This is a genomic window from Vibrio sp. M260121 (assembly GCF_036533715.1).
Taxonomy (GTDB): domain Bacteria; phylum Pseudomonadota; class Gammaproteobacteria; order Enterobacterales; family Vibrionaceae; genus Vibrio.
Genome location: NZ_JATABF010000020.1, coordinates 1 through 56,244 on the forward strand (window position 1 = coordinate 1; position 56,244 = coordinate 56,244).

Sequence of the window (56,244 nt, forward strand, 5' to 3'; positions counted from 1 at the left end):
TGCGCTTCATTAAAGAAGTTGATGATCTATCAACAGAAAGTTGTGAAAAGGTTTTAGGTACGAAAGCTTGGAAGCTACTGTGGTTGAAACTAGAAAGTAAGACGTTGCCTAAAGAAACGCCGGATATGGGCTGGGCGTACAAAAATCTCGCTAAATTAGGCGGTTGGAAAGATACCAAGAGGACGGGCAGAGCTTCAATAAAGGCACTTTGGGAAGGATGGTTTAAACTGCAAACCATTCTTGAAGGCTACGAACTCGCAATGTCTCTTGATCACTAGACTTGTGATCAAGAGACAGCCCAGAGGGAGGTTTCAGAATTTATTTAGGCACTTCTTGGCAAGGTTGCAGATCTTGAACGTTGTCTTCGTTGAAGTCGTCTGCATATCCTTTCGGTGGCGGTGTCCAACCGCGTTCTGAGCGGGACAGTTTATCGTGACGATCTTTCTGCATCTCTTCAGCCATCCTCTCCTCAAGGTGAATAAACAGTTGACGGAAGTTGTTATCGTAACGTTCGCCCTCAGAGTCATCGGCCCACGCTTCGTAAAGCATGTCTGATTTACGATCCTCTACCCGCTTATACGTTGTTTTTTGCTGCTCAACATAAAATGGGTGAATTCCAAGAGATTTCATTACGTGTCCACCCATTTCTAATGCAGAGTGGTACGTCTCGGATTCGATAATATCGGCTCCGGCTTGGCGGAGCAGGTAGCCATGGCCACGGTCGAACGCGCGAGCGATTACTTTCACTTTTGGATAGGTGTGCTTAACGTATTTGACCAGTTCGACACTGGCTTCTTGGTTATCAATGGCAACCACAAGAGCAGCAGCGTGTTCGATTCCTGCAGTGTGTAACATGTCTGGGCGCATGGCATCACCAAAGTAAGCACGTGTACCTATTTGACGCATGTTATCTATTTGACTGGCTTGGTGATCTAGCACAACCGTCTGAACGCCATTAGACACTAATAGGCGATTGACGATCTGACCAAATCGGCCAATACCTGCGATGATGACCGTACCTTGTTCTTCAATCGTGTCGCTTTCGCGCTCGTTAGATTCACTCTCAAAGCGAGGAAGAATGACTTTGTCGAACAGGATGAATAATCCAGGCGTCAAGAACATTGAGATCGCAACAACCAATGCCAGTGTTTGTGAAAGCTCGAATGGAATCACGTGGTTTTGCACTGAGAAGCTCAGAAGTACAAAGCCAAACTCACCCGCTTGCGCTAGGCTCAACGTAAACAACCATCGGTTGCTGCCTTTGATGCGGAAAATGAAAGCAAGAATAAACAGAATCGCCGCTTTCAGAATCATTACACCTAGCGTAAGAGTGATGATCAAACCAAAATCGCTGAACAGTACTGAGAAGTCAATGCCTGCGCCAACCGTGATAAAGAACAGACCCAGCAGCAAACCTTTGAATGGTTCAATGTTTGACTCCAATTCATGGCGGAATTCACTGTTCGCTAATACTACGCCTGCTAAGAAAGTACCTAGAGCAGGAGATAAGCCCACTAGGCTCATCAAAGCAGCAATGCCGATCACCAGCATCAATGCCGTTGCGGTAAAGATTTCACGCAGGCCAGAGCTTGCTACGTAGCGGAACAGTGGACGACTTAGGAAATGCCCGCCAACAACGACAATAGCAATAGAGGCCGTAATCACTAGGCCGTAAGCCCAGCCAGGAAGTCCAGCAACCAAGCTGAGTTCTTCATGATGTTCTGCGGCTGCTTGAGCTGCCGATTGTGCTTGTTCTACCAACTCTGGCAGTGCCAACAGTGGAATAAACGCCAGCATTGGAATAACTGCGATATCTTGGAAAAGCAGTACCGAGAACGCGTTCTGACCACCTTCGGTTTTGGTTAATCCTTTTTCACTAAAGGTTTGCAGAACAATCGCAGTGGATGACAGCGCAAAAATTAAGCCGATCGCCAGTGCAATGGTCCATGGCTGACCAAAGTAAATTGCAATTGCCATAATTAGCGCAGTGGTACCACCAACTTGGAGACCACCTAAGCCCATTAAGCGGTTACGCATCGCCCAAAGCATTTTGGGCTCAAGCTCTAAACCAACAAGAAATAACATCATCACGACGCCAAATTCGGCGAAGTGTTGAATAGTCGTGGTTTCTTCACCTACTAATCCAATGATTGGCCCAATAACCACACCAGCGATCAGGTACCCCAGTACCGAACCTAAACCTAAACGCTTTGCTAAAGGGACGGCTATAACGGCGGCAATAAGATAAACGAAGGCTTGTAAGAATATCCCTGTCATGACGCTTCCTTAATCAGTTGTGGCAATGCACTGTTTAATTTTATGAGCGAAGCCGCTGCTTCAATATCAAGTGCGTCATTGACTAACGCGTTAAGCAGCGTCTTATAGCGCTCAACATGTTGTGGGATTCGCTCTTCTTCTTGAGCGGTGCGAGAGCCAAACAATGCTAAGGGAGCGATATAGTTCATGCCCGTGAGTGCTGTCATTTGTTCAATTGGAGCAAGGAGTTCACGTATAGTGAAATGGTTGTAACCTTCCGCTTTATAAGCTTCTTCCTTACCACCAGCAGACAGTACACATAACATGGTTTTACCATGAAGAGCAGTCCCTTCCGAACCATAAGCAAAGCCATACTCTAAAACCAGATCTTGCCACTCTTTTAGAATGGCGGGAGTGGAGTACCAGTAGAGTGGAAATTGGAAAATCACTACATCGTGCTCAATTAAGCGTTGTTGCTCTCGATCGATGTTGATATTGAAATGCGGATACTCTGCATAAAGGTCGACACACGTGACACCTTCGAGTTGTTGAGCAGCTTTAAAAAGAGGAGCGTTGACTTCAGAGCGATGCTGGGAAGGATGCGCAAAGAGAATGAGGACTTTTTTATTTATCATAGGAATCCTTGCTATGCGTCTAGACCATTTTGGTATAGGAATGAAAGACTTTTGATTACTGTAACAAACTGTAACTCATAAATGAGGCTCTATCTACATTAGTGATTGAACAAACGGTAGGTAAGCTCATTATCAATACAGTCTAAATAATCAGCGCTATGCATAGGAGAATCTTATCGTTTAGGAGAGTGAGATTAGAGCATTAACTTTCTTTGTTATTTTTCCGTCATGAAGATGTATTGAGCGCAAATAATCAGCACCTGTCGATTGGAAAGTCGTCAAATCTGTTCTTATGCTGAACAATAACCCTAAGTTATCAACGATGTGAATTTATGGCAAAAGACCTCTTCTCTAATCTCGACCTCAATTTACTGAGGACGTTTATCATTCTCCATCAAGAACGAAATATGCGCCGTGCGTCTGAGCGTTTATTTGTTTCCCAACCTGCTGTGAGTAAAGCACTACAGAGACTGCGGGATCACTTCGAAGATGAGCTATTTGTAAAAACTCATCACGGTTTGCGCGCGACTGAATATGCCAATGAGTTGGCTGAGAACCTTGCTCCGTTGCTCGATGAAATATCCTCCACTCTTAATGGCTCTAAAGATTTTGCGCCACAAGAGTTAAATGGCACGCTCAAAATTGCGCTAGCCCCCTTCATTCTGAGCTCTTATGCGAGTGAAATTTTCCAAGCGATACGAAAACAAGCTCCAAATGTTCAAATTCACTTGCTCAACTGGTCGCGTTCTACGATGGAGGAAATTATTAAAGATGAAGTTGTTTTAGGGGTGAACTATGAAATCGACCATGCTCCAAAAGAGCTGTTAGCTAAATTGATTGTTCAAGATGCGTTTTGTGCGTATGTGAGAAAAGATCATCCCTTAAAAGACAATAAACTATCGATTTCAAATTGTGAGAGCTTAGAGTTTGCGACAATCATTGCCGCAGACTGGAACTCGAATATCTCTTTTTCAGAAAAAATAATGAAAATCAGAGGATTGGAACCAAAGATTGCGTTTCGTTCCGAGCTGCCATCGGCCATTATCGATGTTGTCACAAACTCAGATATGGTGTTCCCAGCATCAAAAACCGTCAACGCCGACAAGCTTTCACAGTTACGTAGGCTTGATATTGAATTTGATGGCATGGTTATTGAGCCATGCTTGCACGCATATTATCACCACAAGAATCGACGGAATGAAACGGTGCATTGGTTACGTAATATCGTAACGGATATCATTACTGGTCACCTAGAGCGTACTGCTTCTCAATAATAACCATCAGTTATCAAGCTAACTACCTTGGTTTATTAATAACCCGCCGTTAAGTGCGGGTTTCTTTTAAGCGATTAGAGACAAAAAACGCTGTTCAATATACTTCTCTTCATCAGGCAGGGAGTCCACTGAATCTGCAAGAGGCAGCCCTGAATTTCGACAAATTAAGAGAGTAAATCATGAAAGTTAAATTACTAAGTGCCGTTGTCGCAGCGTCTTTTCTAGCCGGTTGTTCATCATCTGGTTCTTCGGACTCCCCAAGTGAGCCTGCAGGTGTCGCATCTGTACAAACCTTTGAAGGTGAACATTTTGATGGAATGGCTATTCAAGGTGACAACGGTGAGTACAACACAGTAGCGATTCGTGGCGTAGAAGGTAACACCGTATTCAACGTGGGTGGTGAACTTTACTTCACTGATGGTGATGTTGTGAAAGACGCTTCAGGTAATGTGGTTGGTAATATCGAAGTACGCAACAATGAGCTGGTGTTTGTGAATGACAAAGGCTTCGTACACTTGAGCGTAGAAAATGGACGACTGGTTGTGGAAGAGTTTAAACCAACTATTAGCCACCCTATTGAAGATGATGTTGATCCTGGGTTTGGAACAACACCTCCGACTTATGGTGATATTTTTGAGCTCGAAGGCGCTGTTGTTGTGATAGGTGATAATGGTAACCACGTGTTCATTAACAAAGATGAGAGTGGTGAAGTGGGAATCCTTGTTGGAGATTCTGGTGCTTACTATACGGTAAATGATGGAGAGATCCGAAATGTTGAAGGTGACGTGGTTGGTCATACTTCGAAAGAAGGTGATAACTACATTGTCCGTCTAGAAGATGGTACTGAAGTGGTATTCCGCAATGAAGATGGACGCTTATTTGCAGGCGTGACCAATCGCCCAGACATCAGTCATCCAATTGAGGGTATACCAACGCATCCAATAGAAGTTCCGTTGCCTGTAAACCCGATTGAAGTAAATCCAGAGAACCCAATCGATGTTCCTGTAAATCTTCCTGAAAATGGCCTAACAAAAGAACAACGCGCAGAGTTGAAGCAAAAAGTACAGTCTCTGTCGCAAGAACAGCGTCAGCAAATAAAAAGAGCGATTCGTGACCGCGCCGAGCGTTCGTAAGCCTATCGCATAAAGGTAATTAGCAAGGAGCTGCTTGATTCAAGTGGCTCCTTTTTTATTTCATATCTTTTTTTAATAGGTTGTCCCAATGAGTAAACCGTTGACACTGCTTTGCGTACTCTTTGCTGTCCCTTGTTTTTCCGCTGACCATAGGATGCCAGAGTTTGGATTGGATGTTTCCAATACAGATGATGAATGGATTGTCACGGCCAGCGGTTATTTACAAGCTACCGAAGAGTGGAATATCTCAGCTGAAATTGACTCCACAGGTTACCTAGAAGTGGGAACTGGCTACGGTGTCATGCTCGGACAGTTCTATACCGAGGCTTTTGTGAGTTATGGACGTGCCGATTTATTTGATGTGTATGACGCTGGTGTATTTACAGGAACGGCTTTAGGTGACGATTGGATGGTTTTCGCCAATAGTTCTCATGAATGGAGAAAAAACGTTCTCGGTAAGTCATTCCCTGCATTCGAAAATACCACAAGAGAATGGAAAAATACGGTTGGAGCAAGTTATACGCCAATTGATTTTATCAGTTTTGGCTATGCTTATAACTACGATAAAAAGCTGACAGAAGGAGGTCATCGCACAAACCACGAAGTGAGAGTCACGCTAAAACCGCAATGGGTAGAGCCGTATGTGAAGTACACATTTGGTGAACATAGAGTCTCGCCGGGGTCGACTAAGGTCAGTGAAGAAAACAGCGTTGAGCTGGGAGTTAACTTTAACTTTTAAGGTGCAGGTATGAATATACAATCAACAATAATTGAATACGCAGTGGCGATTATGGGTTTACTTTTGACAGGAATAACCCTCTAAGCATTTTGCTCAGAGGGCCAACACATTAACGATTGATATTGTAGCGAGCCATAGCGGCTTCTTCAGTCGTTACGATTGTTTTACCAATCGGAGCAAGAGAGATAACCGCAAGTTTTAGGTGTTGAAGTGCAAACGGAATACCGATAATCGTCACGAAGCATGCCACTGCAGAAAGCACATGACCGATTGCTAACCAGATACCTGCAAACACGAACCAAATTACGTTACCAATGACGCCTAGCGGGCTGGTACCGATGTCCATTTCATTGGTTAATTCGTCTCTTGAAACGGCTTCTTTGCTGAATGGGAAGAACGAGAAGTTACCCATTACAAAACATGCACGTCCCCATGGAATACCGATGATGCTGATGAATGCCAGCAGTCCGAAGAACCACCATAGCAAACCCATGAATACGCCACCGAATACAAACCAGATGATGTTGCCGAGTGTTCTCATTTAAAAACCTTTTTGATTTATAGCTTTCGTTAAGTATGTCACACAAATCTTAACAGAAGATGAATGGGTTCATTCTATCTTAAATAAGCAATCATTGATGAGAATACCAAGTCCATTGAGGGAAAGCAGACGAATTGTTGATGGGGAAAGAGAAAAGGCTCTCGACGGTAAGCGTTGAGAGCCTCTCCGATTATGCGGTAGCCAAGTTCAAGCGCGGCACAGGCTTGTCATTGATAGGTAGGTGAATCAGCGCCGCGATAAACGCTAGCACAACCGTTGACCACCAGATTGGATCGTATGAACCGTAGTAATCATAAATACGACCACCAACCCAAGCGCCTAAGAAGCTGCCCACTTGATGGGTGAAGAACACTAATCCGTACAAGGTAGAAAGGTAACGAGCACCAAAGATCTGACGAACTAAGCCAGAAGTCAGTGGTACGGTGCCTAACCAACAAAAGCCGATCGCACCACCAAAGATAGCAGCGGTGTGCTCGGTGACAGGTAGCGTAACAAAAGCACCAATCACCACTGTGCGCATCAAATACAGCGCAGACATAACATAACGTTTGTTAAAGCGATCTGCCATTACCCCCCAGAAGTACGAACCAAAGATATTGAAAATGCCGACATACGCTAGCGCCATCGCTGCCGTTGATGCGGGTAAATCTTTGTCGGCTAAGTAACTCGGCAGGTGAGTCGCAATGAACATTACGTGAAAGCCACAGACAAAGAAGCCAGCGTGGATTAGCCAATAACCTTTGTGAGAGAAAGCTTCTGCTAATGCTTCTTTTAGAGTTTGTGTGTCTTCTTGTGCATTTGCAGTGTTACTCGTTTGTGGTTTCGCCGTTCTCATGAACAACGCAAACATCACCATAAAACTACACAGCACAGCAAACGCTTGAAGAGCACCTTGCCAGCCAAAATCACTCAACAGCGCTTGGGCTCCTGGGATCATGGCGAACATACCGAATGAGCCTGCTGCAGTGGTTAAACCAAATGCTTTCGCAGCGTGTTGTGCAGGGACGACCTTTGCCACAGCCCCTAGCACGATCACATAACTGGTTGCACTTAAGCCAAAGCCGACCAAAACGCCAAGTGATAGGTACATCATGGTTGGTTCAACAGCGATGGAAGTCAGGTAGAGGCCTAAAGCGTAGGAGATGGCACCTAAAATGATGATACGCTTTGCCCCCCAACGGTCTGACGCCATGCCGACAAACGGTTGAAACACACCAAACAACAAGTTTTGCAATGCAATAGCAAAGCTGAAAAACTCGCGACCAGTGTGGAAGTAGTCTGAAATTGGCATCATGAAAATGCCGAATGATTGTCTGATCCCTAGACAAATAATCAAAATCCCTATTCCAAGCCACACGAGAACTGGAAATCGGAAAATACTCATAGTTTGCTCTTATTAATGATGGTGGTGATGAGAATGGTCATGATGCTCGCCGTCACCTGTGGTTTGGTGACAGCCGCTGTTAATGGCTTGCTCTGCCAATATCTCCAATAACCTAGGAGAGTTATGGACGATGATTAGAGACAGCCCTAACATGACGGACATTCTCAGCACCTGAGCGAAAATGGTTTGAGAAAAAAGCATGCATTGTGCGCTCATGTAGAAAAAAGAGCGCGAAGTGTAGAGATAAGTCTGTGATGACACAAATGATAAAAAGTGAAGTAAGGTATGCGTTTTATGCATGTGTTTATCAGATAGGCAGACCAAGGTAAAAAGCGGTGGGTATTTGTTCTAAACTTGATTCTAAAAACGACAAAAGCTCATGCTACCTGGGCATGAGCTTGATCTTGTTTACTTGGTTTCAAATCTTTTTAGCTGTTTTGAAAAGACTCTAAAGCAGAAATCGAGGTTTCAGATACTAATTCACCATCCATGTAATAGCGGACTTGCTCACCATCTCTAATGCCAGTTAGAGTCGCCGTCGTACCATTGTCGTAAACAATGTGCATTTGAATGGTATTTTCGTCAACCTGATACATTTCACCGGACTCAATTTCTCTATTGTTGCTCAACGGGTCGATAGGAGCATCTTGTAGCTCTGGGCTTAGAGCATCGTTCACGTTGATGTGAGTTTTCGTTTTGCTATCGAAAATGTGTGGCGTACCTGTAATAGGGTTCTTGCCTGTCCAGAATTCAAGAGAGTTGAAAACCACATAATCTGCAGCAGTCGTAATACCATAAACAGGAGCGAGTAAAAAGTTCACACCAGCGCGAGCATAGCGGTTATCAACAACTTCAACGTTAAACTTCATCAACTTTCCGGTAACGGCGTTGCTACCCACACACCCAGTCAGTGACGCAGCTAAAAGAGAAAGACCAATTACCTTAACAGTGAGTTTTTTCATTTTATTTCCAGAGTTGTGTAAGAGAAGAAGCGCAGATTCTGGAGGAAAATAGAGTGTAAAAGTTACCATTTTACGCCACTGTTCAATTTAGCTGATACAAAATTGCCTTTCGCTTTGTTATTGATTTTATTGGTGATTGTTACTCATTGAATGATAAGTATGGCTATGTGTGTTTGTGATTATGTTGCGGCGTAAGGCTATTTGAACTTTTAGGCGACACGATGAAAATACCGTGTCGTCATGATGTGCCATAAAGCGCTTTATAGCTTTTGTTCTGCCGTTACTAGTGGGACGCGAGTTGATACAGCGTGCAGCGCGATGTTGTGGATCATTTCATCGACCGTTGTACAACAGTCCATAAGAATAGATACCTCGTATTTTTCTGCCGCTTTAGAAATCGCAGTATGAGTGACACAGTTTTGCGTCATCATGCCACTTACTAATAGCTCTGTTACCCCATGTTTCTGTAGTACTTCTTCAAGGTTTGTTTGTTCAAAGCTGTCTGCAAAGTGTTTGATAACTACATCTGTATTTGGCGCTAACGCCAAGATCTCAGGGTGAATCTCAGCACCTTCGGAGCCTTCATTAAAGAAAGGCGCAATGCCCATTGCTGGATCGGCGATGTGCTGAATATGAATGACAGGAATATTTTTCTCATTCGCTTTAGCAATTGCGCTCTTGATGTTGTTTAGTGTTGCTTCTGTATTCCATAGCGGAAATTTACCGTTAGGGAAGTAGTCGTTTTGTAGATCGATAACAAGAAGTGCTGCTTGGCTCATGGTGTTTTCCTTTTGTTTTCAGTGAATATGTTGCTTTGGTATGGGAGCTATTATGTACGCTTTCTTTTACCTTACTCAGTGTCTAAAATGACAAAAAATAGGTCAAAAGCGACATTTGGAATGAACAAGATAAACATTGCTATTGTGAACTATCCGGGGGCTTCAAAAGCGTCAGTCTATGGTTTGCAGGAGCTGTTTGAGATGGCAAGCCGTGCTTCGATTGAGCTGGATGTTGAATGTCGATTTCATGCAGATATCATTGATTGGAAAGAAGATAGTATTCGAGCTGATGAGTTCACGGTCGTCATACTGCCGCCAAGCGGTGCGCAGCAATATTACCTTTCGCCAAGTGAGGCGTTAACGTCTTGGTTGTTTGAGCAGCACAAAGCAGGTGCGGTGGTTGCATCGGCATGTGCAGGAGCGTTTGTTCTCGCGCAAGCTGATTTGTTGAATAACAAAGCGTGCACGACACACTGGGGCTTGGCAGGGTTATTCCGAGATAGGTTTCCTAACGTGACGCTTAAGCCTGAATCCATCCTTATCAACGAGGGCAGTGTCATCACAGCTGGTGGCATGATGTCTTGGCTGGATTTGGGGTTGGAGCTGGTTTCTCAGCTAAGTACATCTGCAGTGATGCGTTTGTTGGGAAAGATGCTGGTGGTCGATACTGGTGCCAGAGAGCAACGTTTTTATCAGCAATTTACGCCTAACTTTCAACATGGTGATAGTGCCGTTCTTAGTGCCCAGCACTACATGGCCGATCATTTCTCACATGTGATTTCAAACCAAGCTCTATCGGAGATCAGTTGTTTAACTGAGCGTACGCTTCAGAGACGTTTTCAAAAAGCGACAGGTTTGAATTTGAATCAGTATCTACAGCATCTTCGTGTGCAAAAGGCGTGTGATTTATTAGAGTCGAGTAACTTCGCTTTTGAAGTTATCGCGTATCAAGTTGGGTATCACGACGCGAGCGCGTTTCGCAAAGTGTTCATCAAAACCATGGGATTGGCTCCCAAAGCGTTCCGCGCTCGTTTTAGTGTTTAATTATCGACGCACTGATTGTTCAATATGCTGACAAATCGCTTCGGCAAGTTGGTGGCTAGCGATATTGCGCGCTACTATATCAGAGGCGATGTTGCCTGACTGGATGACTTCAAGCCAATCCAACAGCATAGAGTGGAAACCTTTACTGGTCAGCATTGGCGTCCAATCTTTTAAGCTCAACTTCTGCTCCTGATTGTCTTGCCACAGTTTCCCCTCAACAAACGAATCAAACTCCATCGCTTTGTTTGAGTAGCACGCTTGGACACGCTCTGAGGTGATACCAAAATGGCGGTTCATGGATGCGTGAAGCAGTGTCTCACCATGCTGCCATTGAATATCCAAACGAGCCAGTTGGTTACCATCCATTTGATGTGTAATGTAAGCGTCTTTCAGATCTGCTCTGGCGGTGATGTTCACGCTATCAAGAGGGTGGATAAAATCATCAAAAATGAAGGTACGGATATCCCCTGGTAATTGATGACGGTTCTTCTCCCAACGTAGTGATTTCAGGTCTGAAAGCTCACCTTTTTGGATGCTCGGCATATGTTGATTGTAGAGCGGAATATGACGGCGGTTGAAGCCAACATACAGAGGTTGTTTCACGCGTTCTGCCAGTTCATATAGCTTTTCCACTTCAGCAGCGCTGTCTGCCAAAGGCTTATCAACGAATGTCGGGATACCTTGTTCTAAAAAGAAAGACGCGATTTGAGGGTGAACGCTGGTAGCGGCGTGAATCATGACCGCATCTACGCCCATGCCAACCAGTTGCTGATAGTCTTGGCAGGTTTCTGCGATTCGATACTGTTGAGCGAGCGCGTTGAGTGCGTTTGCATTGCGGGTACAAAATACCAACTCTACATTGGGAAGTTGAGTGATAACAGGAAGGTAAGCTTTTTGAGCAATGTCGCCCAAGCCAATGATGCCAATTTTCATTTTGAGTTCTTCTTTCGACGTTCTATTTGCAGAAAAGAGTATAACTTGAATTTGGGTCCTCGTTTATGAGCAGGTTATCGATAATTTTGTATTTATGAATGAATCCTGCGTACCGTAATACGCAGGTAACGTATTAATCCGCAAACGATGTTAGGAAGCTCAAGCCATAGCATCGGTTGTAAGGGCCAAGAATAACCATTTGGGGTGTGTCTTTGGTGCTAAATTTGCACGTTTTACTGATGCCATTGTGAGTAAATGTTGCCGTCATCTCTTGCTGGTTTTTAGGTACATTCAATGCGCTAGAAAGTGTTTTGTTTGGAAGATTATCGATCGTTTTCCCTTCGACGGTGACGCTTGTTTGGGAACCTTTTGTCACGTCGCTTGAGTCTAAAATATAGATTGGAACTTCGTCTGAGGATGCACTGGAAATATTAGGTTTGTTTTGAACCGACAGTTCGTAATAGCCTTTATCTACGTCACCGAAAGCGAACACGATCTTGTGGTCACCCTAGTTTAAAGTGAGTTTCTTTTGGGCTAACTCATTTTGTGAGTTGGTATCAAAAAGTTTGAAGGTATAAGGAATGGTGTGGCTTTTCTGTTGAGCAATCAAAAGGCTTGATGAGGAAGCTCCATATTGAATGATGTCAGAGTACATGAGCTGCTCTTTTCCATTCTCGTAAGCTTTTAACTGCACATCTGAATATTGGTTTTTCCCAAAGTCGACAAGATTAACGGTTTGAACATGAACGGCTTGTATCGGGTCTGGGGTGAGCGATGGTTGATTGTCAGTACCACAACCTGAAAGAACGGCGGTTGTGATTGAGATTGCGATGAGTGTTTGTTTTTTCATTATAGAACCTTGTATTGCATGAAATTTTCCACCTAGCCATAGATGTTGATTTGAATGCTTATGGTTCGAAGTAGGAGAGGGTAAATATCCCCCCTCCTTTTTGTTATGAATATGATTATTAGCTTTGACGACAAGTCTTAAAGATATCTAAAGCGCCGTCGTAGGCATTGGTTTCCACATCCATAATGCCCAACAATGAATGGAAGACATTATCGTGTGAATGCGTTGCGGTTTGCTGCGCTTCTTGTGCCAAGCAATCGGTGTTGACGTGTTTTGCTTGTTTAAAGCCTGGTGACATCCAAAGCATCATAGGAACACGCTTTTGGAAATCCGGTGCTAAACCATAAGGCATGCCATGTAAGAACAACCCGTTTTCGCCCAGAGACTCGCCGTGATCAGAGACGTAGATCATCGCCGTGTTGTATTTATCTTCCAACGTTTTCAGTTTCGCAATGGTTTGATCCAACACGAAGTCTGTGTAGCGGATCGTGTTGTCGTAAGAGTTCACAATTTGCTCCACACTGCAGTTTTCAATATCTGCGCGAGGGCAGTCTGGTTGGAAAAACGCTTTGTCTTTCGGGTAGCGCTGGAAATAAGTCGGACCATGGCTGCCAATCAGGTGAAGCGCAACAACTCGGTTACCTTTCATGCTCGCGATTTGGTCGTCCAAATTGTCTAGCAGCGCCATGTCGTAGCAGGTATTGCCGTTGCAAAGCGTGTTTTGTTTGCCGCGTGCGACATCCATCTTATTGATCTTATGAGCAACACCCTTGTCGCCACCGTCGTTGTCTTTCCACATCAAATCAATGCCAGCGCGCTGAATGATGTCCAATGCGTTATCTTGGTTGTCTGCTTTACTGCGATCGAAGTCGTGGCGTGGTAATTGAGAGAACATACAAGGCACAGAGACAGCCGTTGCGGTACCACAGGAAGAAACGTCTTGGAACGAGATGACATCTAACTTACTGGTGTATGGATTAGTCTCTCGTTCATAGCCATTAATTTGATAATTCTGAGTTCGTGCTGTTTCACCTAATACAAAGACAAGTAGCGTCGGCTTCTCTTTTGCTTGCTCTAGTGCAAGTTGGGATTGTTTCGCATCCGTACCAATCTCACGGTAGGGTTCTGGCGTCGTTAAGTAGTTTTCTTTTACATAGCTAGAGATCGCGTACACGTATTGAGTCGGGATGATGACTTTCTTTAGGTAACTGTTGTTGCGACCAACTGACGCATAGTCTTGGTAATACATGCCTGCAATCACGGCGATAACAGCCAATGAAGCCAGCATTGAGACGATTTTGGTTAACGTGAAGCGAAGCCATTTGCCTTCAAGAGGCTTAAATTTAATCTTGAAGACGATTAGGGCAGGGACAACTCCCATCAACAGTGTCCAGACAATTGAGTAGGCACTCAAGTATGAGCTGGCTTCACTGGTATCTGTCTCAACGATGTTGGTGACCATGTCCGTATCGAACAAGGTGCCGTAGTTGTAGCTTGCGTAACTCACCATGCCCGATGTGATCAGTAATAAGATGAAGAAGGGCTTGCTGATCCAAGGCCAACTGAACAGGTTAAATAGGAAATTCAACGCCGCAAAAAAGAAGATTGGAATTGTAATGATGAAACCGATCTTAACCTGATCGAGATTTGCAAAGATATGAACCAGCTCTTTGTAGATGGGGATATTGACCACCAGAGCGAAATACAAGGCTAATAAAAGCGTAAAGGTAATGTAAGAGATACCTTTAGTTGGGAGTTCAATTGTCTTCATAATTGACGTGCTTCAATGTGATTAAAGTAAAATCGATGCCCAAACAAATAGGGCAAGAAAAAGTGCAACAAATACTGCTGCGGAGCCGATGTCTTTGGCTCTTCCACTGAGTTCATGCCAGTCATCACTGACACGATCGACAACCGCTTCGATGGCGGAATTAATCAATTCAACAATCACGACCAACAGGAGGCTGCTGATCATCATGATGCGTTCTAAGGTGGTGACAGGAAGCAAGAATGCGCAAACAGAAAGGACAAGTGTAAGTACCAGTTCTTGTCTGAAAGCGGCTTCATGAGTCCACGCAGCTTTCAATCCTTGAAGTGAATAGCCGGTTGCGTCCAATATCCGGCGAATGCCTGTTTTACCTGGTTTCAAAATGTGGCCTTTTAAATGCTAAGCCCTAAAAAAGAGGGGCGCTTTGAGGGGTAAAGCCTCCCCTGATGACAGAAGTGCATCGGATTGGAAAACATGACACTAATAGATCGAGCGTGAAACATTTGTGAAATTAACGTCGCTCGACACATAGTTTTGTGTAGTTGATGCGAATTTATACGTTATGAATCAAGGTCGTATACGGTATAGCCTTTTTTCGCTAGGCATTTACGCAGAACTAAGGATTGAGTTTTGGTTGAATCGGTAGCACCACCAACAGCCCCTGCACCTGCACCAACAGCAGTGCCTGCCACCGCGCCCACCGCAGCGCCACCAATGCCATTCTCTAATGCGCCTGCAACTGCACCGACCAACGCACCCGTAACGGCACCATTTTGTGCTTCAGTTTTAGCGGCTTCACCTTTATCCACTTTTTCTGCGTAACCTTGGCAATACGTAAAGTCTTGCTCGTATTGGGCTTGGTCAACATTGGTCATATCGACAACAGGTTCTTGGTTGTAAGCACAAGCAGCAAGTGTGGAAGAAAGGGTGATGAGAAGAAGAGGTTTATACATTGCTTTGATCCATTATTGTCGTGAATTTATGGATTAAATGTACGCTGTTTTATTGTGGTGCTCTGTCGGCCAATTGTATTGAAGTGTCGTCTTTTGTAAGGGCGTGTAGGGGAATATTGATAAGTTTATGAATTTATTTGGGAAAGCAGATTGTAAAACACGCACCACCGTACGGGCTGTGTGAGACATAGACTTCGCCGTTCTGCAATTCAACGATCTGTTTGACGATAGCAAGCCCCAAACCGAAGCCGCTAGTGCTCTTGTTACGCGATTTATCAGCACTGTAAAACGCATCAAACAGATGAGGCCAATCTTTCTCTTCCACACCACAGCCATCGTCATGCACACGCATACAAGATTTCTCCGGTGTCTCCATAATCTCTAGCACAATTTGGGTTTGAGCATAACGCATTGCGTTACGAAGAAGGTTATCTAAAGCACGTTTTAGCAGCTCTGGGTCGGCATCAATGACCGCCTGTTGTGAGCTCGTGTCGTCAATCAATATTAAAAGTTGGGTGTCACGTTGCCACTTAGGTAAAAACGATTGAGCAAAGCTTGATAAGGCAACAGAGGAAGTTTGAATCTCGGCATTTGGTCGCTCCATTTTTGCGTAGTAGAGCAGTTCTTCCACCATATTTTCCATGTCGTCGATATCTTCTACGATGCTGTCGACGTACTTCTGTTGTTGTTCATTTAAAGCCGCGTCGGCTAGTAGATCGGCTTGCCATTGCAGACGAAAAATAGGGGTACGAAGCTCATGCGCTACCGCGTTGGTGAGCATTTTATTGGTGGTGATGAGTCGAGACACCTTATCAGCCATATGGTTGAAGCTTCTATTCAACGTACCGACGGATTTGGCACTGGAGGTGTCCGCTCTGGCGTTGAAATCTCCAGAGGCAAAATCAACGGTGACCTTTTCTAGAGCGCGAACTCGTCGGCTTAAGAACCAAATCAGTAAGACACAGTAAAGCGCGAAACCAGCAAGGAAAAACAACCAAACGATGTTATCGTCAAAGTTGATGGCCTGAATGATAGGGCTGTTGGGGTTTTGGCTTAACTTGAAGATAGGGGAGCCGGGTTCAAAGCGAAACCACAAGTCCCGCTCATCATCAAAGGCCGTATTCACCGATAGATCTTCATCGAATGCTTTCTGCACCTCAGGAGGAAGACTCGTCATTTCCTGAGCAACTAACAACATGTGACTCGATGTCGCGAATTTCTCTAACTGCTGAACGGTGTATTCTTCGCCTTTTTCTTGATACACCGGATAGATCAGCTCATGGAAAGCTTGAGCTTCATGCTCTTCGAGTAGGTAGTCGTAGTCCGTATTGAGCTGATAAACAATGACTTCATAGCCAACAAGGCTAGCTACAAATAGAATGATCAGACCTAAAAAGCTTTCCAGATAAATACGCTTCATTATGCATTCCAAGCATCAGGCATAAACAAGTAACCTTTACCGCGCACAGTGATGATCTTTTGTGGTGGTGTGGTGGTGTCGCCTAGCTTTTTACGCAGCGTCACGACACGGTTATCAATGGTGCGGTCGGTGCCGTCGTATTCGATGCCACGTAATGTTTTGGTGAGCCACTCGCGAGAAAGGGTTTGTTCAGGATGGTTTGCGAGTACCCAAAGGAGATCAAATTCACCGTCGGTAAGAGGAATGGGTTCTTGGTTTAGAGCGCACGTTTTACGCAGACGATTAAGGCACAGGACGCCAACTTCTAAACACGTGTCTGAATCTGTTGCTGATGCTTCTTTACGGCGTAATAGCATTCGAATGCGAGCAAGCAGAACACGTGGCTTGATCGGCTTACTCACAAAATCATCGGCACCAATTTCAAGCGCAGCAACATGGTCAAAATCATCGTCGCTGGCAGTAAGCATCAGCACTTTGCCTCTGTAGCATTCACGGATCTGACGGCAAACGCTCAATCCATCTTGCCCCGGCAACATCAAGTCTAAAAGAACGAGATCTGGCTGGCTTTCAAGAATCGCATCCGGAGCGTCCGTTCCATTGTCTATGCAGCTAACTTCAAAGCCTTGTCCTTCAAAGTATTCGCTTAGCATAGCCTGCAGTTTGGGATCGTCTTCCACGATGATAAGTGATTGCTTAGTGTCTTGTACGTTCATAGCAGTGATGCATTTTGTAGGAATTATCCCTGAAACTTAAACAAATTTGTCAGGGATTTCAATAAACGCATTTGCATTGATGAGTAGTTATCCTAAAAGGCTTTTTACCTTGTTAGTATGGTGAATTCTACGTTTAAGGCTAAACACATTCTCAAAAATGTATCTAACCTAGGAACAACTCTAAGGTTTTCGATCTTGCTGATATGGCTCGCTGATGTATCACAAAATGACGCTAAGTCTTCTTGGCTCATATTAATTCTATTTCTTTTACTTCTTAGTTCGTTGATCAATTGGCAAGTTGAGCTTGATGTAAGATCACTTGAAGAGGGAAGCTCATTTACGTTATTAGACTGCATGGGATTGTGATCAGAAAGTAATTAATGCAATTAGTAAAAATGGTACTGATATTTTCGTCCATTTATATGTAATTTATGACAAGCTATTGTGTGAATGAATGACTTAAAATTAAAAATAATTAGCTCTCATATCAAATAGTATAAGAAGAATTATGAAGTGGGAAGTTTTAAATTATAAAGCGATGATGAATATTTACTTTTCCCATTGGTTTACATGAGATTTAGTAAATGCATTTTTTATTTAGAGAAAAATTCAATCACAAGTATAGTGTCCCAGTTTTATTCTTAGCCTCTTTCTTACCACTGAAAAGTAATGCGTCAGTTGAGAAGATTGAAATACCGACATTACATCAAAGTGGAGTTGTTTACGTTGGACAAAGTATTACAGGAAGCGTTAATGGAAGCATGGGATTGAACCTTTACTCTGCAACGGGGGAGAGGAACAATTACTATTGGATTGACGCTACAAGTAAAGAACGATTGACGAAGGGTATTTTGTATACTCCAAAGCAAGCCGATGCAGGGAGAAGCATTTCTCTATGTTTAGACTCATTGTGTTCTGCTTCTGTTTATGTGCACTCTTCTGATCGATTAAGAACTTCTAATGATCTTATTGACTATCGAGATTGGTGGTCTGTGAGTCAAACAGTGCAAGATAATGTTGTACTGAGTGCAGATAGCGACATCGGCATTACAGTGGATTTTTCATATATCGGACCTATTGGGGATGACGAAGAAGGCTCAAAAGTTGGTGTTGGCTTATGGTTGAGTCTGTTACAAGACAAAGTTGATAAAAAAGTTCTAGCAACTCAGGTAAGTGAGGGCACCAATACTCCGGATCTAATTGGGAAAAAGGTAGACGTTCAAGCATATTACGAATTTAGGAGTCTTAATTTGGCGGCAGTAAATGTAGTAGAGATATGTGATGATGTTTACTTTGATGTAGGTAACACAACTTGGAATGCGTGTACTACTAGGGTTGTTTCGGAATCTGATTGTGATCCTTACTGTCGTCCACCTACTAAGCAACAGTTTGATGTTCTTTTCCCTTCGACATCGTTCAAACATGAAGAAGATGTTTGGAATGCAGATAAAACTGCGAAAAAAACTTACATAGCCGCTCTGTCTTTTGAGGGAGATCAGCATCTTCTAAATTCATATTGTAAAGCACTAGGTGGAAAGATATTTGCGCTTTCTGCGACCGATATGCAAACCCTTATCAATGAAGATATGGATGAGATTGATGCGACTTGGCCTGGAGAAACAGGGTACTGGTCAAGCAATCACATCGAATCCGGTTTCAGCGTCACTGGTGGGTGGGGAGAAGTCACTATGCTAAGTGATGATCTTTCCGTTCAAAAAGCACCTCGCTCTTTCTACAAGGGATATTATATCTGTAAGAAAAATGCGAATTAATATTTATTGTTAGCACTACTGCTTTATTTTAACAATGAATGCTAGCAATAGTTTGTTCTATTTAATAAGTGTTGGTTAGCGAGATATTTTACTTTGTACATTCTTGCTAGCCAATTTAAATTTGTTTCATTGAACATAGGTAACTGAGAATCTTAATTATAATTCATCGGAAGATTTAAAAGTCTCTTACTTAATGAAATAAGGTAACGAACAAACGGAAGGTATTATGAAAAAATTTTCATTTATTTTGTTTTATATATTAGTGGGAATAATACCCCAGAAAGCGCTATCCGGTACGTCAGCATCAGCGCTAGACAATTTAGGTAGTCTAGAAATAGTCTCCGAAAGCTTCTCTATAACGCGACAAAGCATGGGTACATCTGGGCAGTATGTACTTTTTTCCTATGTTGATGGTGAGTTGGCGACGAACTTTGATAAACAAGGGAACTCTCAAGATATCTACTGGCAAGCTGAGAATGGTGTCAAACTGAGTAGCAAAGTTTACTTAACCAGTAACACTATTGAAACCAATAAAGTACGATTTTGTATTGACAATAACTTGAAGGTTCAGTGTTCTGAGTATGTGAGCAGTCCTGTAAGTACTAGACAGATCATTGAGAATACAGGCGGTATTGAAATCGATTTTGTTGACAGTGATAACCTTATGGTGGGTGTACAACCAGAGTCCTACTCTCAGTCTATTGATGGGGCGGGAGTGTTTTCGTTCATTTACCAAGAGCACTTGGATCAAAATGAGCGTGTGCTGGACAACACGATTAGTTATTTTTTCGATGAACAAACATTGATAGGCAAAGCTGTTACTAACGAAACAAGCTCTATTAAAGCTTGTGCTGTGGGTGGTTTTTCAATTGGTAATCCGACTCTTGTAAGTGATTGTTCTCCTTCGTATCAAGTTGATGATGGGGTAGGTGAGACAGCCTTGTGTCTTTACGAGCATGCACACTATAAAGGGCGAAGTCTTTGCTACTCCACCAAAGATATAAACAAACCTTTGAAACTTCCTGCTGACTTTAACGACATCACGTCATCTTTCACTATTCGTAATGGGTATCGTGCGACTTTAGTTTCTGACTATGAATTTGGTCGAAAAACTAAATATAGGACTTATTACAAGGATGAAAGATTCGTTAAGCATCTGAATGATAAGACATCTCTGATATTGATTGAACCTGATGATAGTCTTGCCTGTTTTTACGAAAATGATGACTTTACAGGTAAGCGTTTATGCGTTGCACCAAAGAAAGCGGTATACGACTTGAGTGATAATTACATCTACACGTTTTCCGCGATGACAATATCTCCACGTCTAACTCGTGGCTACAAAATCAAGTTGGGTAAAAAACGCGGTAAACACCATTACTATGGTTGTTACCGATGGACACGAATCTGGCATTCTTCAAGTCACTACAATGATAAAGCTGCAAGGATCTGGGTGAAGTAGTCGGAATTCATCCATAATGTGAAAACATATTTCAAGATGGTACAACATCAATAAAAAAGCGGCTTTGAAGCCGCTTTTTGAATTTCTTTGTCTTAGAATCGCAGAGATTAAGGTTGTTGCTTAGTTGGTGCTAGTGCGATTTCACGGATACAAACGTTTTGTGGTTGCTGGTAAGCAAACACGACTGCACGAGCGATGTCATCAGCAGCTAGAACGCCGCCCATATCTTCTTTCCACGCACCGTAACCATCTTTGATTTCTTGTGATGTAGTGTGAGAAAGCAGTTCAGTTTCTACTGCACCCGGAGCGATTGTTGTTACACGAACGTTTGAAGCAGCGACTTCTTCACGGACGTTTTCAGAAATAGCGTGAACGGCAAATTTGGTACCACAGTAAGCAGCATGATCTGGGAACGTCTTTTTACCGGCGATCGAGCTGATGTTGATGATGGTACCGCTATTGCGTGCTTTCATTGGTGCTAGAACTGACTGCATGCCGTTTAACAAACCAAGTACGTTCACGTCGAACATACGTTTCCACTCTGACGCATCTTGTGTATCGATTTGACCAAGTAGCATCACGCCTGCGTTGTTTACTAGTGCGTCAGCAGGGCCAAATTTCTCTTCTGCTTTCGCAATTGCTGCTTCAAATGAAGCTTTATCTGTTACGTCTACTTTCTCACATAGCGTGTTTGGCAGGTTTAGTGCTTCTAAGCGCTCTACACGACGAGCAAGAAGAAGAAGTGGGTGACCTTCATCGCTTAGACGGCGTGCGATAGCTTCACCAATACCAGAACTTGCACCTGTGATTACAATCAGTTTTTTCATCTTTTGTTTCCTTAATTGTTTTAAGAGTAGCCATCGCTAGGAATAGCTTTTATTTGAGAGCGACTTTCAGTTGATAACACCTGTCTCGCTGCGATGGAGGTATATTAAGGAAATAGGTTTTGTTGATATATATCACTTCAGTTAAAACACTGTTGTTATATAACAACAATGAGCAATAACTCAATGAAAATTAGACAATAAAAAAGGCGCACTCGGTGCGCCTTTGTTTCCGAATTGCGTTATTAAGCGATCTGCTCTTGGGTGCACACCACGCTATTGTCACTACCAAAACCATTTGGTACGTATGCGTCCGCTTGTGGATCGTTTTCCCACTCGGCTTCGTTAAATAGGTAGCGGAACTGGATATTTTGTTCTTTCGGCAAGCGCGTTTTAAATTTAAATTGGCCACTTTTTTTCACGAGCTTCATTGGTTCTGGTTGCCAGTTGTTAAAATCACCCGCAATTTGAATCGACTCCCACTGGTTTTTGTCTAGCTCGAACGTGACTTCGACTTCATCTTTTGTTTTAAAGAACCTCTTTTTAAGCATTAATCTTTCCTTGTTTGTACAAAAACTGATCTAACTATTACTCAGGTTTCATAGTGATTTCAAGTTTTATCGGCATTGCAGTCGGTATAGGACGTAAGAATCCTCTGGTTTGTGAAGGTGGCACTAAGTGATTGGCTTGTATGAAAAGAAGGATTCTGTATGATGAAGATCCACCGTATTTTGAAGAAGTTATATGCTGAGTTTTAACCGTACATTCATGATGACAATGCTCTGTCTATTAGCCATGTTGCTAACGGGTGTTGCGTCGAGCGTGCGTGCAGCAACGGCACCAATCGAAGTGAGTACAAGCAAAGATCGAGCATCTGAGTTTCATCAAAAAATGGGAGTGGACAATACGGACTGTATTGAATCACACCATGGTGATCACTTGATGGAGAAAGGGAAGCAAGCTCATACCAGTTGCAGTTCTTCTTGTATCGTCAAAATACCCACCAATCTCTTGCAAGATGATGTCGTCTTATTACCGTACAGTCTTGCACTGATCGATAAATCACCGACACCTAAAACAGTGATTGTGGCTTTTAAGCCTTACCGTCCTCCAATTATTTGATCCTTTTATTCATCGCAAACCAGCACTGCTGGACTTTTAAACATTAACAAATGAATACGGCACACCTGTGCCCAAAGGAATCAAACATGAAAAAGCTATTTGCTCTTTGCAGCACTCTACTACTGGCATTCACTGCTCACGCGGCGCAATTTGAAGCGGGTAAACACTACAAAATCTTGGATGTAGAGAAAGCAAAAACACCGACAGTCACCGAGTTCTTCTCTTTCTATTGCCCACACTGTTACAAATTTGAATCTGTCATCGACAACTTGAAACCAGCGTTACCGAAAGACGCTAGCTTTGAGAAAGTACATGTCGCATTTATGGGTGGTGATATGGCTGTTCCGATGGCGAAGTCTTACGCAACAATGGTGTCACTAGGTGTTGAGGATAAGATGGTGCCGGCGATGTTTGCGCAAATTCATCAGAAGCGTCAAGCGCCTCAAAACGAAGCAGAGCTTAAGCAACTGTTCGTTGATAACGGCGTCGATGGCAAGAAGTTCGATGCGGCGTACAACAGCTTTGCAGTGAACTCTATGCAGAAAGGTTTTGATAAACAATTCAAACAAAGCACGCTGACTGGGGTTCCGGGTGTTGTGGTGAACAACAAGTACATTGTGTTGCCGAATGAGATCCGCAGTTACGATGATTACAACGCGTTAGTGAACTACTTATTAACGCTATAATCGCGTCAATAAAAATGGCGACCAATGAGGTCGCCATTTTTTATGTTGTTTTTGCGTTAGCGGAGCACAGCCGTACAAGCTGCGGTTGGCATATCAGTCATAAAGATCGCATTTGGATAAAACAAGCTAGCAACAGTGACGGCAACGTTACAAGGCTGAGCGATGGTGGTTTTCACTACGTTGTTAAGAACCACTCCAGTGGTATTCACCGTATTGACCGCAGCCTGTTGTGCTTGATAAGACACACAACCCGCTGTTGCATTGATAACTGCGGTACTAAAAAGAAGTTTACGAAAAAACATATTCATATCCTTTGTGAATGCTTTTGAGATACTTATATGACCATCCATTCATAATTAAAACAAAACGGTGTTCAAAATTACGCGCACTTCACGAAATGAATATTGTTTTATATAACTTGGTTAATTTTGTGATCTGGTAGGTGGACAGACCAGTTTAAGCAATTAAAACCAACCCATGCATAAGTACCACACCTGTCGTGAGCTTGCCTCGCATCATCTGATACCCTTTTGGCTCCGCCTCTTTTTCTACTCTTCGAATCAGCTTTTCCGCGTACCAAACGGCAATGTAGCCAGCTGCCAATAACAGAGTCGCGATGACATAATGCTTGTTACCTTGCAGCAATGCTCCCCAAGCAAGCAATACGAATAAGTTACTTAGCACCAAGGCATTTCGACTCAATCGATGGTAAAAATGATCAATGGCGTTGCCCCAAAGTACCCCGGAAAGAAAACTCAAAATCACCGCACTGTAAGCAATAAAAAACTGCTTCCCAGATAAGTTAAACAAAGTCCTTTCTGTAACGATGAGAACCAAGCTGAACAGAAAGGGCAGCAGTCCTAAATAACCCAATTGCAGCATTGTCGTACGTGTGGTCGTCATGGCAGCCTTCCTTACAGTTGCTGTTCAATCATGTTAGTAAGCGTAGTACTTGTTGGAGAGGTTGAACTTGGGAAGGTCGCAACGACTTTACCTTCTTTGTTGATCAAGAACTTGTAGAAGTTCCACTTCGGAGTAATGCCCGCTTGAGTACTGATCTCGGCGAATACTGGGTTTGCATCCTCGCCAAGAACAGAGGTTCGCGCCATCATAGGGAAGGTAACACCGTAGTCGAGGTAGCAAATTTTAGCGGTCTTTTCTTCGCTGCCACGGTCTTGACGAAAGTCGTTACTTGGAAAGCCCACAACGGCAAAGTTTTGATCCTTGTAAGTCTGATGCAATTGCTCCAATTGTTCGAATTGGGGAGTAAAGCCGCACTGGCTCGCGGTGTTCACGACCAGTAGTGTTTTGCCTTTGAAGGCGTCACACAGCTCTATTTCTTCCGTTGAATTTAAAAGTCTTTGCTTTCCTTGCAAGATATCTGGACAGCTCGATGCAAAAGCCAAAGAGCTGGTGGAGAGTAGTGTTGCGGTAAGTGCGCTGCGAGTGATTCCCTTCATGGTGTTGATTCCTTTTGTTTTTGCTAAGTATAACTACTCGCGAAGGAATCAAATCGATCAAAAAAGCCGCTGAGTTCAGCGGCTTTCGACTAGAGCAAATGCGTGTTGATTACGCTAGCTTCAAATCAAATTGATTACGGTAAGCAACCATGTCTTCTATGGTCAGCACTGGCATGTTGTGTAAACGACCAAACGCAACGATCTCTGGTGCTTTTGCCATGGTACCATCTGGGTTTGTCACCTCACATAGCACACCTGCAGGCTGTAGACCGGCCATTTGCATCAGATCGATAGTGCCTTCTGTGTGACCACGACGAGTCATGACGCCACCAGGACGAGCGCGCAGCGGGAACACGTGACCAGGACGAGCCAAGTCGTCTGGTTTTGCATTTGGGTTTGCTGCTGTTTTGATGGTTGTTACACGGTCAGCGGCAGAAACGCCTGTTGTTACGCCTTGCTTCGCTTCAATAGAAACTGTGAAAGCCGTTTGGTTTGCGCTGTTGTTGTTCACAACCATTGGTGGCAGTTCCAATTTGTCTGCTTGAGCGTCTGTCAGGCATAGGCACACAATGCCGCTGCACTCGCGGATCATCAGAGCCATTTGCTCATTAGTCAGGTGCTCTACGGAATAAATGATGTCGCCTTCGTTTTCACGATCTTCATCGTCAAGAAGAAGCACGCCACGGCCTTCTTTTAATGCGATAAGTGCGTTTTCAACGCGAGCAATTGGGTCGCCAAATTCGGCAAGTAGTGATGACTGATTCATGGTTAACTCCTAAATATCACCAGAATCAGGGCGGTATGAGAGATCGTCACTTTTTATGCAGGCAATGAGCCGCCAACGGTAAGATGGCACAAACCCACGCAATAAAAAATGCGATCCAAAAAGAAGTGCACCAGTGCTCATCAACACAGAACATTGAGGAAACCGCTGATGTTTTCTTATTCTCTTTCATCCGGACTATAACCGTCGGCTCTGGCATCTCACCAGATCTGCTGACCTCGACGAATCGAGCGCTCGCGGGCTCACTCAAAAGAGTATACCGCCGGTGGGGAATTTCGCCCCGCCCTGAGAACATTGAATCCAACCAATATGGTTAGAAGTAAAAAACTCCGACACTCAAATGAGTGGTCGGAGTAGAGATAGTACTGCGAACGCCTTGGCTTGAAAAGTAGATTGCAACTACTTGATGGAAAAGTGCGCTATCGGCTGAAGTGATCAGTTTTGATAAAGTGATCAATCTGCGCAGGTACATAGGTGTTGTAGATAAGGCTAGTGTGCGTCTGTTTCGTCTCTATATGATCTTGCATGCCTTCTAAACGTGTTTCATCAACGGTCACTGTGCCATCAGACATGGTGTTGTCTTTATGCATGAGAATAGGCCTTGCGCCAATGCCCATTGTGCCTGCGATGCTGCCAAGCTTTTGTGGGAAAGTCCAAACATCCTCGTGCTTATTAAGACCATGATAGGGAGAATTACCAAGCATCGCACCAAATCCCAAATCTTGAATGCGAGTGACGATAGATGCGCCTTTCAGTGGCGAGCCAATTGCCACAACGTGGGACACCAGACTTGTCGATGGTTTTCTGCTCGCGAGGTATCGTTTAATCATCAAACCACCTAGGCTATGACCCACCAACACATTAGCAGTCAGCGGATTAAGCGCTTTGTCGATGGAATCGAACAGCGACTCTTCGTTAATTGAAACCGTGTTGTAACTCAATACTTGGGTCTCGTAGCCCAGCTTTCTCAGCTTTTGGCTAAGAGGCTGCATGACCAGCCCATGCATATAAAGACCATGTAAGATGATGATTTTCATAATACCTCCTAGATTTATGACGTTGATTTTATCCTACTAGATTCTCCAAGAGACTACTGTCAGCGAATTAGCAAATCTTGCACTTCTTTTTGTAACAAATGGCGATCTAGTGTGGTTGGTTGCAATAACTCACCAATATTGACTTCGATACGAGACCAAAAGCGAGTAGGGCGTTTGGTTAACGCATGTCCATTCTTGTGGCTGAAGAAAGAGCCCCATAAGCCTTTTAAGGCCATTGGAATCACGGGAACCGGTGTACGTTTTAGAATCTTCTCAACACCCGGTCGGAACTCGCCTAGTTCGCCATTTGAGGTCAAACGACCTTCAGGGAAGATACAAACTACCTCGTCGTTATTAAGAGCTTGCTCAATCTGCTCGAAAGCTCTTTTGCAAGTCTCTGCGCATTTGCGTGGAGAGCAGATTGGGATAACGCCGGCATGACGAAAAACATATTTAAGAACAGGCAGCTCACTGATTGATTTGTCCATCACAAATCGAACTGGACGGGTCGATGTACCCATTAGAATCAAAGCGTCTACATAGCTCACATGGTTTGCCACAATCAGCGCAGCGCCTTGTTCTGGGATATGCTGACGACCGGTTACCGAAACTCGATACAGACAGTGGCTCAGCAAGTAGCTAATAAAGCGCTGAGTAAACTCAGGTACTTGACGGTAAACGTAGATAGCTACGATGAAGTTACCGACGGCCAAAATGGCAAATAGCTCAACAATTGAGAACTCTAAAACACTTAACACCAAGATAGAAACAGCAGCGGAAGCGACCATAAACAGTGCGTTCATGATGTTGTTTGCCGCAATAGATTGAGCACATTCGCCTTCTTCTGAGCGCGATTGGATAAACGCATAAAGGGGAACAATAAATACGCCTCCGCTCACACCAACCAAGAACAAGTCGATCATTACTCGAATATGTGAAGATTGGGCAATAAAGCTTTGTACATCGTAATACTGACTTGGGAAAGATTCGATTGCAGGTACTGCCCATAGTAGGTCGGCACTGAAAATCGTTAAGCCCAAAATACCAAATGGCAGAATACCCAGTTCAACTTGATTGAAGGACAGCTTTTCACATAGCCATGAACCCGTTGCGATACCAACTGAGAACAGAGCCAACAACAGAGAAACCACAGTACTGTCTGCAAATAGGTGTTCGCGAGCAAAGTTTGGGAATTGAGTTAGGTAAGTTGCGCCCATAAACCAGAACCAACTGATCGCTAGAATCGACATCCAAATACCGCGTTGTTTTTGTGCCAGTTTGAGTGTTTTCTTCAAACCAGTAATTGGTTCGAATTTTACTTTGTCACTTTTCTTACTTGGCAGAGAGGGGATGTTTGCGCTGCTCAAAAAGCCCAGTAGTGACAGCGTAATCACAATGCAAGAGGCGACAAGCATACCATTTGGAATCGCAAGCAATAGACCTGCGCTTAATGTACCAATCAGGATTGAAAGGAAAGTCCCCATCTCAACCCAAGCATTACCTTTCACTAGCTCATTAGGTTTTAACGCTTGAGGAAGTAGAGCGTATTTCACAGGGCCGAAGTAAGCCGATTGAGTACCAGTCATGAAGAGTAGAACCAGCATTAGAATGGCACTCTGCGTCATGATAGCCGTCGCTGCACAGCTCATGATCACAAATTCAATAAGTTTTAAGCGGCGGATTAACTTGGCTTTGTCCATGTTGTCGGCAATCGCACCCGCGTGGGCAGAAAACAGAAAGAAGGGAAGAATAAATAAGCCAGCCGCAAGGTTAACAAAAAGATCGACCGACATCGGTAGTGAGTCAATTTGGCTGTAGGTCACCATCAACAAGAGAACATTCTTGTAGATATTGTCGTTCAGTGCACCAAGGCACTGAGTCACGAAATAGGGGAAGAATCGCTTAGTGAGAAACATGCTGGCTCCGTAATTGCAAAATCGCTTTGAGATGGGAGCACTTTAAAGGCTTGGCTTTGGGAAGCCAGTGTGAAGAAAAGAGTTACGTTATGAGAAACCAAAAGTAACACTTTGCGATACTTTTGGTTTCATGATTTTGTGATATCGCACTAATTGGTGCTTTTATACGTTACGAGATCAGCTTAGTGTCGAAACCAGACGCTGAGCATTCTCAATGTGACAAACAGAATGAAACCAGAGAGTCCAATAAAGCCTAATGTCACCAAATAAAAGAACAGACGCACCAAGCGAGCTTTCATTCGTTTGAAAAAACCGAGGCTCGGCGTAAGTTCAGGGACATGCTGAAAGCTTGAGATCATCACCCAAGCGGCAAGCGCCCACAACGCCGTTACGCCACTCGGAATAAGATAAGACTCCTTAACCACATCAGAAAGTTGCAAGAGTGTGGTAATGAACACCGCAAAACCACCAAACGCGATGAGTATGAATAAAGGGAGAATAGGTCTCGTCTTGACCGATAGGCTTTTGAGTTTATCGAGCATCAGATAGTACCTATTTGCGTTCCCAAGGGTTAAACAGCGGGAATGTCCAACGACGCATCGCAATCACCAGAGAGGTACCGTGCTTCTCATTCATATCTAGTGAATCGTCGCTTTGACAGATCTGATAAAACTCATCAATGACCTTTTGTAGCTTTTGCTGCATCTTCTTGTTGGTTGGCAAGCTCATTAAGCCCGTTGCCATCACTAGCTTTTCATCTTCAGCAGAGAAATAGCTCTGGAAGAAAGCTTCTTGAACTTGTTGCTGGAAGAAACGCTGAATAGGGCCACCTGTGTGCCACTTGAATGTCGGAGATATACGCAGACGAATCTTGTTACCTGGCAGCAAGTCGATGATATTGAGGCGGTCGAGTTGAGCTAGCTTTTGTATCAGCTCTAACTCATCAAAGGTGTATTGCTCGATGATTTGTTCGAAGCGATAACCATTGACCACACAAACCGCAACCAACAATAAGCCTTTATCATCAACCAACTGTTTTTCTTGTTCTAGTGTGAGCGACTCCAGCCCTTTGTTGTGTGCTGCTGCCAGTTTAAATAGCTCTGCCATTTCTAACCCAATCAGCTGACAGATACGCTCCAAGCGGTCGAGGCTGATTTGACTGCCTTCTGCCAATAAGCGTTTTACTGAGCCCTCGCTTAGCTCCAAATGCTGTGCGACATCGACATAGTGCAAACCAGACTGCTTGAGCTGGCGTTTGAGCTCTTTAATTAGGTCGTGACTTTCCGACATATTAACCTTCTACTTCTTGGCGCAACTGATCTAGGTAAGACTGCATAAACGCTTTACGCTTCAAACCTTCTTCATAGGCTGCTTTGGTGTTCATCGTCTCGACTATTTTAAACAATTTGGTTTGGAAATGATCGATGGTGAATCGTTTATCTTCCAATTCTCGATGCTCTGCAAACATGTCCTGTTCGTTATATAAGACGGCATCAAACAACGTGCTCACTTGAATACAACGTGTCACACCAATTGCGCCAAGCGCGTCTAAGCGGTCTGCGTCTTGGACGACCTGAGCTTCCAAAGTATTAGGTGTAATGTTGGCGCTAAAGCTGTGAGATTCTATAGCGTGGGCGATAGCGTCATGGTATTGAGCAGGGTAGTCGATGCTTTCTAGAAACGAAATCGCTTTGGTTGCCGCAATTGTTGAGCTTTGCTTACGGTTCGGGTGATCTTTTGGGTAAGTAAAGCAATCGTGCAGATACGCAGCAGGCAATACAACGGCTAAATCTGCGCCTTCTTGTTCTGCTAGCTGACGAGCGGTTTTGACTACGCGTCGGACGTGACTGAGGTCGTGAGCGGCATCAGTTTGCATCTCTTGCTGCATAAACTGTAGGAACTGAGGCTCAAATTGGCTGAGCTCTGCTAGGTTAAGTTGAGACATGGATTTCTTCTAAAAAATAAAGGCTTAGACAGAGTATGCCTAAGCCTTTATTAAATTGCCAAATGAGACGTTGTTATTGAGATGTTGCGAAGAAAGCCTTGTTGTTTTACTGGGTGCGAGTGAATCGGAACGTTTGTACTTTTTGTTCTGCTCCGTCGATGTAAGCGTAGCTATCGATGGTCCAAACGTTTGGACCTGCGAAACCTAGCTCGACACGCACATCACCCGTCGGAATACCTTGGTAAATGACGTCGTTAATGTTCATCGGGTAGAAGTTGTAGCGATGGTTTTGTGATTGTTGTTCACCAGCAAAAGCAACCGATACATCTTTTGCTTCATTAGTCAGCGTTAGTTGGTAGCCTGCTTGTGGATCGAACGTGAACGCGGCATTAAGGTCAACGCCTTGCGAGTTGGTCACCTTAACATTTGCTTCTGTTGTTTTTGCTAGCGAGCCGTGTGCAGATAGACCTTCTAAACCTTTAAAGTCGCGATTGTGGTTCTGGATATTTACGTTCCAATCGCCTACGAAGTTATCGATCTCTTGCCACTGCTGCGGGGCATTGGTTGCTGCTGTGTTCTGACCACCGTTAATACCACCAATCGCGTCATTGCGGCTTTCGTGGCGAATGTTGTCACGGTTATTGTGAATATCCGCGCCAGCACCTGCGACACCACCGGCGACACCACCCGCAACTGCGCCTTTCACGGCAAGCTCAGCATCACCCGTCAAAGCGCCCATAGTCAGACCTAAAAGCGCACCACCTGCAGCGCCTTGCTTTGTTAATGCGTTTGGATCATCTTCTCCCGGAGTCACGCATCCTGCAAGTAGGGGAAGAGATAGCGCCGCGACCAATGTAGTTTTGTTGAAAATGTTCATGTATTTCACTCCGAGATGTTTGGTTCGAAGCTATTATTGAACGCTGTTTGATTAGGAATCCACTTATCTCGCTGATAACCGACAGTTATCAGGCAAGAGTTTTGTTTACTGTAAGGCTCACAGTTTTTCTGTTTTGCTCGGATTTAGGGAAGCAAAGAAAAGGGTCAACATTGCTGCTGACCCTGGGTTTTGTTTTATTCTTTATTTTATAAGCACTAATTTTGACGTTGTTAGTATTCAATCTGTGTTTAGGCGATTTGAGAGTTTTTATTTAAAAGCTCAACTAACTCCCTAACTCTAGTATTTGTTGAGAGTCAGTGCAAATATTTATTACGAAAACTGTCTATATTCTGAAATTTAATTTGAATGAAGTTCACAAAATTTCACATTCAAAAACACATTCAAACCATGAAGTGTCTCAAGTTTGAGCCCACCATAATTAGGATCTATCTTTCATGATCCAGATCAGTATTGATATCTCTTTAGAGGGATAGCATTCATGCGAAATTAAATAATTATAAATTGAGTCCGAAGCATGCAGGATTTATATGAGCTAGAGCGTAAGTTGGTGGAATACGGCGCAGACATGAAAGGCTTAAAGGTTGTGCCTGCGATCATCGATGAAGATGGCAAGGTTGTTTACTTAGGCAATACTCCCTCGTTGCTTAGGAATGTCATTAGTTGCCGTAGACAGCTAACGCAGCGCTTGAAAAAATAAAAAAAGGGTCTGATGTAAGTCAGACCCTTTTTTGTGTTAGAGGTATAGAACTAACGACAAACCGGACAGGTTGGCATTTTCATCAGATTCATTTCTCGCCAAGACATGCTTAGCGCATCCAAAATCAGAATTTTGCCTTTCTTTGGTTGCCCGTAATCAGCGATAACTTTAATCGCTTCCATCGCTTGTACTGCGCCAACAATACCAACAACAGGCGCCATGACTCCGGCTTCGACACAACTTAACGCACCGCTGCCGAAGAGGGCACTTAAGCACTGGTAACATGGTTGCGCTGGGTCATCGTAAGTAAACACACTCACTTGGCCCTCCATACGAATGGCTGCGCCTGAAATTAGCGGTGTTTTGGTCGCAAAACATAGGCGATTAAGTTGATTACGCGTATCGACGTTATCTGATGCATCGACAACAATAGTGTGCTGCTTAATCAGGCTCTTTAACGCGGTATCATCAAGACGTTGTGCGATGGTATCTACGATAATGTGCGGGTTAAGTTCGCGCAGTGCATCGGCCGCCGAGTCTACCTTCTTACGACCAATATCCGCATCGTGGTGCAGCACTTGGCGCTGAAGGTTAGACAACTCGACAATATCATCATCAATCAGTGTGATTTTACCGACACCAGCAGTCGCCAAATATTGGCTTGATGAGCAGCCTAAACCGCCAGCTCCAAGCATCAATACCGATGCTTGTTTGAGTGCTTCTTGCCCATCAAAGTCAAACTGACGAAGAATGATTTGGCGGTTGTAACGCAGCATTTCCTGATCGGAAAGAATATCCACAACGACTTCCTAGTAAAGGGTTGAGTTGAATAGTTGAATCTGAACCGTTTCGCCCACTTCAACTCGGCCGCGTTCGCGTTCCAATACAACAAAACAGTTCGCTAGGCTCATTGAGCGGAATGCGCCAGAGCTTTGGTTTCCGGTTGTTTCGACCACAAACTTGCCATCTTCTAATGTGTAGATACCACGTTGGTAATCGGTACGACCTGGCGCTTTCTTAAAAGCGGTTTTGGTTGTTGCTGGAATAGACTCGGGTGCTTTCCATTCTGTATGGCCTGCAAGTTTTGCCAGCATTGGTTGAACAAGCACGTACATGGTTAGCACGGCAGAAACCGGGTTACCCGGCAGCCCGCAGAACCAAGCAGTACTTAGCTTACCAAATGCGAAAGGTTTACCCGGCTTGATTGCGAGTTTCCAGAAGCCAATTTCACCAAGCTCTTCAAGAATGTCTTTGGTGTAATCCGCTTCGCCGACGCTGACGCCGCCAGAGGTAACAACGACATCAGCCAACGTTTGCGCTTGTTCAAAGGTCCCTTTCAGAGTCTCTGGGCAATCTGGAATGATGCCAAGATCAATCGCCTCACAACCGAAGTTCTCGATAAGCGGTTTAATACCGTAACGGTTGCTGTCGTAGATTTGACCTTCTTCTAGCGGTTCGCCTAGTGGTTTAAGTTCATCACCTGTAGAGAAGAAAGCAACTTTTGGTTTACGCACTACCGTCACATGGCTTACACCAAGAGACGCAATCATCGGAATATCGCGAGGTGTTAAACGCGCACCTTTTGCCAGTACGATGTCGCCTTGCTTGATGTCGTCACCTGTTGGGCGGATGTTGTTTTGTGGCTTCACGTCAGTTTGGTTGAACTGAATGCCAGCATCCGTCACTTCTGTGTTTTCTTGCATGATAACGGCATCACAACCCTCAGGGATTTTTGCGCCAGTCATGATGCGAACACAGGTACTTTGAGGCCATTCACCTTCAAAAGGTTGTCCTGCAAATGATTTACCTGCCAGAGGCAAAACAGAAGATGACTCAAGATCTTGAATGCGAATAGCGTAGCCATCCATTGCTGAGTTATCGAATGGCGGTACGTGAATAGGAGACAAGATGTCTTCTGCCAGTACAAAACCGAGTGCTTCAGCAAGTGGAAGAGAAAGCGTTGTTTGGATAGGTTTGATTCGCGATAGCATTTTGTCCATCGCTTCTTCAATTGGCATCAAGCCAGGTGCGTCGCAGCAGCCCATTGAGAAAATCCTGTGTTCTTTTGTTTTGTGGCAACTTTACCATAAAAAGGGGGCCGAGTAAGAATGTCCACCTATAAAATATGGGTGTAATTATTCAAAAATCCGAGTATCCTTGTCAGCCATCCGAAAGGGGTAAAAAAGCCCGCGGAGCTCAATAAAATCAGCTCAGTACCTATATTTGATGTGACTTGGTGTAAAGACACGAAACTGAGCAACTCGAAGCGAAAAATATGAATGCAATTTTGGTTGGGTTTGTATTAAAGCGGAAGCAACAAAAGAGGAAGTGGAATGTCAGGTCTTAGCGAGTCAGCGAAGTTAGTAAAAGAAGCGCTAGAGCAACGCGGTTTGGAAACGCCAATGCGTCCAAACAACGTAAGTCGTGAAGAGAAGAAAGAGAAGATCGAACACCACATGCGTGAGATCTTAGGTCTGCTTCAACTTGACCTTACCGACGATAGCCTAGAAGAAACCCCTCACCGCATTGCTAAGATGTACGTTGACGAAATCTTCTCTGGTCTGGATTACTCCAACTTTCCTAAAATCACGGTGATTGAGAACAAGATGAACGTGAGCGAGATGGTTCGCGTGAAGGACATCACAGTGACCAGTACTTGTGAACACCACCTTGTGACCATTGATGGCAAGGCTGCTGTGGCTTACATCCCACGTGGCAAGATCATTGGCTTATCAAAGATCAACCGTATCGTTCGTTTCTTTGCCCAGCGTCCACAAGTACAAGAGCGTATGACACAGCAGATTCTTGTTGCACTTCAAACGTTGCTTGAGTCTGATGATGTAGCAGTGACGATTGATGCAACACACTACTGTGTGAAATCTCGCGGTGTGATGGATGCAACCAGCGAAACGACGACGACAGCGTTGGGTGGTATCTTCAAAAGCAACCCAGCAACGCGTGCCGAGTTTCTGCACGGTTTACGCTAAGTATCAAGCACTATTCTGAGAGGATGGCAAACGCCATCCTTTTTTGTATCTGTCTGAAATGAATAATGATTTGAGAATGAAAACGACAAAAATCATTTATCGATTTCTGTGTTGACAGTCACAGGCGATAGACTTAATATCCGCGCCCAGCAAACGGTTGCGAAGGCTTCATTTCTCTATTCGTTCTGCCCAATTTGATTCTTCAAGCTCAGCTGATCTCGGTCAGTTGTCTTTCTGTTTCCTAATAGTAGAAAGGCAACAAAATTGAGATTTGGCATGACCACACAAACCACCATCAACTCGACTGCTCCAGCTTCTATTCAAGCATCGGAAAACAGTTGGCAAAAGAAAGCAATTCTTAGTGTCGCGTTCTTAATGGCGACCACGTCTGTTGGACCTGGCTTTTTAACCCAAACAGCGGTCTTCACCAATATCTACAAAATCGACATGGCATTCCCGGTGTTTGCATCCATGTTTATCACCTTTGGTATTGTGATGAACTTATGGCGCATCGTAGGTGTGTCTGGTATGCGCATTCAAGACATTGCCAATAAAGTAGCACCGGGGATGGGCTACGTGGTGGGCATTCTGCTGGCACTTGGCGCGGTTGTATTTAACTTCGGTAACGTAAGTGGCTCTGCACTCGGTATTAACGTACTGACGGGTGTGGATACGACTTGGGGTGCTCTTTTTACAGGCGTAGTAGGTTGTTTGCTGTTTGTGGTGCACAACGCTTCTAAACGCATGGACCAAATGGCACGCTACCTCGGCTTGTTTATGATCATCTTAATTGCGTATGTCGCGATGACCAGTTTACCGCCAATGGGGGAGACCTTGAGCGCAGCAGTAATGCCTACTGATATTGGCAGCCTGCTATTACCGACGCTAACGATCGTTGGTGGCGCAGTCGGTGGCTATTACACAGGCGCACAGCGATTGGTTGATATCGGCTTACAAGGTAAAGAGAACGTACCCGCTATCAAAACCGCAGCATGGGCCGGTATTTCAATTGCCGTGGTGATTCGTATTCTATTGTTTATGGCTGTGTTCGGTGTGATTGCAACAGGCGCGACTTTGGATTCTGCAAACCCAGCCGCAGACGCGTTCCGTCAAGGTGCGGGTGAGGTAGGTTACTTTATCTTTGGTTTGGTGTTGTTTGTTGCTTCGATTACCTCGGTTGTGGGTAACTCGTACATGGCGATTTCCCTTATCAAAACACTTTTCCCAGTTGTGGCTCACAACGAGAAAGCATGGTGTGTCGGTTTTATTATTATCACATCGCTTGGCACTGTGACGATGAACATGCCGATTCTGCTGCTAATGCTGGCTGGCCTTGTTAACAGTATTATTCTGCCAATTGTATTGGGTATGGTGCTAGTGGCAACACGCAGAAAAGACATCGTAGGTGACTACAAACACCCAGCCTACTTAACGCTGACGGGCGTTGCAATTGTCGTAGTAATGGCGGCATCAAGCCTGACCAATATCAGCAACTTTATGGCCAAGTTTATCGGCTAACTCAATGCATCGGCCAATGTGAATTGAGTAATGTTTATCGGGCATGAGCTTGCTAAGAGCAAAAGAAAACGACCTCGTAATGAGGTCGTTTTTTTATGTCTGTTTTGAAGGCGTTCTTACCAGTTCTGGCCAGTACATTTTTACATAACCAGCAGAAACCCAAACGACAAGTACCGTGGCAATGCTTAACTCTAGGAATCCAAAATCGTGCAACCAATGCCAGTGGGGATGAGACTCAGCAAAAAAGGTGGTGAGGCGATGCATCGCAATAGCACTAATAACGGAAGGGAAGGTCACGGCCGCAATAGATGGCTGGAACTTCAAACGCATTAAGCGGAAGTAACACAGGTAAATCAGCAACGTCATGGTGATTGCGATGCCTGCCAATGCGCCTGTCAGAATCGGGTCTGGCTCGCCAAAGTTGACCAGATACGCCGCTAAAGACAAGTTCACCGGAGCTGCCATGATCGCCAAGGTCGGGCGTGCTCGGCGTGGCAGGGAACCAAAGAACACCAATCGATATAACACTAATGGCAACATGAAGAAGTAGATACCAATACACATCATCGCCAAGGTTTCAGAAAACACATTATGGCCGAATTGAGAACCTGCAAGGGAAGAACTGATCAAACCAACAGGATATAAGAACCAACTTGGCACGATGTTCGACATCTTGAAGTTCATGATCTGGAAGCCAAAGAACAACACCATCATCGTAAAGTGAAGTAAGACCGCCACAAACCACAATGGATACGCAATAAGTGGTGCTACTGCCGCAAGGTAGTCACACAGTACGAGTAACGCCATGCTCATTGGAGCCATTAAGCTACCACTCAGCGGGTGTTTGATATCCGCCATAAACAGGCGAGGGCTGGTGGCGTATTTTAGAAGAACTGGAGTGAGGAGCAATGCACCAAGTGCCGCAAGAAATGGTCTTATCGGTTCGCCAATTTCAGGAATGTATAAAGCCCAAGCTTGTCCAAGCCCTATCATACCCAGTGCCAAAGCCGCTTGTGAAGGCGGGACACTGTAAAACTGTACAAGTCTTCTCCAGTTCAAAACTACTCCGAGATTGGATGAATCACTCTAATTTGAGGCGAGAATACTAACAATATTCATCAGTCGTTACCCTTAAATATTATAAGTAAAGATCAGAGAATGGGAATTTTGTGAGTTTGGTAGGGAAATTTTGTAGAGAGATGTAAAAACGCAGAATTACTGGCTCCAAACTAACATCTTATGTGGAAGATAATTTGGAGCCGATATTAAGTTAGCCTTGGTTTTCCGGTAGGTCTTGCTGACGTAGCTTGTCATTTTTAAGCGTACGATGTAGCAACTGGCTGTAAATCGGTTGCCCGCCAAGTAACTGCGCTACGATTACCGCACCTAAGCTAGTAATGATGAGAGGCAGAATTAAGTAGTAGTTATTTGTCATCTCGATAACCAACAAGATGCCAGTGATTGGAGCACGCACTGTCGCTGCGAATAACGCTCCCATACCGGCAATGGCAAACACGCCAGGTTCAATCGTCAGAGAAGGTAATAACATGTCTGCGCTTGCGCCAAACGCGTAGCCAAATAGCGTACCCAGCGCCAACATTGGTGCGAAGATACCGCCCGGAGCACCTGAACCAAAACAGAGTAAGGTTGTGATAACACGACCAACAAACAGCATCACCAAGATCGAGATTGAGTAGTTACCGTTGGTGATGTCCGGAATCAAACCAATACCACCGCCAGTAAGTTGAGGAACATAAAGCAGCAGCAAGCCAAACACACCACCCAAGACGGTGCCTGTGATTAGGTAGCGTTTACGGTCGTTCTTATGCAGAGCAACAAAGCTGTCTTGTGCGATAGTCACCAGTTTGTTGAAGATGACGCCAAATACACCGAATAGAGAACCAAGCAGTAGGAATAGCCATAGTGATTGTAACTCTGGCGATTGATACTGCGGCATGGTGATAACGGCGGCTTGTCCATTGATGGCACGAAATACAATGTTTGCCATGATCGCTGAAATGATCACCGCTCGGATAGAAATCAACGAGTAGCGAAATTGAGGGCGCATTTCCTCAACCACAAACATAATGCCTGCCAATGGCGCGTTAAAGGCTGCGGCCAAACCACCGGCAGCACCAGAGGCTAATAATGAGTGGCGTGTATCATCGTCTTTAATACGGAAGATGTCAGTGACCATACGACCAACGGCACCACCCATTTGTACAGTAGGACCTTCACGGCCTAAAACCATACCCGAACCAAGCGCGCCCATACCGCCGAAGAATTTCACAGGGATGACTCGCCACCAACGTACAGGGCGGATGTTATCCATTGCGCCTTCGATCTCAGGGATACCTGATCCAGATGCTTCAGGCGCAAAACGGTGAACAAGGTAGTAACCGATAAATGCTAAGGTTGCACTGATTAGAATGGCTGCAAGCCATAAAGGCAGTACACTACCGATTTCGCTCTTTAACCACTCGGTACGAGTTTCTGAAACAAAGTGAACGGCAATTTCGAAGTAGGTACCGACAAGACCTGCTAACGTACCAACGATTGCGGCCATAAAGAGGACGGAAAATGATGTCGGTGTTGACCCTCGAGAGACAAACTGGTTAATCGCATCTTTTGGTACGTGCGCTAACACAGATTTCACAATTCTCTCGCGTTTGGTCATTAACAGATTCTCCTAGACTACTAATTGGAAGGGACGAAAGAAATTATACGCCTCGGAGAGTCTAGACCTAATCAATAAAGATGCAATTTAGCTTTCCACTATTGAGCAGTTCAAGTATCAATTGTCTAAATATTGATTAATATTGTGCTATTGGTTCCATATTTGACGCTATTTTTTTATTGGTAAAACTTGTTTTCTGAGCGAAATGAACCATGCTTTAAGTGTAAAGCAACATGACTGCTTCAGAAGGAGGGATGTGAGGTTTTACACACAATTTGGATGGTTTCAAACCCTACAGAAATTCCTCGTCATTTGTTCGGGACGCATCAATAGTCTTCCCGATTCGCATACTCACGATTGAGTCACGAGGCAGAGGCGCACGCACTGTGCGCCTTTTTAATGCCAGCTTGATCCTGAACGTTCCATTCCCTACAAATAAAAACAGAATGCAATGTTGATAAATTTAAATGGTATAATATTCTGTTTTTCGTGATGGATTACGCAGTTTTGGCTTTGTACAAAGATTGATGCGGACTAGAAGGTCCGCTTTTTTGTACCTGAAATTCGACATCGCAGCTTGCTTCTCGTCCGACTTGCAGCAAAGATAAAGCTCTTTCATTCATCTTCTCCAGTCAAATCGATAGTACCAATATGTTGCGTTTCTCATTCTTCCTGTTTCTTTCTTTAAGTTTGTTTTCTCAAACCGCAAATGCACGAGATGTATGGTGGCAAATCATGTTATCTGAAGCGCCTTTCGTTGAGGTTCAACAAACCTTGCAAGACGGTGGTGACTGGTACGGGTGTGAGACGCAGGAAAGCGAAGGTGCATTCTGCTTGGATGATTTTCATTATTACCACCAGCACCTTTACGGGGAAGCAACGATAGAAGAAAAAGCGATTCGTCTAAACTTTCTCACGGACTATCAACCACAAAAATTGAGTGATGTGATACTGAATCTGAGAAAAGATGGGTTGGTGATGAAGCGAATTGACATTCAGGGCGAACAGTACGATATAGCTGCAGCTTTAAAACAAAACTCACCAGAAGCTGTCGACAAAGCTCTAATTCTGTTTATCAACCGCTACCCTCAGCAAGCGCCACGAAGTATTGATTGGGTGTTAGCTGAAGAGTTTGAATCGCCAACACCGAGAGTGCGTGTCACGTTAAACAGTGATGGCGAAATGATTGAGCTTAAGGTTGAGCGCTTTTAACGCGGAAGTTAACGCTTCGCGATACAAACATCGTTTAAAGGTTCAGTTTTGCGAGGTCTTGTTTTCATCATGCAACGAAAGGAAGGTCGCCATCGCGGATTCATCCAAAAAACCATCTGACTTCTTGTGTGCGCGCAGATACTGATAACCCGCGACCAGCTTGCGGTGCTTGGCTTCTTCCTCTTCTGATATCGTTCCATTCATCACGTGCTGGAAGGCAAGTTTGTAGGCTTCCATATCCACAACCTCTGCCTGACGGTATAAATAGCCACAGCCGGTGGCTAGCCACTCCAATGAGCAGTTGGCCCGCATTGCGATTTGGTTGGCTTTGGTTAAGCTGGGTTCGCTTCCTTTGAGGTATTTGCGAATTAAAGCCTCGGAGACGTCGACGCGTCGGGCAAAACCGCTGATGCTTTCTTCGCCAATTAACGTGGCGAGTCGTTGGGCAAAAGACATATTTCGTACTCCAGTTCGAATTGCGAAAGTTTACCCGTTGAGCAAGCGGTAAAACAAGACTAGGATGAATGCAGATTAAGAAAAGGAGAGAAACCCATGGTTGCAAAAGTAGTGACTGCACCAAACGGTCCAGAGTTTTCTGAGCTAGTTCAAGGATATTGGCGTGCAGTAGATTGGGGCATGACAGCGCAAGAGCGTTTGTCGTTCCTAAAGCAACATATTGAGTTAGGCATTACCACCGTTGATCACGCTGACATTTACGGTAATTACGAGTGTGAAGCGCTATTTGGTGAAGCATTAGCACTGGACAAAAGCGTTCGTGAGCAAATTCAGATCGTGACAAAGTGCGACATCAACTTGTGTGGTAACAAAACGCCAGAGCGTAAGATCAACCACTACGACACCAGCGCTGCGCACATCTATCAATCTGTTAACAACTCGCTTGAGCGACTAAAGGTCGATGAGATTGATGTTCTTCTTATCCATCGTCCAGACGTGTTGATGGATGCTGACGAGGTAGCAGAAGCGTTCTCTGAGCTACATAAAGTGGGTAAGGTTAAGCACTTTGGTGTTTCTAACTTCACGCCTCGTCAATTCGAGCTTCTTCAATCTCGTTTAAGCAAACCTCTTGTGACTAACCAAGTGGAAATAAACCCACTGAACTTTGAAGTGGCACACGATGGTACGCTAGACCTACTTCAAACGCATCGTGTTCGTCCAATGGCATGGTCATGTTTAGGTGGTGGTTCAATTTTCACTGGCGATACAGAGCAAGCGGTTCGCGTTCGTAACGAGCTGGAAGCTATCCGAGAAGAAGTAGGTGCAAACAGCATTGACGAAGTGATTTACGCTTGGGTACGTCGCTTGCCTTCTAAGCCGATGCCAATTATTGGTTCTGGTAAAATCGAGCGTGTTCATAGTGCAGTTAACTCGCTAAGCATTGAGCTAACTCGTGAGCAATGGTATCGAGTTTGGGTTGCATCAAAAGGTCACGGTGTGCCATAGAAAGTGGCCAGTGAGCAAATGACTTAGGCACTCCAAAGAGGGTGCCTTTTTTATTTTTGCTTATCTGAAATGATAGCAACTTTATAAACGCAACCCCTTGCGTATCAAGCCTTGTAGAACTTTTAATCATTCCTGACTGATGTCACTAAATGTATAGGGAATCGAACTTTTTCTTAGTTCATTGGTTCACTCAACTATTCATATTGCGTATGCTTACCCAGTAAACAAAAAACGAAGACTCTTAGTCTGTGTAGCAGTAACAATCTGGTAGAATCCCACGCAGATTGTTGAATATTTTAAGGTGGTAGCATGTCTTTTCCTGTACTCATCTGTGATGATTCTGCGTTAGCACGCAAACAGATGGCAAGATCACTGCCAGCAACATTGAATGCAGACGTGACATTTGCCATCCATGGTAAAAATGCGCTTGAAGAGTTAGCGCAAAAAGAATTTAAACTGATGTTTCTTGACCTCACCATGCCAGAGATGGACGGTTTTGAAACATTAGAAAACATGAAACGCCTGGGCATTCAAACGCCTGTCGTGGTTGTGTCTGGTGATATTCAACCAAAAGCAAAAGAGCGCGTGTTTGCTCTCGGTGCGAAAGCGTTTATTCAAAAGCCGATTGGTAAAGATGAGCTTAAAGCGACGTTAAAAGAGCTGATCGAGCCGAATGATCGACCACAAGTCATCACTCCGACAACCATAGAGTTGCCGATTCTCCGCCGTCGCGACATCTATATGGAAGTGGCGAACGTTTCTATTGGTCGTGCAGCGGATGCGCTCGCTCGACACTTTGATGTATTTGTTCAGCTTCCATTGCCAAACGTGAATATCTTTGAAGTCAGTGAACTGCACATGGCTTTGCGTGATCTCGCATCTCACGACAATGTCTCTGGTGTTTGCCAAGGCTTTTGTGGTGAGGGCATCGCCGGCGAAGCGTTAGTGATCTTGAGCGACTCCAGTGTTTCTGATCTTAAGAAACTGATGAAGGTGCCAGCAGACAGCGAAGAGTTGGAAGAACTAGAGCTGTTGATGGACATCTCCAATATCTTGGTTGGATCATTCTTGAATGGTTTGGGCGAACAGTCTGAAGTCCGCTTTTTCCAGAGTTCACCAGTGCTGCTTGGTCAGCATATTTCCATCGATTCTATTATCGAGTCGACAACAGGTGCATTTAGTCGAACCATGACATTCGAGGTTAGCTACAACATTGAAGGCACCTCCATCCGTTGTGATCTACTGTTTATGTTTGTTGATGAGTCACTGCCGTTGCTGGATAACAAACTCTCGTACCTAATGGAGGATTTCTAATGCTGAACTTACCTGCAGAATTTGAACAATTCCATTGGATGGTCGACATGGTTCAAAATGTCGACATGGGCTTAGTTGTTATCGATAAAGATTACAACGTTCAAGTGTGGAATGGTTTTATGACTCACCACAGCGGTTTGCAATCTCACGAGGCAATTGGTCGTTCGATCTTTGATATCTTCCCTGAGATCCCGCAAGAGTGGTTCAAACTGAAAACTAAACCTGTTTACGATTTGGGGTGTCGAAGCTTCATCACGTGGCGTCAGCGTCCATATCTGTTCCGTTGCCGCAACGTTCGACCAGTGACGCAACAAGCAGAGTTCATGTACCAAAACGTGACGCTAAACCCAATGCGAACCCCAACAGGGAAAATCAACTCGCTGTTCTTGTCGATTCAAGATGCAACTGCCGAAGCCTTGATGTCGCAGCAGCAAAAATAAAGCTTGAGAAAATAAACACAGTAAAAGCCGAGGTTCGCCTCGGCTTTTTCGTATACTTAAATCGTGTCTTCTAAAACGCAGAATATCAATATGGACTTTAATCTCGCCCTCAAGCTATACACCGCAGAGCAAGTCAGAAACGGAGAAATACTCGCCGCTCAAATGGCAGGCGTCTCAATGTACAGCCTAATGCAGCGCGCAGGAATGGCGGTATACGAACGATTTCTTCATCTTTACCCAAGGGCACGAACCGTGCTAGTGGTCTGCGGCAAGGGCAATAATGGTGGCGACGGATACGTGTTTGCCACGCTTGCTAAACAGGCACAGTTGAATGTTCGTGTCTTCCAGCTAGGTGACACCACATCACTGAAAGGGGATGCGTTGCGAGCGTTTGAAGATTGGCAATCTGTGGATGGCGAGGATAGCTCTTGGGATGATTGGCATACTGCACTTTTAGAGGCGGATGTGATCATTGATGCCATGCTTGGTACAGGGCTTTCTGGTGAAGTAAGGCATGAGTATCGCCGCTACATTGATCAAGTTAATCAAATCCATTGCCCAGTCATCTCAATAGATATTCCTTCGGGGTTAAGTGCAGACACAGGTTCCGTGCTCGGAGATGCCATACAAGCGGATCATACGGTGACCTTTATTGGTGTGAAGCAAGGCTTATGCACAGGGCAGGCGAGAGACTACGTTGGTGAGCTGCATTTTTCTGGTTTGGGTGTAAACGTTGAGTTTGAGTCGATTGAAGAAGAAAGTGCGTTGGGTATCGACCATCAAATCATCAAAAGGCTACTACCAAAAAGAAAAGCCACAGCCCACAAAGGGAATAATGGTAAGCTCTTATGTATAGGCGGTAATCAAGGCATGTCTGGCGCCATTCGTTTGTGCGCCTCAGCCGCAGTAAGAACAGGAGCAGGGCTTACGGCAGCTCTGACACACCCGAGCTCTTTATTGCCTTTGCAAGTCGGCTCTCCAGAGGTCATGAGTCAGGGTATCACGCTTGATGAGCTAAAAGAGCAGGATAACGAACTGATTAAACGGACACGTTGGGCGGATGTTTTGGCTTTCGGTCCTGGTTTCGGTGAGGATGAATGGGCACACCAAGCCTATCAATACTTATCTCAGCAGCACAAATTGAAAGTCGTTGATGCTGATGGACTCAATATTCTTGCGATGCTGAATCAGCGTAATGACGTCGTGGTTTTACGAGATGAGCAACGCGTTATGACGCCACATCCAGGAGAGGCCGCACGTTTACTTAATGTCTCTATAAAGGACATAGAGCAAGATCGCTTTGCCGCAGCAAGACAACTTCATGAACGTTATGGTGGTGTTGTTGTGCTTAAAGGGGCAGGTACGCTTATCTATGATGGTGTGAGAATGTACGTTTGTCTCGCCGGAAATCCGGGAATGGCCAGTGGCGGTATGGGGGATGTGTTATCCGGTGTCATTGCCGCACTGCTTGCCAAAGGGTTACCTATTGCTGTTGCTGCACGTTTGGGAGTCATGCTCCATAGTCACGCTGCGGACATTAATGTTCAACAAAAAGGCGAAATTGGGTTACTAGCAAGTGATGTTATTGAATCACTTCGATGCGCTATAAACGTCACAGAGAGCTAGTTCGCGCTTGATACACTCAAAAAAGTGGCAGAAAAGTGATGTGGAGCGTGAAAAAAATTAGAAAATTATTCTTGTATAAACCGACTAATAAGTATCGTTTGGTGTAATTTTGAGCGTTTATGAGAGGTTGAACAGTAAAATTGCCATTGTTTAACGCAAAGGTTTGCGCAAAGGATTAAATAAAGGATGGTTTTAACTGTTTGATATTGTTAATAAAGTTATGGTTTTGGAGAGCGGTGAGGTGTTTTTGATATGCGATTTCCAAGATGGTATCACAAAAAAAAATCAAATATCAGACTTGTAGGAAATAAATCACGACCTATAATGCTGAAAACCGGAGCGTCTGCCAACGCTCCGGTTTTTTTGTGTCCGAAGAACAGTGAACTCGTCTGCCAACGACTTCACTACGCACTCTGAGATGACACATATACTTATGAATCAAGGAATTACACAATGCGTATCGAACAAGAACTTAAGTTAGGTTTCAAAGATGTACTGTTTCGCCCGAAACGTTCAACCCTTAAGAGCCGTTCTCAAGTAAATTTAACCCGTGATTTTACATTCAAGCACAGTGGCCGTCAATGGTCTGGTGTACCTGTAATTGCGGCGAACATGGATTCGGTTGGTAGCTTCGCAATGGCGAAGGCACTAGCAGAGCATGGTGTAATGACCGCTGTTCACAAACACTACACAGTAGAAGACTGGGCAGAGTTTGCGAAAACAGCTGACAAAACAACGCTAAACAACGTAATGGTGTCTACTGGTACGTCTGATGCAGACTTCCAAAAAACCAAAGATATCATGGCGATCTCTGATGAGTTTATCTTCATCTGTATCGATATCGCGAACGGTTACTCAGAGCACCTAGTCGAGTACGTACAACGCGTACGTGCTGCATTCCCAGACAAAGTTATCTCTGCAGGTAACGTAGTAACTGGCGACATGTGTGAAGAGCTAATCCTAGCGGGCGCAGACATCGTGAAAGTGGGTATCGGCCCAGGTTCTGTATGTACTACACGTGTTAAAACAGGTGTAGGTTACCCACAACTTTCTGCAATCATCGAGTGTGGTGACGCTGCACACGGCCTTGGCGGCATGATCATCGGTGACGGTGGCTGTTCATGTGCGGGTGACGTTGCAAAAGCATTCGGCGGCGGCGCTGACTTCGTAATGCTAGGCGGTATGCTAGCAGGTCACGAAGAGTCAGGCGGTGAAGTGATCGAAAAAGACGGCAAGAAGTTCATGAAATTCTATGGCATGTCTTCTAAGAGCGCGATGGACAAGCACTCTGGTGGTGTTGCTGGCTACCGTGCAGCAGAAGGTAAAACCGTACTTCTACCATTCCGTGGCAGCGTTCACGGTACTATCCAAGACATCCTTGGCGGTGTTCGCTCAACATGTACCTACGTCGGTGCAGCAAAGCTTAAAGAGCTAACTAAGCGTACTACGTTCATCCGCGTACAAGAGCAAGAAAACAACGTATTCGGTAAAGAGTAAGCTTTTGCTCGAATAGAAATAGATAGATTAAGAGCCGCTATTTAGCGGCTCTTTTTTTGCTGGAACCCAATTTATGAAGTTGGTTGGCTAACAGTTGCGTCTTTTTACTTAAATCCTCTCGTGATGCTATCTCAACGTTATTTCTGTCTCTTAATATAGCTTTCTAATTTACTGAGAATTAAGGACACATATGGCCAATCGAGCGTATTTGAATTTAGCACAGCTAGCGGGTGAAAATGAACGAGAGTACGAATGGGGTATGGCTTGCGAATTATGGTTACAAGCTGCTTCAAAAGCTCCAGAGAATAGTACAGATAAATACTGGGCATTATTGCGTTCTGATTTTTGTCGATGTCGAGGCAGAGAGCATGGAGTGCTCTTCGTTTCAGAAACTCCTTATTAGTGGGATGAAACAAGAGCTGCCTTACGAGGTTTGAGTAGACTCCATTATTTGCAGAAAGGTTAAAGGTCACTCGTTTCTAATGTACTAATGGGTTAACAAGTTAGTCGGAGCTATATGTCAGGTGTTCTCTACGTTGTGTAAGAAAATTCTGATAGTAATAAAGTTATATTTCTAAATTAGATAAAATTAAATAACCTCATCTTATAGTTAGCTGCATTGTTTAATAGAGAATGCCGATAGAAGCATCCAAAGATTTGTAATGCATACACAACTAGAATGTTCGGCTTTGCTTATGGACATTGTGAGTTTGATAAGGAGGGGAAGCCATATGACTTATTGTTTTAAAGATGAGTTGAGTCGGTGGGTCGATGCTCGAGATATTTCTCGGAAGGACCTTATTGCGCTGTTACAAAATAACTACTATGAGGAGTTTAAAGGCCTTGATTCTATTACCTTGAGCCGGTGGTTCACAGGTAAAAGTATCCCGCCAATATATAAACAGTTCTATATTGCTAAGTGTTTGGATATTGATTTGATAGACGTCGTGCTACGAATGGATCTATCAAAAGTTCGCTACTCTAACAAACACGATCTTGTCATCAGCACTTTAGTTCGATCACTGGATTTCTCTATCTCTAACCTCTCTTATCGTAAGGTTTCGGGACTCCCTAAAAGCGAAATCAAAAGTCTGACGATAAATGAATATTCCGATATGTTCAAAGAGTTTAACCATAACATTTCACCGCTAAAAAGGTTCTATCAAGACCTCCAAGAGAAAGCGAGTGATGTCAAGTATCAATGTGTTTTGATTAAAAATGACCAAGATGCAACGGTGGGTCATTGGTACGGTATGATGAATATAGAAGGCATTAATGGCCTCCCTTCCTTTATTAGTATGTCTCAGGAAGAGGCGGAAAAAAGCTGTCTGATTGGTGTGGGGTACTTTACAAGTTCGGCTCACTATTTTGAGTTGATTGTCCAGGCTCTCTGCTATTACTTAATTCGTTATTCAAGTAAGAAAGATTATGCTTACTTTTTTATTGTTGATTTCCAACCGTTGGTCGCTTTCAGTAAGCTGGTCTTCAATGCCGAAGAGGTAAAATACTACCCACCAAAAGAGAAGGGGAGCATGGGCGTTTACCTACTCAGACATAACATAATAAAGTCAATTTCTAACCCTGTTCTATTGAAAAAAGTGAAAGAAAAACTAGAGTGTCTAGCGAATTGTGATCCTGAATGTAACTTGTGTAATCTACGGGATTTTAAGAAGGTTAACTCTCTCGATTTAACTAGAATACCTATCGTAGATATGGTTGAAACAAGAAGTCATGTTTAGATGACATCGAATTAAGAGCCGACAACAGCGGCTCTTAATTTATTAATCAATGCGGGAAAGTAACTCTTCATCGGTGAGATAACGATGACCTTGGCCAAGCCCTGATATCTTTTTAAACATCAGCACTCCGTGCACTCCAACGGAAAGATCTTTTTCACTAACGCATGTCCCACCGACGAACACATAACGGCCTTCGCAACCTGCGTCATGGTTCGGATTGGATATCGGCGTTGATACCTCGGCGCTGACACCGTCTACGATACACGCGACTTTACCTTTTACGACACCGATTACACGTTTTACCCGATGCGCTTTTTCCCCGCACTTCCATGCTTGGCGTGTTCCCCATTCATAACCATGTTTTTCTTTGCCTTTCTGAATATGAACAATGAGGTTCAAGTTTCTGTCCGCTGAATCAATGGCAGCTTGTACGACTTTTTGTGATGGCATAGTTCTAACAACAGATAAAGGTGCATCACAGTTTAGGTATTTAATAGGATTTGCTGCGCCTTGAGGGAAGTATGAAGAAATGGCTTTGTAGCGAAGCTGTTCTCGAACGGCGTCACTCGCTAACTCACCAATAAAACCCCAACGTTCTTTTCCTTCGATATCGACAGGATACCAAGACTGAATTTTGTAAACTTCGCGAGTTAAACCACGATAGGTAGCGACTGCGTAAGTTGCTCTATCACGCTTGCTGCCAATGACCCAAGCTTCTCGGGTTGCGTCATAAAGTTCTTCTTGCGTAATTTCGCGATAGTACTTTCTATTGATGTTTATCAGTACGATCGGTAACGAAGTGTCTAGTGGTTCAGCACTATACATAGCGATAATCTCATCAGTCGTTTTGATGCCAAAATCGCTAGAGTAATGACCTCCCTGTGAGTTAGACAGGTTGGTTAAGCCTATAAAATCGATTAATGCTGCTTCGACTTCAAATGCGGCAACTTCTTCTAATCCATGCCTCAACACATAATGCTCTACTTTATAACCTGCACTTAAAATGCTTCGTATAGTGTCAAGCTTGTCGCTTGAGCTTTCACTTTCTAATGCACATTCTGCATGGTTAAAAATTCGATTACCTTTGCCTTTACCAACGTAGAACACCTTGCCGTCACGCGGGTCTCGTAAGAAGTAGACATAATATTTCAGTTGTTCAATGACAGATTGAGAAAACATAACGGGGATTATCCGCACAATAGGTTAATAAGAGTGGTCATGCATATTTAAATGGCGACGGAATCTATCACGAAAACTTACTTAAGTCTTGAATGATTTGACTGTCGTGAAATGGCAATTCTAATTCCGGGTCACTCGATATGATGCACCTGTATTGAGACAACTGACTCGGAGATAGAAACCATGAGTATCGTAATTAAAAATGCAAACGTGTTTAACGGTGTGGATGAGCAACTTCTGAAGAACGTGGACCTTCTGATTGAAAACAACTTAATCACACAAATCGGGAAAGTGGATGACTCGAAGGCTGAGCAAATCATCGATGCTGAGGGCAAGACGGTGATGCCAGGTCTGATTGATGCGCACGTACACATCACGCTTTCAGCTGGCTTTAATGAACTGGATGGCATGACTCGCGAAGAGATTGCGATTCGTTCCGCGAGAATTTCAGAAGAAATGTTGATGCGTGGTTTTACTACCATCCGTGATGTTGCTGGCAATACATTAGGTTTGAAGAACAGCATCGATAAAGGTTATGCCAAAGGTCCAAGAATTTTGCCATGTATGGCGGCGATCTCGCAAACTTGTGGTCACTCAGACTACCGTCAAAACCAAGCGCAAGAACGTCTAACGAACGGTCATGAAGACTCCCCATTAATGAAGACGGGCGCATTTAAAGTCGCGGATGGCCGTGCAGAAGTGTTGAAAGCGGTTAGAGAGCAGTTGTTTATGGGCGCATCTCAGATCAAAGTGATGGCGGGGGGCGGTGCATCTTCGACATTTGACCCTTTGGACACGCTGCAATACACGTTAGATGAGATGAAAGCGGCGGTAGAAGCGGCAAGCGACTATGGTACCTATGTGGCGGCTCATATTCACACAGCTCCAGCCATGAAACGAGCAGCAGAAGCGGGCGTCATGTCCTTTGAGCACGCTACTATTATGGACGATGAAATCGCCCAAATTGTAAAAGAGAAAGGCATCTGGCTGGTTCCTTCATACTTCACGTCATCATTGATTGCAGAACGTAAGATCCCGTTGCCAAACGAAGAGACTTACCGTAAGACAGAACGCGTTGGTAAGGCAATGTTTAAGTCTGCTGAGCTTATCAAGAAATACGATATTCAAAACCTAGCGTTTGGTACCGACTGTGTTGGTAAAGCAAACGTGCATGAAAGTCAGATGCAAGAGCTTGGTGCGATTGAAAAAACATTCGACACAATTACAGCGCTGCGCATGGCAACTTCAAACTGTGGTCGTCTATTTGAATTGTCGACTTACAAACACCCATATCAAGAGGGCAAATTAGGTCAAATTGTGGAAGGTGCGTATGCAGATTTACTTATCGTCGATGGTAATCCACTTGAGGGTGTCGATTGCGTGATGCAGGATGAAACCAAGAAAGTCATCATGAAAGACGGTGTAGTGTATAAGAACACACTATAGGCTAAATACCTCATTACTAAAGGCGCTCACTGAGCGCCTTTTTTGCGTCTAGGGATTAGAGTGGATATCACTTTTTAAAAACCTTATCGGCTAATCTATTGTTGGCTCCGTCCATTTGGATCTTACTGCCAAAATCTACTCGCGTTAAACCATCGTTGCTCTTTTAGACTCATTCGTATTGGCTATCGAGAGCGCCTTAATGGTCTTCTAGCATTGAGTTTAGTTGTGTTCTACCACGGTAGTGTAGAAGGTAGAACACCTTAAATTAAACGGTATAGGAGAATAAAGAGGCACAGATTTCATCTTTTTAGAGCGAAGTCGTTACGGGCTGGTTATTAGATGGCAGGCGTAAACAAAAAGATAGGGGAACGAGAAGGAGATACCCAGTATCTTAAGGTTACTTGGGTAAAGAATAGAAGTGTTGATTGAATGCAATACACGGCAAACAAAAAAACGCGCCTTAAATAAGGCGCGGTTCGGACTAAAAAGATTTTGGTGAAAGGGCTTACAGGTTTACTTCATCACATAGCGATAGGTTTTGATTACCAACCAGCTAAAGGCCTTGATTAGCGCCTTTACGGTTTTAAAAGCAGCTTTACCAACCGTTATCATCAATTCGCCAGCAACGGTAAGGCAGGTGTGTAAATCAGTTTGTTTGAACTCTGTGTAAGTCATTTGGTCTCTCATGTTTAAGTGGGGGGGACTCCTGTCGCTTAATGCATACCCTGTAGCGATATAGTAGGAATAAGAGGGGATAAGGACTTACCATTTAGCGCCATCTTTAGTGTAAAGATAGCGAAATGATATTGATTGGGTTGGTCACTGATAGCTAGATTGAATCTGTGATGAGTGGGTTATAGATACAAAAAAACCACCACTAAACAGTGATGGCTTTGTAGTATTTTGGTGTTACTAGTATTTCACAAACAACATTTTTCTTAGGCTGTTGCAACGAGATTTATCCAACGGGTCACCTAGGTAATCTCCGTCTTCTGCAGCTTTCTTCATTACCAGCGCTCTTGCGCGGTCACCACTATCCAGATCTTGATACTCTTCCAAGGTTTTCAGCTTGAGCAAGCGATATTTTGATTTGTCTTTGCTAGATGCAATGTGATCGTAACAGTAACTCATTGCACCTGCGTTCGCACCAATCTTGCTAGCGTCTGTAATCGCGTATGCGTTAAAGCCAATCGTGCTCGTCAATAAAATTAAAAGGGCATTGCGTGCTTTCATTTCTCTTTCCTAATTCAAACAAGTTGATAAGTAAGATAAAGGGGAATGACTTTCAAAAATTGCCATTAAACGACATTGGCTCAGACAAATTACAATCCTAGTTTTGTCAGAGCGGTGTCAGTCTTGAGCCCATGGCGCGAATTGGTAAATCTCAACTGTTTGAATTTATTAACCTTAGCGTGATTCGATGATCTGGAGTGCTTGAATGAACGCCAAAAAATTTAGTAATGACACCAAGCGAAAGCTAATTTCCCTTATCTATTTGGCGATCATGGTTGCATGGGGTATCTATACCTTAACTCACGATTACAATTGGCAAGCGTTGTTATTGTTCTTAATGGGACTGTTATTGGTAATGCGAAATTACCATTTAGAAAACAAGCACCTAGATTCAAAAATTGCAGGGATTGCCGCACACTCCGTCACCGGAATCGTTATTCTTAACAAGAACTTATGCATCGACTTTTCGAATAGAAACTTTTCTAAGTTAATCGGATATACGAGTGAGCAGTTAAAATCTCAGTCCATAGAGCGTTATGACCTGAATGGTTTTAAAGAAGCACTTTTGGCTTTGGAAACACAGGAATACTGGAAGGGTGAGATTAAAGTGACAAACCGCTTTGGTGATCACCTCACTCTGGATACTCAAATTACGCACTATCAGTTAGGGCTTGCCCTTGCGGACCGCTATGTCATCAGTTTCCGTGACATAAGCCATCGCGTGCGCTTGGAGCGTGAGTTAAAACAACTTGCAGAAAAAGACCCACTCACTAGTTGTTGGAACCGTCGTCGTTTTGATACGGAACTTAAACGGTTTGCAAATATCGCGGATCGTTACGGTGTATCCAATGCAACACTCGCGATTATCGATATCGATCATTTCAAACAAATCAATGATAGACATGGTCACGATGTTGGTGATGAAGTGCTTAAAGACCTCGGTGAGTTAATGAAATCAGAAAGCCGTGAAACCGATATAGTCGCCCGAGTTGGTGGGGAAGAGTTTGCCATCATCATGCCCGAAACCAATATTCAAAATGCGTTTGAAGCAATCCATCGACTGAGAGAAATCATTCAAGAGCGAAGTGCTCATAGCATTACGGTCAGTACCGGGCTTGCTACGATCAGTCGTTCAGTGGAGCAAAGCTACAGATTTGCAGATAGAGCTCTATATCGAGCTAAAGATCAGGGACGAAACTGCGTTTGCTGCTTAGAAGATCTTGAGGAGCAAAAGGTGATGACTTGTCATTGTGAATAACAACGCTTCCATTTTATTGAGTCGATTTGAGAGTTGCGAGCCTTAAACGAACAACCAACTTGGTGTTAGAGCCACATTCATTACTCAATTGACAACTCTAAAAATAAAACGTACTAAAATTATTTGAGTTCATTGTATTTGTCTTTATTTGTACTTTTGATGCGCACGAATTGTTCATGAGTTGGTATCTCTATAACTTGCATTAAAAGTAGGTTAATTCATGATTTTTATGGTTTTTGTTTTTCTGTTTTTACGTGTTAAATCTTCGTAAACTCTATCTTTTCTCAAGTTTTAGTAATGATTGCAGTCGAAATGATTCGGCTGTTTCTGTTGTTTTTTCTAGATAATTAGTTTGAGTTCGAACTAAATTTAAGGCATTTTATATTTAACTAACCGTTCAATTAAAAATAACAAGGATGCAAAATGCCCAAGGTTGGGATGCCTGAAATCAGAAAACCGCAGCTGGTCAAAGCAACGATGTCGGTTATCGACAGAGTTGGTTTACATGCCGCGAGTATCTCGTTGATCAGCAAAGAAGCAGGAGTGTCAACGGGGATCATTAATCACTATTTTGGTGGTAAGCACGGTCTGTTAGAAGAGACCATGCGTGAGATCCTGCGCCAGCTTTCTGCCACCATCAAAGAGAACCTAAGCCAACTACCGGCTGATGCGCATCATCAACGTATTAATGCCATCATCGACGGCAACTTTGTGGGTTTCCAAGCCGAGAACCAAGTGGCAAAAACTTGGTTGGCATTCTGGTCGTACTCCATGCATGACGCACAGCTCAAACGTCTGCAACGAGTGAATGAACGACGTCTACTTTCTCACCTAAAAAAAGAATTAAAAGCTTTGCTGGATCAAGACCAAGCAGAGCTCGTAGCGCATGGTATTGCGTCACTGATTGATGGCATTTGGCTGCGCGGAACGCTCAACCCGCAAGGCATCAATGCCGAGAAAGCACGAGTCATCATCAACGACTATCTCGATAAACAACTCACGTTCTACTCAAAACAAAAATAAAGAGTCAAACCTTCAAATGGATATGAAAGCACACTACATCGATGGTGCCATGCACCTAGGATGCTCAGAAGAACACTTCACCACATACAATCCCGCCAATGGTGAACCGCTTGCGAATGTGAAGCAGGCTAACCAGCAAGATATGCAAGCGGCAATTGAATCTGCCAAGCGCGGTTTTGCGATTTGGTCTGCCATGACGGCGACAGAACGAAGCCGCATTTTGCTTAAAGCGGTGGCGATACTTCGTGAAAGAAACGACGAATTAGCGGCACTAGAAGTGGCGGATACGGGCAAGCCAATCCAAGAAGCGAATTGCGTAGACATTGCAACGGGCGCTGATGTGATCGAGTACTACGCAGGTCTTGCGCCTAGCATGCATGGCGAACAGCAACCGCTGAATGAATCGCAGTTTTTCTACACTCGCCGTGAGCCTTTGGGAATTTGTGCAGGTATTGGTGCGTGGAATTACCCAATTCAAATCGCGATGTGGAAGTCTGCCCCTGCGCTTGCTGCGGGTAATGCGATGATCTTTAAGCCATCAGAAGAAACTCCATTAACTGCACTCAAACTGGCAGAAATCTACAGCGAAGCGGGGTTGCCAGATGGCGTGTTCAACGTTATTCAAGGTGATTACCGAGTAGGGCAAATGCTCACCGCACATCCAGATATCGCTAAAGTCTCTTTCACGGGGGAATCTGGTACGGGCAAAGTCGTGATGGGTGACAGTGCTGCGACGTTAAAGCAAGTCACAATGGAGCTTGGCGGTAAATCACCAATGATCATTTTTGATGATGCCAAGCTAGACGACGCGGTTTCTGCTGCAATGGTCGCGAACTTCTACACCCAAGGTGAGGTTTGTACGCACGGTACTCGCGTGTTCGTTCATGAAGCTATTTATGATGAGTTTGTTGCTCAACTAAAAACTCGTACTGAGTTGCTGGTGGTTGGCGATCCGCTTGACGAGCAAACCCAAATTGGCGCATTAATTTCCAAAGAGCACGAATCAAAAGTTCTTTCCGCAATTGAACAAGCGAAAGCAAGCAAAGCAACGTTGCTGACTGGTGGTTACAAAGTCACAGACAATGGTTTGGCGAGCGGTAACTTTGTTGTGCCAACGGTTTTCATTGATTGTGAAGACGATATGCCCCATGTGCAGCAAGAGATCTTTGGTCCCGTAATGTCAGTGCTTAAGTTCAGTGATGAAGACGAAGTGATTGCACGCGCTAACAGCACCGATTACGGACTTGCAGCTGGCGTGTTCACGCAAAACTTATCTCGTGCCCACCGCGTCATTCATCAAATCCAAGCAGGTATTTGTTGGATTAACACCTGGGGTGATTCTCCAGCTGAAATGCCCGTTGGCGGTTACAAACTGTCTGGCATTGGACGTGAAAACGGTGTTGAAACCCTCAAGCATTACACCCAAACCAAGAGCGTGTTAGTGCATTTGGGTGATTTCGATAGCCCTTACGCCTAATCAGTCAGGAGGATTTGTAATGCAACAACACTACGATTACATCGTCGTCGGTGCTGGTTCGGCAGGCTGTGTCTTGGCGGATCGCCTGAGTGAAAGCGGTCAACACCAAGTATTGCTGCTGGAAGCGGGTGGCTCAGACAAGAGCATCT

General features: G+C 44.2%; 60 protein-coding genes, 1 pseudogene and 1 riboswitch (1 of these 62 only partly in view). Of the genes and pseudogenes, 25 read left to right on the plus strand and 36 right to left on the minus strand.

Going from position 1 to position 56,244, the window contains the following annotated elements; genetic code table 11:
• Positions 1-278, plus strand: a pseudogene (locus QTO06_RS12515) (IS4 family transposase); the annotation flags it as partial.
• Between the two features lie 40 nt (positions 279-318).
• Here QTO06_RS12515 and QTO06_RS12520 read toward each other — a convergent pair.
• Entirely contained in the window at positions 319-2,277 is a 1,959-nt protein-coding gene (locus tag QTO06_RS12520) for a monovalent cation:proton antiporter-2 (CPA2) family protein (RefSeq protein ID WP_331408307.1), read from the minus strand.
• A complete protein-coding gene (locus QTO06_RS12525) occupies positions 2,274-2,891 on the minus strand; it encodes an NAD(P)H-dependent oxidoreductase (protein ID WP_331408308.1) in 618 nt (205 codons plus the stop codon). The genes QTO06_RS12520 and QTO06_RS12525 overlap by 4 nt, the downstream gene beginning before the upstream one ends.
• Positions 2,892-3,223: 332 nt before the next feature.
• On the opposite strand from QTO06_RS12525, the gene QTO06_RS12530 reads away from it, so the two are divergent.
• From QTO06_RS12530 to QTO06_RS12540, 3 genes are all read left to right on the plus strand, one after another.
• Complete coding sequence (locus QTO06_RS12530) at positions 3,224-4,165, plus strand: LysR family transcriptional regulator (RefSeq protein WP_331408310.1); 942 nt, start codon at positions 3,224-3,226, stop codon at positions 4,163-4,165.
• Positions 4,166-4,344: 179 nt separating this feature from the next.
• Positions 4,345-5,298: a hypothetical protein gene (locus QTO06_RS12535; protein WP_331408311.1), complete on the plus strand. Its 954-nt coding sequence runs from the start codon at positions 4,345-4,347 to the stop codon at positions 5,296-5,298.
• A gap of 88 nt (positions 5,299-5,386) precedes the next feature.
• Positions 5,387-6,037, plus strand: a complete 651-nt coding sequence (locus QTO06_RS12540) for a hypothetical protein (protein WP_331408312.1) — start codon at positions 5,387-5,389, stop codon at positions 6,035-6,037.
• Positions 6,038-6,146: 109 nt separating this feature from the next.
• Here QTO06_RS12540 and QTO06_RS12545 read toward each other — a convergent pair whose 3' ends face one another.
• The 5 genes from QTO06_RS12545 to QTO06_RS12565 all read right to left on the minus strand — a co-directional run bounded on the left by QTO06_RS12545 (position 6,147) and on the right by QTO06_RS12565 (position 9,724).
• Positions 6,147-6,578: a YccF domain-containing protein gene (locus QTO06_RS12545; protein WP_331408313.1), complete on the minus strand. Its 432-nt coding sequence runs from the start codon at positions 6,576-6,578 to the stop codon at positions 6,147-6,149.
• A gap of 190 nt (positions 6,579-6,768) precedes the next feature.
• Positions 6,769-7,983, minus strand: a complete 1,215-nt coding sequence (locus QTO06_RS12550) for an MFS transporter (RefSeq protein WP_331408314.1) — start codon at positions 7,981-7,983, stop codon at positions 6,769-6,771.
• A 12-nt stretch (positions 7,984-7,995) separates the two neighbouring features.
• Entirely contained in the window at positions 7,996-8,145 is a 150-nt protein-coding gene (locus QTO06_RS12555; RefSeq protein WP_171052086.1) for a hypothetical protein, read from the minus strand.
• A gap of 266 nt (positions 8,146-8,411) precedes the next feature.
• Complete coding sequence (locus QTO06_RS12560) at positions 8,412-8,945, minus strand: DUF3332 domain-containing protein (protein ID WP_331408315.1); 534 nt, start codon at positions 8,943-8,945, stop codon at positions 8,412-8,414.
• Positions 8,946-9,205: 260 nt separating this feature from the next.
• Positions 9,206-9,724: a cysteine hydrolase family protein gene (locus QTO06_RS12565; RefSeq protein ID WP_331408317.1), complete on the minus strand. Its 519-nt coding sequence runs from the start codon at positions 9,722-9,724 to the stop codon at positions 9,206-9,208.
• Between the two features lie 120 nt (positions 9,725-9,844).
• On the opposite strand from QTO06_RS12565, the gene QTO06_RS12570 reads away from it, so the two are divergent.
• Positions 9,845-10,768, plus strand: coding sequence for a GlxA family transcriptional regulator (locus QTO06_RS12570; protein ID WP_331408319.1), 924 nt, complete (start codon positions 9,845-9,847; stop codon positions 10,766-10,768).
• On the opposite strand, the gene QTO06_RS12575 is transcribed toward QTO06_RS12570, so the two are convergent.
• The 9 genes from QTO06_RS12575 to QTO06_RS25545 all read right to left on the minus strand — a co-directional run bounded on the left by QTO06_RS12575 (position 10,769) and on the right by QTO06_RS25545 (position 17,761).
• A complete protein-coding gene (locus tag QTO06_RS12575) occupies positions 10,769-11,701 on the minus strand; it encodes a Gfo/Idh/MocA family protein (RefSeq protein ID WP_331408320.1) in 933 nt (310 codons plus the stop codon).
• A 133-nt stretch (positions 11,702-11,834) separates the two neighbouring features.
• Positions 11,835-12,194: a hypothetical protein gene (locus QTO06_RS12580; protein WP_331408321.1), complete on the minus strand. Its 360-nt coding sequence runs from the start codon at positions 12,192-12,194 to the stop codon at positions 11,835-11,837.
• A gap of 15 nt (positions 12,195-12,209) precedes the next feature.
• A complete protein-coding gene (locus tag QTO06_RS12585) occupies positions 12,210-12,551 on the minus strand; it encodes a hypothetical protein (RefSeq protein WP_331408323.1) in 342 nt (113 codons plus the stop codon).
• 118 nt (positions 12,552-12,669) lie between these two features.
• Complete coding sequence (locus tag QTO06_RS12590) at positions 12,670-14,322, minus strand: phosphoethanolamine transferase (protein ID WP_331408324.1); 1,653 nt, start codon at positions 14,320-14,322, stop codon at positions 12,670-12,672.
• 21 nt (positions 14,323-14,343) lie between these two features.
• Positions 14,344-14,700, minus strand: coding sequence for a diacylglycerol kinase (locus tag QTO06_RS12595; RefSeq protein ID WP_011999519.1), 357 nt, complete (start codon positions 14,698-14,700; stop codon positions 14,344-14,346).
• A 179-nt stretch (positions 14,701-14,879) separates the two neighbouring features.
• Entirely contained in the window at positions 14,880-15,272 is a 393-nt protein-coding gene (locus tag QTO06_RS12600) for a glycine zipper family protein (protein ID WP_331408325.1), read from the minus strand.
• 133 nt (positions 15,273-15,405) lie between these two features.
• The gene (locus tag QTO06_RS12605) at positions 15,406-16,692 is read right to left on the minus strand and encodes an ATP-binding protein (protein WP_331408326.1); all 1,287 of its coding nucleotides are present in this window, start codon (positions 16,690-16,692) and stop codon (positions 15,406-15,408) included.
• Positions 16,692-17,405: a response regulator transcription factor gene (locus QTO06_RS12610; RefSeq protein WP_331408327.1), complete on the minus strand. Its 714-nt coding sequence runs from the start codon at positions 17,403-17,405 to the stop codon at positions 16,692-16,694. Before QTO06_RS12610 ends, QTO06_RS12605 begins: the two co-directional genes overlap by 1 nt.
• Positions 17,406-17,509: 104 nt before the next feature.
• The gene (locus QTO06_RS25545) at positions 17,510-17,761 is read right to left on the minus strand and encodes a helix-turn-helix domain-containing protein (protein WP_080642189.1); all 252 of its coding nucleotides are present in this window, start codon (positions 17,759-17,761) and stop codon (positions 17,510-17,512) included.
• Between the two features lie 228 nt (positions 17,762-17,989).
• Here QTO06_RS25545 and QTO06_RS12615 point away from each other — a divergent pair, with 228 nt between their 5' ends.
• Both QTO06_RS12615 and QTO06_RS12620 read left to right on the plus strand, forming a co-directional pair.
• The gene (locus tag QTO06_RS12615; protein ID WP_331408328.1) at positions 17,990-19,177 is read left to right on the plus strand and encodes a hypothetical protein; all 1,188 of its coding nucleotides are present in this window, start codon (positions 17,990-17,992) and stop codon (positions 19,175-19,177) included.
• Positions 19,178-19,403: 226 nt separating this feature from the next.
• A complete protein-coding gene (locus QTO06_RS12620; RefSeq protein WP_331408329.1) occupies positions 19,404-20,639 on the plus strand; it encodes a hypothetical protein in 1,236 nt (411 codons plus the stop codon).
• 107 nt (positions 20,640-20,746) lie between these two features.
• Here the strand turns inward: QTO06_RS12620 and QTO06_RS12625 are convergent, their stop codons facing one another.
• Together QTO06_RS12625 and QTO06_RS12630 are read right to left on the minus strand one after the other, a co-directional pair.
• On the minus strand, positions 20,747-21,466 hold the full coding sequence (locus tag QTO06_RS12625; protein ID WP_005433542.1) for an SDR family oxidoreductase: 720 nt from the start codon (positions 21,464-21,466) through the stop codon (positions 20,747-20,749).
• A 242-nt stretch (positions 21,467-21,708) separates the two neighbouring features.
• Positions 21,709-22,014: an isoamylase early set domain-containing protein gene (locus QTO06_RS12630; RefSeq protein ID WP_009704801.1), complete on the minus strand. Its 306-nt coding sequence runs from the start codon at positions 22,012-22,014 to the stop codon at positions 21,709-21,711.
• Positions 22,015-22,207: 193 nt separating this feature from the next.
• Between QTO06_RS12630 and QTO06_RS12635 the strand changes: the two genes are divergently transcribed.
• Together QTO06_RS12635 and QTO06_RS12640 are read left to right on the plus strand one after the other, a co-directional pair.
• On the plus strand, positions 22,208-22,585 hold the full coding sequence (locus tag QTO06_RS12635) for a hypothetical protein (protein ID WP_331408330.1): 378 nt from the start codon (positions 22,208-22,210) through the stop codon (positions 22,583-22,585).
• 86 nt (positions 22,586-22,671) lie between these two features.
• Entirely contained in the window at positions 22,672-23,271 is a 600-nt protein-coding gene (locus QTO06_RS12640) for a thiol:disulfide interchange protein DsbA/DsbL (protein ID WP_041053586.1), read from the plus strand.
• 56 nt (positions 23,272-23,327) lie between these two features.
• Here QTO06_RS12640 and QTO06_RS12645 read toward each other — a convergent pair whose 3' ends face one another.
• The 10 genes from QTO06_RS12645 to QTO06_RS12690 all read right to left on the minus strand — a co-directional run bounded on the left by QTO06_RS12645 (position 23,328) and on the right by QTO06_RS12690 (position 31,290).
• On the minus strand, positions 23,328-23,573 hold the full coding sequence (locus QTO06_RS12645; RefSeq protein WP_005433479.1) for a hypothetical protein: 246 nt from the start codon (positions 23,571-23,573) through the stop codon (positions 23,328-23,330).
• Positions 23,574-23,727: 154 nt separating this feature from the next.
• Entirely contained in the window at positions 23,728-24,174 is a 447-nt protein-coding gene (locus tag QTO06_RS12650) for a DUF3429 domain-containing protein (RefSeq protein ID WP_331408331.1), read from the minus strand.
• 11 nt (positions 24,175-24,185) lie between these two features.
• Entirely contained in the window at positions 24,186-24,731 is a 546-nt protein-coding gene (locus QTO06_RS12655) for a glutathione peroxidase (protein ID WP_038867318.1), read from the minus strand.
• Between the two features lie 109 nt (positions 24,732-24,840).
• The gene (gene ribB, locus QTO06_RS12660; RefSeq protein ID WP_270050310.1) at positions 24,841-25,497 is read right to left on the minus strand and encodes a 3,4-dihydroxy-2-butanone-4-phosphate synthase; all 657 of its coding nucleotides are present in this window, start codon (positions 25,495-25,497) and stop codon (positions 24,841-24,843) included.
• Positions 25,498-25,671: 174 nt separating this feature from the next.
• Positions 25,672-25,812, minus strand: a riboswitch (FMN riboswitch).
• 122 nt (positions 25,813-25,934) lie between these two features.
• Complete coding sequence (locus QTO06_RS12665; RefSeq protein WP_005442468.1) at positions 25,935-26,552, minus strand: PGAP1-like alpha/beta domain-containing protein; 618 nt, start codon at positions 26,550-26,552, stop codon at positions 25,935-25,937.
• A gap of 59 nt (positions 26,553-26,611) precedes the next feature.
• Positions 26,612-28,468 carry an MFS transporter gene (locus tag QTO06_RS12670; protein WP_331408332.1) on the minus strand — a complete coding sequence of 619 codons (1,857 nt, stop codon included), beginning with the start codon at positions 28,466-28,468 and terminating at the stop codon, positions 26,612-26,614.
• Between the two features lie 182 nt (positions 28,469-28,650).
• Positions 28,651-29,010, minus strand: coding sequence for a hypothetical protein (locus QTO06_RS12675; protein ID WP_009704794.1), 360 nt, complete (start codon positions 29,008-29,010; stop codon positions 28,651-28,653).
• A 10-nt stretch (positions 29,011-29,020) separates the two neighbouring features.
• Positions 29,021-29,758, minus strand: a complete 738-nt coding sequence (locus tag QTO06_RS12680; protein WP_009704793.1) for a helix-turn-helix domain-containing protein — start codon at positions 29,756-29,758, stop codon at positions 29,021-29,023.
• A gap of 1 nt (position 29,759) precedes the next feature.
• Positions 29,760-30,413 (minus strand): HD domain-containing protein, encoded by a 654-nt coding sequence (locus QTO06_RS12685; protein WP_020194105.1) that lies wholly within the window; start codon positions 30,411-30,413, stop codon positions 29,760-29,762.
• A 106-nt stretch (positions 30,414-30,519) separates the two neighbouring features.
• Positions 30,520-31,290, minus strand: a complete 771-nt coding sequence (locus QTO06_RS12690; RefSeq protein ID WP_331408335.1) for a hypothetical protein — start codon at positions 31,288-31,290, stop codon at positions 30,520-30,522.
• 535 nt (positions 31,291-31,825) lie between these two features.
• Here QTO06_RS12690 and QTO06_RS12695 point away from each other — a divergent pair.
• The gene (locus tag QTO06_RS12695; RefSeq protein ID WP_005433443.1) at positions 31,826-32,008 is read left to right on the plus strand and encodes a hypothetical protein; all 183 of its coding nucleotides are present in this window, start codon (positions 31,826-31,828) and stop codon (positions 32,006-32,008) included.
• Between the two features lie 50 nt (positions 32,009-32,058).
• Here QTO06_RS12695 and moeB read toward each other — a convergent pair whose 3' ends face one another.
• Both moeB and moeA read right to left on the minus strand, forming a co-directional pair.
• Positions 32,059-32,808 (minus strand): molybdopterin-synthase adenylyltransferase MoeB, encoded by a 750-nt coding sequence (moeB, locus tag QTO06_RS12700; protein WP_331408337.1) that lies wholly within the window; start codon positions 32,806-32,808, stop codon positions 32,059-32,061.
• A 9-nt stretch (positions 32,809-32,817) separates the two neighbouring features.
• The gene (gene moeA, locus QTO06_RS12705; RefSeq protein WP_331408339.1) at positions 32,818-34,053 is read right to left on the minus strand and encodes a molybdopterin molybdotransferase MoeA; all 1,236 of its coding nucleotides are present in this window, start codon (positions 34,051-34,053) and stop codon (positions 32,818-32,820) included.
• A gap of 288 nt (positions 34,054-34,341) precedes the next feature.
• On the opposite strand from moeA, the gene folE reads away from it, so the two are divergent.
• Positions 34,342-34,995 carry a GTP cyclohydrolase I FolE gene (gene folE / locus QTO06_RS12710; protein WP_005373478.1) on the plus strand — a complete coding sequence of 218 codons (654 nt, stop codon included), beginning with the start codon at positions 34,342-34,344 and terminating at the stop codon, positions 34,993-34,995.
• Between the two features lie 276 nt (positions 34,996-35,271).
• Positions 35,272-36,513 carry an NRAMP family divalent metal transporter gene (locus tag QTO06_RS12715; protein ID WP_331408340.1) on the plus strand — a complete coding sequence of 414 codons (1,242 nt, stop codon included), beginning with the start codon at positions 35,272-35,274 and terminating at the stop codon, positions 36,511-36,513.
• A gap of 93 nt (positions 36,514-36,606) precedes the next feature.
• On the opposite strand, the gene QTO06_RS12720 is transcribed toward QTO06_RS12715, so the two are convergent.
• Together QTO06_RS12720 and clcA are read right to left on the minus strand one after the other, a co-directional pair.
• On the minus strand, positions 36,607-37,572 hold the full coding sequence (locus QTO06_RS12720; RefSeq protein WP_038895744.1) for a TDT family transporter: 966 nt from the start codon (positions 37,570-37,572) through the stop codon (positions 36,607-36,609).
• 211 nt (positions 37,573-37,783) lie between these two features.
• Positions 37,784-39,190: a H(+)/Cl(-) exchange transporter ClcA gene (gene clcA, locus QTO06_RS12725; protein ID WP_331408341.1), complete on the minus strand. Its 1,407-nt coding sequence runs from the start codon at positions 39,188-39,190 to the stop codon at positions 37,784-37,786.
• Between the two features lie 651 nt (positions 39,191-39,841).
• On the opposite strand from clcA, the gene QTO06_RS12730 reads away from it, so the two are divergent.
• Positions 39,842-40,402 carry a hypothetical protein gene (locus tag QTO06_RS12730; RefSeq protein WP_331408342.1) on the plus strand — a complete coding sequence of 187 codons (561 nt, stop codon included), beginning with the start codon at positions 39,842-39,844 and terminating at the stop codon, positions 40,400-40,402.
• Positions 40,403-40,444: 42 nt separating this feature from the next.
• Here QTO06_RS12730 and QTO06_RS12735 read toward each other — a convergent pair whose 3' ends face one another.
• Positions 40,445-40,858 (minus strand): helix-turn-helix domain-containing protein, encoded by a 414-nt coding sequence (locus QTO06_RS12735; protein ID WP_331408343.1) that lies wholly within the window; start codon positions 40,856-40,858, stop codon positions 40,445-40,447.
• A 96-nt stretch (positions 40,859-40,954) separates the two neighbouring features.
• On the opposite strand from QTO06_RS12735, the gene QTO06_RS12740 reads away from it, so the two are divergent.
• From QTO06_RS12740 to QTO06_RS12765, 7 genes are all read left to right on the plus strand, one after another.
• Positions 40,955-41,863, plus strand: a complete 909-nt coding sequence (locus tag QTO06_RS12740) for an aldo/keto reductase (protein ID WP_331408344.1) — start codon at positions 40,955-40,957, stop codon at positions 41,861-41,863.
• Positions 41,864-42,172: 309 nt separating this feature from the next.
• Positions 42,173-43,177: a response regulator gene (locus QTO06_RS12745; protein ID WP_005425987.1), complete on the plus strand. Its 1,005-nt coding sequence runs from the start codon at positions 42,173-42,175 to the stop codon at positions 43,175-43,177.
• Positions 43,177-43,617: a PAS domain-containing protein gene (locus QTO06_RS12750; RefSeq protein WP_005435629.1), complete on the plus strand. Its 441-nt coding sequence runs from the start codon at positions 43,177-43,179 to the stop codon at positions 43,615-43,617. The genes QTO06_RS12745 and QTO06_RS12750 overlap by 1 nt, the downstream gene beginning before the upstream one ends.
• Before the next feature lie 90 nt (positions 43,618-43,707).
• Complete coding sequence (locus tag QTO06_RS12755) at positions 43,708-45,243, plus strand: NAD(P)H-hydrate dehydratase (RefSeq protein WP_331408346.1); 1,536 nt, start codon at positions 43,708-43,710, stop codon at positions 45,241-45,243.
• 453 nt (positions 45,244-45,696) lie between these two features.
• The gene (locus tag QTO06_RS12760; RefSeq protein ID WP_199436031.1) at positions 45,697-46,740 is read left to right on the plus strand and encodes a GMP reductase; all 1,044 of its coding nucleotides are present in this window, start codon (positions 45,697-45,699) and stop codon (positions 46,738-46,740) included.
• A 190-nt stretch (positions 46,741-46,930) separates the two neighbouring features.
• Complete coding sequence (locus QTO06_RS25550) at positions 46,931-47,143, plus strand: ANR family transcriptional regulator (RefSeq protein ID WP_443088834.1); 213 nt, start codon at positions 46,931-46,933, stop codon at positions 47,141-47,143.
• Between the two features lie 259 nt (positions 47,144-47,402).
• Positions 47,403-48,479, plus strand: a complete 1,077-nt coding sequence (locus QTO06_RS12765; protein ID WP_331408349.1) for an XRE family transcriptional regulator — start codon at positions 47,403-47,405, stop codon at positions 48,477-48,479.
• Positions 48,480-48,521: 42 nt separating this feature from the next.
• On the opposite strand, the gene QTO06_RS12770 is transcribed toward QTO06_RS12765, so the two are convergent.
• Entirely contained in the window at positions 48,522-49,658 is a 1,137-nt protein-coding gene (locus QTO06_RS12770; RefSeq protein WP_331408351.1) for an LEM-3-like GIY-YIG domain-containing protein, read from the minus strand.
• A gap of 183 nt (positions 49,659-49,841) precedes the next feature.
• On the opposite strand from QTO06_RS12770, the gene QTO06_RS12775 reads away from it, so the two are divergent.
• Positions 49,842-51,104, plus strand: coding sequence for a metal-dependent hydrolase family protein (locus QTO06_RS12775; RefSeq protein WP_005425852.1), 1,263 nt, complete (start codon positions 49,842-49,844; stop codon positions 51,102-51,104).
• Positions 51,105-51,617: 513 nt separating this feature from the next.
• Here the strand turns inward: QTO06_RS12775 and QTO06_RS12780 are convergent.
• Complete coding sequence (locus QTO06_RS12780; RefSeq protein WP_162835428.1) at positions 51,618-51,779, minus strand: hypothetical protein; 162 nt, start codon at positions 51,777-51,779, stop codon at positions 51,618-51,620.
• A gap of 237 nt (positions 51,780-52,016) precedes the next feature.
• The gene (locus tag QTO06_RS12785; protein WP_010451345.1) at positions 52,017-52,337 is read right to left on the minus strand and encodes a hypothetical protein; all 321 of its coding nucleotides are present in this window, start codon (positions 52,335-52,337) and stop codon (positions 52,017-52,019) included.
• Positions 52,338-52,542: 205 nt separating this feature from the next.
• Between QTO06_RS12785 and QTO06_RS12790 the strand changes: the two genes are divergently transcribed.
• The 4 genes from QTO06_RS12790 to betA all read left to right on the plus strand — a co-directional run.
• A complete protein-coding gene (locus tag QTO06_RS12790) occupies positions 52,543-53,595 on the plus strand; it encodes a sensor domain-containing diguanylate cyclase (RefSeq protein WP_080637455.1) in 1,053 nt (350 codons plus the stop codon).
• A 423-nt stretch (positions 53,596-54,018) separates the two neighbouring features.
• Positions 54,019-54,618, plus strand: a complete 600-nt coding sequence (gene betI, locus QTO06_RS12795) for a transcriptional regulator BetI (RefSeq protein WP_010451347.1) — start codon at positions 54,019-54,021, stop codon at positions 54,616-54,618.
• A 16-nt stretch (positions 54,619-54,634) separates the two neighbouring features.
• Positions 54,635-56,095, plus strand: coding sequence for a betaine-aldehyde dehydrogenase (betB, locus tag QTO06_RS12800; protein ID WP_331408354.1), 1,461 nt, complete (start codon positions 54,635-54,637; stop codon positions 56,093-56,095).
• A gap of 19 nt (positions 56,096-56,114) precedes the next feature.
• A protein-coding gene (gene betA / locus QTO06_RS12805; RefSeq protein WP_050919257.1) for a choline dehydrogenase crosses the window boundary here: on the plus strand, positions 56,115-56,244 show its 5' portion. 1,571 nt of this gene lie beyond the right edge of the window; 130 of the gene's 1,701 nt are visible here — the first part of the coding sequence; its start codon is at positions 56,115-56,117; its stop codon lies off the right edge, out of view.

What these genes read in the sequence shown, in the direction of transcription:
- QTO06_RS25550 (WP_443088834.1), top strand. Translation starts at nt 46,931, where the DNA reads ATGGCCAATCGAGCGTATTTGAATTTAGCACAGCTAGCGGGTGAAAAT.
- QTO06_RS12685 (WP_020194105.1), bottom strand. Translation starts at nt 30,413, where the DNA reads ATGTCTCAACTTAACCTAGCAGAGCTCAGCCAATTTGAGCCTCAGTTC.
- QTO06_RS12610 (WP_331408327.1), bottom strand. Translation starts at nt 17,405, where the DNA reads ATGAACGTACAAGACACTAAGCAATCACTTATCATCGTGGAAGACGAT.
- QTO06_RS12620 (WP_331408329.1), top strand. Translation starts at nt 19,404, where the DNA reads ATGAAAAAATTTTCATTTATTTTGTTTTATATATTAGTGGGAATAATA.
- QTO06_RS12770 (WP_331408351.1), bottom strand. Translation starts at nt 49,658, where the DNA reads ATGTTTTCTCAATCTGTCATTGAACAACTGAAATATTATGTCTACTTC.
- QTO06_RS12745 (WP_005425987.1), top strand. Translation starts at nt 42,173, where the DNA reads ATGTCTTTTCCTGTACTCATCTGTGATGATTCTGCGTTAGCACGCAAA.
- QTO06_RS12665 (WP_005442468.1), bottom strand. Translation starts at nt 26,552, where the DNA reads ATGAAAATCATCATCTTACATGGTCTTTATATGCATGGGCTGGTCATG.
- QTO06_RS12740 (WP_331408344.1), top strand. Translation starts at nt 40,955, where the DNA reads ATGGTTGCAAAAGTAGTGACTGCACCAAACGGTCCAGAGTTTTCTGAG.
- QTO06_RS12535 (WP_331408311.1), top strand. Translation starts at nt 4,345, where the DNA reads ATGAAAGTTAAATTACTAAGTGCCGTTGTCGCAGCGTCTTTTCTAGCC.
- QTO06_RS12570 (WP_331408319.1), top strand. Translation starts at nt 9,845, where the DNA reads ATGAACAAGATAAACATTGCTATTGTGAACTATCCGGGGGCTTCAAAA.
- moeA (WP_331408339.1), bottom strand. Translation starts at nt 34,053, where the DNA reads ATGGGCTGCTGCGACGCACCTGGCTTGATGCCAATTGAAGAAGCGATG.
- QTO06_RS12560 (WP_331408315.1), bottom strand. Translation starts at nt 8,945, where the DNA reads ATGAAAAAACTCACTGTTAAGGTAATTGGTCTTTCTCTTTTAGCTGCG.
- QTO06_RS12730 (WP_331408342.1), top strand. Translation starts at nt 39,842, where the DNA reads ATGTTGCGTTTCTCATTCTTCCTGTTTCTTTCTTTAAGTTTGTTTTCT.
- QTO06_RS12780 (WP_162835428.1), bottom strand. Translation starts at nt 51,779, where the DNA reads ATGACTTACACAGAGTTCAAACAAACTGATTTACACACCTGCCTTACC.
- QTO06_RS12760 (WP_199436031.1), top strand. Translation starts at nt 45,697, where the DNA reads ATGCGTATCGAACAAGAACTTAAGTTAGGTTTCAAAGATGTACTGTTT.
- QTO06_RS12630 (WP_009704801.1), bottom strand. Translation starts at nt 22,014, where the DNA reads ATGCTTAAAAAGAGGTTCTTTAAAACAAAAGATGAAGTCGAAGTCACG.
- QTO06_RS12695 (WP_005433443.1), top strand. Translation starts at nt 31,826, where the DNA reads ATGCAGGATTTATATGAGCTAGAGCGTAAGTTGGTGGAATACGGCGCA.
- QTO06_RS12525 (WP_331408308.1), bottom strand. Translation starts at nt 2,891, where the DNA reads ATGATAAATAAAAAAGTCCTCATTCTCTTTGCGCATCCTTCCCAGCAT.
- QTO06_RS12520 (WP_331408307.1), bottom strand. Translation starts at nt 2,277, where the DNA reads ATGACAGGGATATTCTTACAAGCCTTCGTTTATCTTATTGCCGCCGTT.
- betI (WP_010451347.1), top strand. Translation starts at nt 54,019, where the DNA reads ATGCCCAAGGTTGGGATGCCTGAAATCAGAAAACCGCAGCTGGTCAAA.
- QTO06_RS12540 (WP_331408312.1), top strand. Translation starts at nt 5,387, where the DNA reads ATGAGTAAACCGTTGACACTGCTTTGCGTACTCTTTGCTGTCCCTTGT.
- QTO06_RS12625 (WP_005433542.1), bottom strand. Translation starts at nt 21,466, where the DNA reads ATGAAAAAACTGATTGTAATCACAGGTGCAAGTTCTGGTATTGGTGAA.
- QTO06_RS12790 (WP_080637455.1), top strand. Translation starts at nt 52,543, where the DNA reads ATGAACGCCAAAAAATTTAGTAATGACACCAAGCGAAAGCTAATTTCC.
- QTO06_RS12605 (WP_331408326.1), bottom strand. Translation starts at nt 16,692, where the DNA reads ATGAAGCGTATTTATCTGGAAAGCTTTTTAGGTCTGATCATTCTATTT.
- QTO06_RS12615 (WP_331408328.1), top strand. Translation starts at nt 17,990, where the DNA reads ATGCATTTTTTATTTAGAGAAAAATTCAATCACAAGTATAGTGTCCCA.
- QTO06_RS12575 (WP_331408320.1), bottom strand. Translation starts at nt 11,701, where the DNA reads ATGAAAATTGGCATCATTGGCTTGGGCGACATTGCTCAAAAAGCTTAC.
- QTO06_RS12750 (WP_005435629.1), top strand. Translation starts at nt 43,177, where the DNA reads ATGCTGAACTTACCTGCAGAATTTGAACAATTCCATTGGATGGTCGAC.
- QTO06_RS12755 (WP_331408346.1), top strand. Translation starts at nt 43,708, where the DNA reads ATGGACTTTAATCTCGCCCTCAAGCTATACACCGCAGAGCAAGTCAGA.
- QTO06_RS12565 (WP_331408317.1), bottom strand. Translation starts at nt 9,724, where the DNA reads ATGAGCCAAGCAGCACTTCTTGTTATCGATCTACAAAACGACTACTTC.
- QTO06_RS12600 (WP_331408325.1), bottom strand. Translation starts at nt 15,272, where the DNA reads ATGTATAAACCTCTTCTTCTCATCACCCTTTCTTCCACACTTGCTGCT.
- QTO06_RS12765 (WP_331408349.1), top strand. Translation starts at nt 47,403, where the DNA reads ATGCATACACAACTAGAATGTTCGGCTTTGCTTATGGACATTGTGAGT.
- folE (WP_005373478.1), top strand. Translation starts at nt 34,342, where the DNA reads ATGTCAGGTCTTAGCGAGTCAGCGAAGTTAGTAAAAGAAGCGCTAGAG.
- QTO06_RS12645 (WP_005433479.1), bottom strand. Translation starts at nt 23,573, where the DNA reads ATGTTTTTTCGTAAACTTCTTTTTAGTACCGCAGTTATCAATGCAACA.
- QTO06_RS12775 (WP_005425852.1), top strand. Translation starts at nt 49,842, where the DNA reads ATGAGTATCGTAATTAAAAATGCAAACGTGTTTAACGGTGTGGATGAG.
- QTO06_RS12555 (WP_171052086.1), bottom strand. Translation starts at nt 8,145, where the DNA reads ATGTCCGTCATGTTAGGGCTGTCTCTAATCATCGTCCATAACTCTCCT.
- QTO06_RS12640 (WP_041053586.1), top strand. Translation starts at nt 22,672, where the DNA reads ATGAAAAAGCTATTTGCTCTTTGCAGCACTCTACTACTGGCATTCACT.
- clcA (WP_331408341.1), bottom strand. Translation starts at nt 39,190, where the DNA reads ATGACCAAACGCGAGAGAATTGTGAAATCTGTGTTAGCGCACGTACCA.
- ribB (WP_270050310.1), bottom strand. Translation starts at nt 25,497, where the DNA reads ATGAATCAGTCATCACTACTTGCCGAATTTGGCGACCCAATTGCTCGC.
- QTO06_RS12590 (WP_331408324.1), bottom strand. Translation starts at nt 14,322, where the DNA reads ATGAAGACAATTGAACTCCCAACTAAAGGTATCTCTTACATTACCTTT.
- QTO06_RS12545 (WP_331408313.1), bottom strand. Translation starts at nt 6,578, where the DNA reads ATGAGAACACTCGGCAACATCATCTGGTTTGTATTCGGTGGCGTATTC.
- QTO06_RS12680 (WP_009704793.1), bottom strand. Translation starts at nt 29,758, where the DNA reads ATGTCGGAAAGTCACGACCTAATTAAAGAGCTCAAACGCCAGCTCAAG.
- QTO06_RS12670 (WP_331408332.1), bottom strand. Translation starts at nt 28,468, where the DNA reads ATGTTTCTCACTAAGCGATTCTTCCCCTATTTCGTGACTCAGTGCCTT.
- betB (WP_331408354.1), top strand. Translation starts at nt 54,635, where the DNA reads ATGGATATGAAAGCACACTACATCGATGGTGCCATGCACCTAGGATGC.
- QTO06_RS12530 (WP_331408310.1), top strand. Translation starts at nt 3,224, where the DNA reads ATGGCAAAAGACCTCTTCTCTAATCTCGACCTCAATTTACTGAGGACG.
- QTO06_RS12785 (WP_010451345.1), bottom strand. Translation starts at nt 52,337, where the DNA reads ATGAAAGCACGCAATGCCCTTTTAATTTTATTGACGAGCACGATTGGC.
- QTO06_RS12690 (WP_331408335.1), bottom strand. Translation starts at nt 31,290, where the DNA reads ATGAACATTTTCAACAAAACTACATTGGTCGCGGCGCTATCTCTTCCC.
- QTO06_RS25545 (WP_080642189.1), bottom strand. Translation starts at nt 17,761, where the DNA reads ATGCAGTCTAATAACGTAAATGAGCTTCCCTCTTCAAGTGATCTTACA.
- QTO06_RS12675 (WP_009704794.1), bottom strand. Translation starts at nt 29,010, where the DNA reads ATGCTCGATAAACTCAAAAGCCTATCGGTCAAGACGAGACCTATTCTC.
- QTO06_RS12735 (WP_331408343.1), bottom strand. Translation starts at nt 40,858, where the DNA reads ATGTCTTTTGCCCAACGACTCGCCACGTTAATTGGCGAAGAAAGCATC.
- QTO06_RS12655 (WP_038867318.1), bottom strand. Translation starts at nt 24,731, where the DNA reads ATGAAGGGAATCACTCGCAGCGCACTTACCGCAACACTACTCTCCACC.
- QTO06_RS12650 (WP_331408331.1), bottom strand. Translation starts at nt 24,174, where the DNA reads ATGACGACCACACGTACGACAATGCTGCAATTGGGTTATTTAGGACTG.
- QTO06_RS12715 (WP_331408340.1), top strand. Translation starts at nt 35,272, where the DNA reads ATGACCACACAAACCACCATCAACTCGACTGCTCCAGCTTCTATTCAA.
- QTO06_RS12550 (WP_331408314.1), bottom strand. Translation starts at nt 7,983, where the DNA reads ATGAGTATTTTCCGATTTCCAGTTCTCGTGTGGCTTGGAATAGGGATT.
- QTO06_RS12585 (WP_331408323.1), bottom strand. Translation starts at nt 12,551, where the DNA reads ATGAAAAAACAAACACTCATCGCAATCTCAATCACAACCGCCGTTCTT.
- QTO06_RS12635 (WP_331408330.1), top strand. Translation starts at nt 22,208, where the DNA reads ATGCTGAGTTTTAACCGTACATTCATGATGACAATGCTCTGTCTATTA.